59 protein-coding genes, 1 tRNA gene and 1 pseudogene (1 of these 61 running past the window's edge) are annotated in these 44431 nt (G+C 52.0%); 51 read left to right on the top strand and 10 right to left on the bottom strand.

What is annotated here, in order from left to right; genetic code table 11:
* A pseudogene (locus MOST_RS17405) lies at positions 1–258 on the top strand (IS110 family RNA-guided transposase); the annotation flags it as partial.
* A gap of 998 nt (positions 259–1256) precedes the next feature.
* Here the strand turns inward: MOST_RS17405 and MOST_RS15480 are convergent.
* From MOST_RS15480 to MOST_RS15460, 5 genes are all read right to left on the bottom strand, one after another.
* Complete coding sequence (locus MOST_RS15480; RefSeq protein ID WP_054936971.1) at positions 1257–1487, bottom strand: hypothetical protein; 231 nt, start codon at positions 1485–1487, stop codon at positions 1257–1259.
* A 722-nt stretch (positions 1488–2209) separates the two neighbouring features.
* Positions 2210–2401, bottom strand: a complete 192-nt coding sequence (locus MOST_RS15475) for a hypothetical protein (protein WP_054936972.1) — start codon at positions 2399–2401, stop codon at positions 2210–2212.
* Positions 2402–2893: 492 nt separating this feature from the next.
* Positions 2894–3583, bottom strand: a complete 690-nt coding sequence (locus tag MOST_RS15470; RefSeq protein ID WP_054937046.1) for an HI_0787 family protein — start codon at positions 3581–3583, stop codon at positions 2894–2896.
* A 107-nt stretch (positions 3584–3690) separates the two neighbouring features.
* The gene (locus tag MOST_RS15465; RefSeq protein WP_054936973.1) at positions 3691–4107 is read right to left on the bottom strand and encodes a type II toxin-antitoxin system VapC family toxin; all 417 of its coding nucleotides are present in this window, start codon (positions 4105–4107) and stop codon (positions 3691–3693) included.
* Complete coding sequence (locus tag MOST_RS15460; RefSeq protein WP_422879894.1) at positions 4104–4334, bottom strand: hypothetical protein; 231 nt, start codon at positions 4332–4334, stop codon at positions 4104–4106. The genes MOST_RS15465 and MOST_RS15460 overlap by 4 nt, the downstream gene beginning before the upstream one ends.
* A 382-nt stretch (positions 4335–4716) precedes the next feature.
* On the opposite strand from MOST_RS15460, the gene MOST_RS17520 reads away from it, so the two are divergent.
* The 7 genes from MOST_RS17520 to MOST_RS15425 all read left to right on the top strand — a co-directional run bounded on the left by MOST_RS17520 (position 4717) and on the right by MOST_RS15425 (position 11575).
* A complete protein-coding gene (locus MOST_RS17520) occupies positions 4717–4890 on the top strand; it encodes a hypothetical protein (protein ID WP_170067058.1) in 174 nt (57 codons plus the stop codon).
* The gene (locus MOST_RS15455) at positions 4887–6491 is read left to right on the top strand and encodes a recombinase family protein (RefSeq protein WP_054936974.1); all 1605 of its coding nucleotides are present in this window, start codon (positions 4887–4889) and stop codon (positions 6489–6491) included. Before MOST_RS17520 ends, MOST_RS15455 begins: the two co-directional genes overlap by 4 nt.
* On the top strand, positions 6454–7335 hold the full coding sequence (locus MOST_RS15450; RefSeq protein WP_181950131.1) for a hypothetical protein: 882 nt from the start codon (positions 6454–6456) through the stop codon (positions 7333–7335). The genes MOST_RS15455 and MOST_RS15450 overlap by 38 nt, the downstream gene beginning before the upstream one ends.
* A 158-nt stretch (positions 7336–7493) precedes the next feature.
* Positions 7494–8822, top strand: coding sequence for a type I glutamate--ammonia ligase (gene glnA, locus MOST_RS15445; protein ID WP_054936975.1), 1329 nt, complete (start codon positions 7494–7496; stop codon positions 8820–8822).
* A 42-nt stretch (positions 8823–8864) separates the two neighbouring features.
* Positions 8865–10244 (top strand): dihydrolipoyl dehydrogenase, encoded by a 1380-nt coding sequence (gene lpdA / locus MOST_RS15440; protein ID WP_054936976.1) that lies wholly within the window; start codon positions 8865–8867, stop codon positions 10242–10244.
* A 206-nt stretch (positions 10245–10450) separates the two neighbouring features.
* Entirely contained in the window at positions 10451–11353 is a 903-nt protein-coding gene (gene lipA / locus MOST_RS15435; protein ID WP_054936977.1) for a lipoyl synthase, read from the top strand.
* Between the two features lie 147 nt (positions 11354–11500).
* Positions 11501–11575 (top strand) — tRNA-Val (locus MOST_RS15425).
* On the opposite strand, the gene MOST_RS15420 is transcribed toward MOST_RS15425, so the two are convergent.
* The 4 genes from MOST_RS15420 to MOST_RS15405 all read right to left on the bottom strand — a co-directional run bounded on the left by MOST_RS15420 (position 11576) and on the right by MOST_RS15405 (position 14724).
* Entirely contained in the window at positions 11576–13123 is a 1548-nt protein-coding gene (locus tag MOST_RS15420) for a recombinase family protein (RefSeq protein WP_083476657.1), read from the bottom strand.
* Positions 13104–13766 carry a hypothetical protein gene (locus MOST_RS15415; RefSeq protein WP_054936979.1) on the bottom strand — a complete coding sequence of 221 codons (663 nt, stop codon included), beginning with the start codon at positions 13764–13766 and terminating at the stop codon, positions 13104–13106. Before MOST_RS15415 ends, MOST_RS15420 begins: the two co-directional genes overlap by 20 nt.
* A 45-nt stretch (positions 13767–13811) precedes the next feature.
* The gene (locus MOST_RS15410) at positions 13812–14249 is read right to left on the bottom strand and encodes an ImmA/IrrE family metallo-endopeptidase (protein WP_054936980.1); all 438 of its coding nucleotides are present in this window, start codon (positions 14247–14249) and stop codon (positions 13812–13814) included.
* 79 nt (positions 14250–14328) lie between these two features.
* A complete protein-coding gene (locus tag MOST_RS15405; protein ID WP_054936981.1) occupies positions 14329–14724 on the bottom strand; it encodes a helix-turn-helix domain-containing protein in 396 nt (131 codons plus the stop codon).
* A gap of 138 nt (positions 14725–14862) precedes the next feature.
* Here MOST_RS15405 and MOST_RS15400 point away from each other — a divergent pair, with 138 nt between their 5' ends.
* Positions 14863–15108 carry a helix-turn-helix transcriptional regulator gene (locus tag MOST_RS15400; protein WP_054936982.1) on the top strand — a complete coding sequence of 82 codons (246 nt, stop codon included), beginning with the start codon at positions 14863–14865 and terminating at the stop codon, positions 15106–15108.
* Positions 15109–15132: 24 nt separating this feature from the next.
* Positions 15133–15939, top strand: coding sequence for an ORF6N domain-containing protein (locus tag MOST_RS15395; protein WP_054936983.1), 807 nt, complete (start codon positions 15133–15135; stop codon positions 15937–15939).
* 15 nt (positions 15940–15954) lie between these two features.
* On the opposite strand, the gene MOST_RS15390 is transcribed toward MOST_RS15395, so the two are convergent.
* Complete coding sequence (locus tag MOST_RS15390; RefSeq protein WP_054936984.1) at positions 15955–16260, bottom strand: helix-turn-helix domain-containing protein; 306 nt, start codon at positions 16258–16260, stop codon at positions 15955–15957.
* A gap of 111 nt (positions 16261–16371) precedes the next feature.
* On the opposite strand from MOST_RS15390, the gene MOST_RS15385 reads away from it, so the two are divergent.
* From MOST_RS15385 to MOST_RS15200, 41 genes are all read left to right on the top strand, one after another.
* Positions 16372–16566, top strand: coding sequence for a helix-turn-helix domain-containing protein (locus tag MOST_RS15385; protein ID WP_054936985.1), 195 nt, complete (start codon positions 16372–16374; stop codon positions 16564–16566).
* A 15-nt stretch (positions 16567–16581) separates the two neighbouring features.
* Positions 16582–16731 (top strand): hypothetical protein, encoded by a 150-nt coding sequence (locus MOST_RS17400; protein WP_157049482.1) that lies wholly within the window; start codon positions 16582–16584, stop codon positions 16729–16731.
* A 145-nt stretch (positions 16732–16876) separates the two neighbouring features.
* Positions 16877–17137, top strand: coding sequence for a helix-turn-helix domain-containing protein (locus tag MOST_RS15380; RefSeq protein ID WP_054936986.1), 261 nt, complete (start codon positions 16877–16879; stop codon positions 17135–17137).
* 276 nt (positions 17138–17413) lie between these two features.
* Positions 17414–17713 carry a hypothetical protein gene (locus MOST_RS15375; RefSeq protein ID WP_054936987.1) on the top strand — a complete coding sequence of 100 codons (300 nt, stop codon included), beginning with the start codon at positions 17414–17416 and terminating at the stop codon, positions 17711–17713.
* Between the two features lie 26 nt (positions 17714–17739).
* Positions 17740–17919 carry a hypothetical protein gene (locus MOST_RS17035; RefSeq protein ID WP_129588704.1) on the top strand — a complete coding sequence of 60 codons (180 nt, stop codon included), beginning with the start codon at positions 17740–17742 and terminating at the stop codon, positions 17917–17919.
* 316 nt (positions 17920–18235) lie between these two features.
* The gene (locus tag MOST_RS15370) at positions 18236–18490 is read left to right on the top strand and encodes a hypothetical protein (RefSeq protein WP_054936988.1); all 255 of its coding nucleotides are present in this window, start codon (positions 18236–18238) and stop codon (positions 18488–18490) included.
* A gap of 37 nt (positions 18491–18527) precedes the next feature.
* On the top strand, positions 18528–18983 hold the full coding sequence (locus tag MOST_RS15365; RefSeq protein WP_054936989.1) for a hypothetical protein: 456 nt from the start codon (positions 18528–18530) through the stop codon (positions 18981–18983).
* A gap of 32 nt (positions 18984–19015) precedes the next feature.
* On the top strand, positions 19016–19810 hold the full coding sequence (locus MOST_RS15360; RefSeq protein ID WP_054936990.1) for a hypothetical protein: 795 nt from the start codon (positions 19016–19018) through the stop codon (positions 19808–19810).
* A 74-nt stretch (positions 19811–19884) separates the two neighbouring features.
* The gene (locus MOST_RS15355; RefSeq protein WP_054936991.1) at positions 19885–21348 is read left to right on the top strand and encodes an AAA family ATPase; all 1464 of its coding nucleotides are present in this window, start codon (positions 19885–19887) and stop codon (positions 21346–21348) included.
* A gap of 3 nt (positions 21349–21351) precedes the next feature.
* Positions 21352–21588 (top strand): hypothetical protein, encoded by a 237-nt coding sequence (locus MOST_RS15350; RefSeq protein ID WP_054936992.1) that lies wholly within the window; start codon positions 21352–21354, stop codon positions 21586–21588.
* Between the two features lie 7 nt (positions 21589–21595).
* Positions 21596–22261 carry a P-loop NTPase family protein gene (locus MOST_RS15345; protein ID WP_054936993.1) on the top strand — a complete coding sequence of 222 codons (666 nt, stop codon included), beginning with the start codon at positions 21596–21598 and terminating at the stop codon, positions 22259–22261.
* Complete coding sequence (locus MOST_RS15340) at positions 22258–23262, top strand: metallophosphoesterase family protein (RefSeq protein ID WP_054936994.1); 1005 nt, start codon at positions 22258–22260, stop codon at positions 23260–23262. The genes MOST_RS15345 and MOST_RS15340 overlap by 4 nt, the downstream gene beginning before the upstream one ends.
* Positions 23252–23449 (top strand): hypothetical protein, encoded by a 198-nt coding sequence (locus MOST_RS15335; RefSeq protein ID WP_054936995.1) that lies wholly within the window; start codon positions 23252–23254, stop codon positions 23447–23449. Before MOST_RS15340 ends, MOST_RS15335 begins: the two co-directional genes overlap by 11 nt.
* A 31-nt stretch (positions 23450–23480) precedes the next feature.
* Complete coding sequence (locus MOST_RS15330; RefSeq protein WP_244267065.1) at positions 23481–24383, top strand: helix-hairpin-helix domain-containing protein; 903 nt, start codon at positions 23481–23483, stop codon at positions 24381–24383.
* Positions 24376–25650, top strand: a complete 1275-nt coding sequence (locus MOST_RS15325) for an ATP-dependent DNA helicase (protein ID WP_054936997.1) — start codon at positions 24376–24378, stop codon at positions 25648–25650. Before MOST_RS15330 ends, MOST_RS15325 begins: the two co-directional genes overlap by 8 nt.
* 53 nt (positions 25651–25703) lie before the next feature.
* A complete protein-coding gene (locus MOST_RS15320) occupies positions 25704–28667 on the top strand; it encodes a CHC2 zinc finger domain-containing protein (protein WP_054936998.1) in 2964 nt (987 codons plus the stop codon).
* Positions 28668–29089: 422 nt separating this feature from the next.
* The gene (locus MOST_RS15315) at positions 29090–29596 is read left to right on the top strand and encodes a hypothetical protein (protein ID WP_054936999.1); all 507 of its coding nucleotides are present in this window, start codon (positions 29090–29092) and stop codon (positions 29594–29596) included.
* 12 nt (positions 29597–29608) lie between these two features.
* On the top strand, positions 29609–29809 hold the full coding sequence (locus MOST_RS17030) for a hypothetical protein (RefSeq protein WP_129588703.1): 201 nt from the start codon (positions 29609–29611) through the stop codon (positions 29807–29809).
* Between the two features lies 1 nt (position 29810).
* Positions 29811–30326, top strand: a complete 516-nt coding sequence (locus MOST_RS15310; protein ID WP_054937000.1) for a crossover junction endodeoxyribonuclease RuvC — start codon at positions 29811–29813, stop codon at positions 30324–30326.
* A gap of 16 nt (positions 30327–30342) precedes the next feature.
* Positions 30343–30750 carry a hypothetical protein gene (locus MOST_RS15305; RefSeq protein WP_054937001.1) on the top strand — a complete coding sequence of 136 codons (408 nt, stop codon included), beginning with the start codon at positions 30343–30345 and terminating at the stop codon, positions 30748–30750.
* Between the two features lie 2 nt (positions 30751–30752).
* Positions 30753–31475 (top strand): phosphoadenosine phosphosulfate reductase family protein, encoded by a 723-nt coding sequence (locus tag MOST_RS15300; RefSeq protein WP_054937002.1) that lies wholly within the window; start codon positions 30753–30755, stop codon positions 31473–31475.
* A 98-nt stretch (positions 31476–31573) separates the two neighbouring features.
* The gene (locus tag MOST_RS15295) at positions 31574–31897 is read left to right on the top strand and encodes a nucleoside triphosphate pyrophosphohydrolase family protein (protein ID WP_054937047.1); all 324 of its coding nucleotides are present in this window, start codon (positions 31574–31576) and stop codon (positions 31895–31897) included.
* A gap of 36 nt (positions 31898–31933) precedes the next feature.
* Positions 31934–32830 carry a DNA cytosine methyltransferase gene (locus tag MOST_RS15290; RefSeq protein ID WP_054937717.1) on the top strand — a complete coding sequence of 299 codons (897 nt, stop codon included), beginning with the start codon at positions 31934–31936 and terminating at the stop codon, positions 32828–32830.
* Positions 32831–33027: 197 nt separating this feature from the next.
* Positions 33028–33276, top strand: a complete 249-nt coding sequence (locus MOST_RS15285) for a hypothetical protein (protein ID WP_129588702.1) — start codon at positions 33028–33030, stop codon at positions 33274–33276.
* Positions 33273–33497: a hypothetical protein gene (locus MOST_RS15280; protein WP_054937005.1), complete on the top strand. Its 225-nt coding sequence runs from the start codon at positions 33273–33275 to the stop codon at positions 33495–33497. The genes MOST_RS15285 and MOST_RS15280 overlap by 4 nt, the downstream gene beginning before the upstream one ends.
* Positions 33494–33949: a hypothetical protein gene (locus MOST_RS15275; RefSeq protein WP_054937006.1), complete on the top strand. Its 456-nt coding sequence runs from the start codon at positions 33494–33496 to the stop codon at positions 33947–33949. The genes MOST_RS15280 and MOST_RS15275 overlap by 4 nt, the downstream gene beginning before the upstream one ends.
* Before the next feature lie 442 nt (positions 33950–34391).
* A complete protein-coding gene (gene terS / locus MOST_RS15270; protein ID WP_083476660.1) occupies positions 34392–35204 on the top strand; it encodes a phage terminase small subunit in 813 nt (270 codons plus the stop codon).
* Positions 35201–36466, top strand: coding sequence for a PBSX family phage terminase large subunit (locus MOST_RS15265; RefSeq protein WP_054937007.1), 1266 nt, complete (start codon positions 35201–35203; stop codon positions 36464–36466). Before terS ends, MOST_RS15265 begins: the two co-directional genes overlap by 4 nt.
* Positions 36467–36471: 5 nt before the next feature.
* Complete coding sequence (locus MOST_RS15260; protein ID WP_054937008.1) at positions 36472–37911, top strand: phage portal protein; 1440 nt, start codon at positions 36472–36474, stop codon at positions 37909–37911.
* A complete protein-coding gene (locus MOST_RS15255) occupies positions 37911–38759 on the top strand; it encodes a phage minor capsid protein (RefSeq protein WP_054937009.1) in 849 nt (282 codons plus the stop codon). The genes MOST_RS15260 and MOST_RS15255 overlap by 1 nt, the downstream gene beginning before the upstream one ends.
* A 383-nt stretch (positions 38760–39142) precedes the next feature.
* Positions 39143–39469, top strand: a complete 327-nt coding sequence (locus MOST_RS15245; protein ID WP_054937011.1) for a hypothetical protein — start codon at positions 39143–39145, stop codon at positions 39467–39469.
* On the top strand, positions 39469–39693 hold the full coding sequence (locus MOST_RS15240) for a hypothetical protein (protein WP_054937012.1): 225 nt from the start codon (positions 39469–39471) through the stop codon (positions 39691–39693). The genes MOST_RS15245 and MOST_RS15240 overlap by 1 nt, the downstream gene beginning before the upstream one ends.
* Positions 39694–39734: 41 nt before the next feature.
* Positions 39735–40409 carry a capsid assembly scaffolding protein Gp46 family protein gene (locus tag MOST_RS15235; RefSeq protein ID WP_244267063.1) on the top strand — a complete coding sequence of 225 codons (675 nt, stop codon included), beginning with the start codon at positions 39735–39737 and terminating at the stop codon, positions 40407–40409.
* Between the two features lie 17 nt (positions 40410–40426).
* Positions 40427–41164, top strand: a complete 738-nt coding sequence (locus MOST_RS15230) for a hypothetical protein (protein ID WP_054937013.1) — start codon at positions 40427–40429, stop codon at positions 41162–41164.
* A gap of 17 nt (positions 41165–41181) precedes the next feature.
* A complete protein-coding gene (locus tag MOST_RS15225; protein WP_054937014.1) occupies positions 41182–42222 on the top strand; it encodes a major capsid protein in 1041 nt (346 codons plus the stop codon).
* Positions 42223–42225: 3 nt separating this feature from the next.
* Positions 42226–42501, top strand: a complete 276-nt coding sequence (locus MOST_RS17025) for a DUF7210 family protein (RefSeq protein WP_129588701.1) — start codon at positions 42226–42228, stop codon at positions 42499–42501.
* Positions 42502–42544: 43 nt separating this feature from the next.
* Entirely contained in the window at positions 42545–42730 is a 186-nt protein-coding gene (locus MOST_RS17020) for a hypothetical protein (RefSeq protein WP_129588700.1), read from the top strand.
* A 116-nt stretch (positions 42731–42846) separates the two neighbouring features.
* The gene (locus tag MOST_RS17395) at positions 42847–43020 is read left to right on the top strand and encodes a hypothetical protein (RefSeq protein WP_157049484.1); all 174 of its coding nucleotides are present in this window, start codon (positions 42847–42849) and stop codon (positions 43018–43020) included.
* Positions 43017–43517 (top strand): HK97 gp10 family phage protein, encoded by a 501-nt coding sequence (locus MOST_RS15210; RefSeq protein WP_054937017.1) that lies wholly within the window; start codon positions 43017–43019, stop codon positions 43515–43517. The genes MOST_RS17395 and MOST_RS15210 overlap by 4 nt, the downstream gene beginning before the upstream one ends.
* On the top strand, positions 43518–44369 hold the full coding sequence (locus tag MOST_RS15205) for a minor capsid protein (protein WP_054937018.1): 852 nt from the start codon (positions 43518–43520) through the stop codon (positions 44367–44369).
* A protein-coding gene (locus MOST_RS15200) for a YqzN/YkzM domain-containing protein (RefSeq protein ID WP_054937019.1) crosses the window boundary here: on the top strand, positions 44369–44431 show its start. Its footprint extends 120 nt past the window's final position; only the first 63 of its 183 coding nucleotides appear in the window; it begins with the start codon at positions 44369–44371; its stop codon lies off the right edge, out of view. Before MOST_RS15205 ends, MOST_RS15200 begins: the two co-directional genes overlap by 1 nt.

Below are 44431 nucleotides of genomic sequence, written 5' to 3'. Positions count from 1 at the left end.
GTCGAAGCCGCCTGGCATTACCGGCGACTACCGGCAATAGGTTATGGGCTCAAGAAACGCCAAGAAGGACAACCAGAGAAGATCAAGGCCATCTCCTGGCAGGCACAACACCGGCTTAATTTAAAGTTCCGCCGCTTAACAGGAAGGGGCAAAATTAAGCAAGTAGCAGTAGTAGCGGTAGCCCGGGAATTACTAGGCTTTATGTGGGCGATAGCCCAGGAAGTAAAGCAGGAAGAAAAACTCGCCAAGATTGCTTAAAGCATTAACCCATAACTTCACTAGTGTCCAGACCCAGCCAGTTGCAAGTTATTGCCAATACCAATTATCACAAGCAGGGTGTAGGAGCCAGTAGGTGGCGTTCGGCAGCGGTAAGGAGAACCCCCGGCACCTCCTATGTGCCAGGCGTATTTTGACCTGATGCACGATTATAGACCGGGGCAGTTCCCGACGCATAAACGTCTTGTGGTAGCCAATCCACGCATATCAGGTTGAGCAACCGTCGATTAAGCCCAACCCACCTATTGCCCCCTGCACCCTGGATGAGGGGTGGGATAACAAAACAAGAAAAATAAAGCGCAATCCGCCCGGCAGCTTTTGCATTATAGGGCGGGTCGCTGCGCCAGTCAAGGGTAAAGCCTTACGGCCCGCTACGCGGCCCTTGACAGGCTTGCTCCCCGCCCAGGATTGGGCTGCCAGAGCCGGCGGAAAGAGTTAAAATCCGTAGACGTCCAACTTTGATTGCTGCCTTAAGCAGTGGGTGGATATTTCTGTCTCTAAAACAGGTTTCGCAAAAAAATTTCGGAGGGGCTTGACAAGGCCCTTCCATATCAGGAGATAAGTCGTCATCAACTTGACAACGAGGAACCGGTCAAGGTGTTGACAAAGAACCATTACCACCATGTCACCGCATGGCCAATCCACAAGGGTGATATAGATCCATGTCATAATGCTAACAGGGAAACGTCGAAATACGGTGTCCCCAAGGTGATATGTCAGCAAATAAACATGGCGATATGGAAACAAAGCATGCTTTTGAAATTGCCAGGCAGCGGCGTGATAGAAGCAACCACGGCCTTACGAAACCTTCCCCCCTGCGTCATCGACGCTCTTTTGAGCGGCGCGATTACAAGGATAATCCGAGAACAACTTCACGCCGCTCGAGAATGGTTGCTGCGGGGCGAGGGGTAACCTCAAAGTAAAAGAATATCTTGAAACAAAATTACGCCGCCCCAAGCTAATAGCGGCACGAAAAGGTGTTAATCAACTAATTCTATTATGCTTTCAGCAGCAACGCTCCAGCGTTCTTTGGTAGCTTTTCGCTCGACAACAACGTGAGTTGAAGGAAAAAGGCAGCAAATATCAACGACCTCTATAATGCCGCCATCCCTGTCAAAATAAGTTTTACCTATTAGCTGGCGATGGTTAGGTAAAGGTTTACCGGTCCGGACATCGACTTCAACCCAATTCGTGAATTTGTGTTGAGTCATATTTGTTTTCCTCCGCAAGGTAAGTATCAGGCTAATGACAGAAAAGCCGGCCAGTCACACGAGCGGCGCGAGTGCCGACGCCGCCCAAACCGTGGAAACAATAGAAACATCTCAATATGCTGATAAAAAACCTAGTCAAAGTCATCATGCCACTAACTCAGCATGAGGTTACCCCTGCCTTTGGAAAGCCTTCTGTCGCTTCCAAGATACAACAATCCCACTGCCTATATTCAACAATATTTCTGATTTACGAGCGCCAGTTCTAAGGTTTGATAGAATAAGTTATTATAGCTTAGACTTGCTCAGTATTTCTTAGAAAATAATGGGAAAAGCAAATGATTCGCTAAAAGGTGCCCCAGAAAATAATTTCTGTCAGGTTGTTATTTTCTTTCCTGAGGCGTCCCGTTTTTGAGGTCGGATCGGTCCTGGAAAAGATAACGGAAATCTTTTCATGCAATTCAGCGGCGTACAACATTCCTCGGGAGTGCCTTGGGTTACCAGCGCTTCCAACTGCTTAGATAGTTTATCCCTTGATTCAAAGGTCCGTGCTGTCATACATTATGTGACACAGCTTGAGCCCTTGTCTCTCAAGGTTTTTCGACGCTTTTGTGATACATCAGCCCTCTTTTGCGAGGTTCGGTGTGACACATCCCTATTCCTTGTGCCGCCAGGGGATCCTGCGCTTCCTGTGACACATGGTTGTTTATGAAAGCTCTTCTTTATCAGGACTGCCTTGAACCTCTTCTTATGGTTTCTTCTACGCTGCTCAGCTGTCCGTCGATTTCGTTGAGCGTCTTCTGGATGGCCAGCCAGCGAACCGGGTGCAAAGGGATTGCATGGAGCTGCTCTTCAAGATTGACAAACCTGTCTTTGAGATTTTTGCATAATGCCAGCGTTTTCTTAATTGCTTCCATGAAAGATCACCTCTCTTTAAATTATAACTATGGATAAGTTATGGACAAGATTGGATAACAACAAGAGATACCTCGTGTCAAGCCGCAGCGCCGTGCGATATGCCTGAGTTCTGATGTGATTCGTTTTAAAAATTTGCCGAATATCGGCCAAAATCAGCGCCAGTTCTTCGGTTTGATAGAATAAGTCGCTATAGCTTTTGTTTAATCAATCTAGCTTAGAAAATAATGAGGAAATAAAAAATCTCCCTAAGGGGAACCCATAGAAAATAATTTCTAAGGTCCGGTGTTATTCTTTTATTTTTTTCCTTTTAATACGGGCAAATGATACCTAAAATTTTTTGTATGCTACTCCAATAGGCTGAAATTATTTCTATGCCGGTCAAACTTCGGGCGGGGCGCCACCGTGCCGCCTGCCCTTACGTCCCGCGTATTCCTGCCGTTTGCCGAATGAGGCGGTGCTGCGAAAAGTGCGGCCTTCATGTCCAGTATTGCTCACGGATTTTCACCCCTTCCAAGGACAGCTCTCGTAAGCTCCTGGACTTCCCGCGCGGGGGATTCGAAGAGACGCTGCAATTCGGAATTAATTCCAGGATAAGGTCTTCTCCAGGGCAATAAGCCCTTCCATGCCCTCAATTGGCCTGCCAACCACAGGTACCGGTCGAGTTCCCGAGTGGTCACGGGAAAATCCAGGGCATCCTTCAACGCTGAAAAGCCCGCCGCAAACTGCTCATACGAGAGCCCTTCCCTGCCCTTCCCATTCAAATGGTATGTGAGCATCTTAACCGCATACGAGTCGTAAATCGGGAATTGATTCGGATCAATAAAAAAGTGGGCGAATTTGGATGCAAAACTCCGGAACGTCCATGTTATGTGCTTTGACCCCTTGACAAATTTCACTTTTGCCAGCTCCTCTACGAGGGCGGAAGTAGCCGGTAACGTGGTATTTCCCAAGACGCTGCATAAGTGTTCGGCCACCTCTACTACGGCGTAAACCTGGGTTCCGTAGAGGACGTTGACGGCTGCCGCTTTGAGCAAGATCGATTTGAAATCGAAGTCCGGAAAAGACCGGGCAAGGGAATCCAGCGCTTCATCCGTCGCCTGCCACCCCTTGCATTTCTGGTATAATTGCAGGGCAGCTTCCATCTGCCGGCGTTCAAGAGGAACGGCCGGTTTTTTAGTCATCACTCACTTCATCTCCTCCTGATATGATCTTAGTTTTTGGGCAATAAAAAAAGCCCCTCACCTGAACAGTGAAGAGTGTTGGAACAGAGGCTATTCGGGGAAAGGAATCACCTTATCCAGCGGAACGCGATATCTTCCCTGGTAGCAATGAGGTCGAACTCATGGTGATCCGCAGTTACAAGGCTAGCACCGCGGACTTTTGCTTCCGCGGCTGCTATTGAGTCCGCTAAAGACAACCTGTAAGTCGCCTTCAACCTGCCGGCCTCCAGAAAAACCTCCTGGGTAATCTCAGTGACTTCGGTAACAGGTAGTGCCCGTATTTTTTCCAATGTCTGTTCACTTATCTCCGGGCCTACTTCGCGATAGATACCGTAGTAAACCTCCAGCAGGTTTAGCCGGTGCAGGAACAAATTGGGCTCCTGATGATTAGATTTTCGCAGCAGTTCTTCCACAACATCCGCACCAGCTTCGTCGTTCAGAAAGGCGATGAGGGCACAGGCATCAAGCACATAATAATCGCTCATGTTTCCAGATCCTTTTCCAATTGCTTGGACTGCAGGTATTTCTCTACGTTAAAGCCCTTTCCCTTCAAAATCCCCCGTGCCTCACGAATTGGATCTTCCACAGGTTTTAGAAGAAATCCCTCGCGCACCTCCACGATGGTTACTCGCTTACCTTTCAGTTTTCGCGCTACCTCTGCCGGCAAATTCAGTTCGTCCGCATTCACTTCAGGGGTTAGCAACAGCTTCACCTCCAGTATAGAGACAGGCCAGTCCCTTGAGCCATTCCTTTGAAATAGTATCTATTGACAGTTGTTCTTGAACGGTCATCTTCATTATTCGCAATATCGGCCTTGCACGGGATTTTGCTCCTCTCCGGTAGGAACAGTGCCTTTTGTAAGATTATACCACAAAGAACGCCCTGATCTCAACCATTGCTCGCGCTTCCTTCGTTTTCTTAGAAATGGTAATTATTTCTCCCCGGGTCGTCCATAGAGACCCCCGGCATAAACTGAATTAATGAAAAAAGTGCAGTTATTTGCTTGATAATTGGAATCTGCTTCGAGGTACCGGTAGGCTTAGAGGTGGAAGGGTTTTTGCCCGGCCACCGGGCCTTAATAGGAGGTGGGAGCCATGGCCAAGCGGGAATTTGAGGTGATCATAACCCGCACCGGCTCCCAGGATGAACGCGAACAAGCCTACCGGGAAGCGATTCGCTTTCTTCTGTTCCGCCTTCCTGAACAGAGCAGGAAATTCCCTGAAGTGCGTCAAAGTAAAGTCAAGCTGAAGGAGGGGCAGGGAACGTGACCGCTGCACTGATATATTTACGAGTGTCCACTGAGGAACAGGCCGAACGCGGCTATTCCATTGCGGCGCAGCGGGAGGAATGCAGGGCCAAGGCTCAGGAATTAGGCGCAACTGAAATAACAGAATTTGTAGACGAAGGGGTTTCGGGCTCAATCTTAGAGCGCCCCGCCCTGGTGGCGGCGCTGGAAAAGCTTAAGGCCGGCGGCATCCGCTGGTTTATTTGTTTAGACACCAGCCGTTTGTCGCGTAGTGTGGCCCACCAGCTTCTCCTGATCGATGAGATTAAAAAAGCGGGAACGGAGCTGATTTTTGTCAACTCCAAGTTTACCGACACCCCTGAAGACCGTTTCCATTTAACCGTACTTAGCGCCGTTGACGAATACGAACGGGCCAGGACCAGGCTCCGTTCCTTAATTGGTAAGAGAGCCAAGGCAAAAGCGGGGAAACTTACTCACAGCCCTGGACTTTACGGCTATGAATTTGATAAAGAAACAGATACCCTCCATATTATCGAAGAAGAGGCTAAAATCATCAGGCTTATGTATCAATGGTTCGTTTCCGAGGAAGACGTCAGCCCGTATGAAATAGCGCGGCGATTAAATGCCATGGGCATCCCCAGTCCCAAAGGCAAACAATGGACCAAACAAACGGTCAAACGTATTTTGGCCAATAGCGCCTATGCCGGTATCCTGTATATCCGCCGCTATGATACTAAGGACGTCAAGTTCAATAAATATAAGCCGCCTGAAGAAAGGGTAAGCCGAAAAGAAAGACCCCGCGAAGAGTGGGTCCCTATTTCTGTCCCCACCATTATTGATAAACAAACCTGGGAGGCAGCCCAAAAGCGTTTTGAGAATTCCCGAAGGCGCTGGCGCAGCTACAGCGCTTACCCTTATCTTCTTTCGGGCCTTATGCGCTGCGGAAAATGCGGCGCGACTATACACGGGAATCTTGTTACGTCAAAAGGAAATAAGAGGGCTTATTACGTCTGCACTGCGAAATCGCCAGGCATACCGGGTCGGGAACGCTGTAAATCCCAATATCTTAATGCTCCGGAATTAGAAGAGATCGTTTGGGAAAGAGTCTCAGGTTGGCTGACAAATCCGGAAAGGCTTCGCGCGGAGCTGCAGGCCGCTTTCCCTGACGAGACCGGCAAAGCTTTGGAAATCGAGCTTGCCACCATCGAAAAAGAATTGGTTCAAGCCTCCAAAGAACGGTCACGGGTAGCGACCATGTTCCAAAAAGATTTGATCCCGGAAGTTGAAATGGAACAGCGGCTTAAGGAAATAAAGGAGCGCTGGGAGTACCTCTCGCGCCGCCGGGAGCAAATTTTAAAGGAACTTTCCCGGCACGACCTGGCGGCGCAGGAATTGGAACGGTTAGAAGAGCTTGCCGCCCAGGTCGGAGATGCTCTTGAGGCTCTTTCTCTTGAAGAAAAAAAGCGCCTGGTTAATCTCTTGATTGAAGAGATTACTGTTACCGGGAAACGCATTGACATTAAAGCCAAAATTCCCGACACTATACCCGAAAACGTAGCCATTCTCGAAACTGCTGCTGCGGGCAATGGTTTCTACGGTAGACACGACACTACACATCGTTGACCCCAAGAACCCGGGTGCGGTGGATGAAATCATCCACCTGGGCGACTACTGGGACGAGGATAAGATGCGGGCCAGCAAGGAGCAGGTTCTCCAGGATAACGCCCGCATCAGCCGTCTGTACCGCATTGCCTATAGCGCTTTAAAGGAGGCCAGGGTGATCAGGGATGAGTGGGAGAGCTATGTAGCCGAGAGCATGCTCTTACCCCGGGTCTACCAGGCCAAGGCGGAGCTCCTCGAAGCTATTTTTGCCGGGGTGCGGCCCCGTTATAACCGGCCAGCCAGGGAACGCCATCTCTTTGCCACTGCCCTGACGCCCCAGGGGCTGGTCACCGGTAACGTGGAAACCCTGCTCCAGGACATCCGGCGGCTTTTTACCATTGCCGGGGACCCGGGTACCGGCGTCCCGGGGATCCTGGCCGCTGTGGCACGACTGGCCCACGAGAAGGGCCTTGATACCGAAGTTTACCACTGCCCCTTTGACCCCAATAACATTGATATGGTCATTATCCCGGAAATCCAGGTGGCGGTGATGAACTGGCAGCCGCCCCATGATATTGATGTCCAGGCCATTCCGGGGCTCCAGGTGGCTATGGCCGTAGATTTAAACCGGTTTATCGACCGGGAGCATTTAAGCCTTTATGGCAATGAAATTGCCAGCGCCATTGTCCGTTACCAGGCGGCCCTGGACCGGGCCATTGCCCATATCCGTGAGGCGAAACTTACCCATGACCATATGGAAAGTTATTACATCCCGGCCATGAATTTTGCAGCCATTAATGCCAAACGGGAAGAAATCCTCCAGCGCATCCTGGGTTATGCAGCCGAAATCCTGGGTCAGGTATAGTCGGGTAGTAGGGTTTGGTGGCCGCTTCCAAATATAAAACTGGAACCCTGAAAAAATTGTTGAATCCTGCCTGGGCGGATGTTATAATCAATCTGAATAAGTAAAGAGCGTCCTTTTACCGGGGCGCTTTCATCATTATAGAGAGGGGAAGCTAGTTTATGGCCGGTGGCCGGGAGTTAATTTTACAACAGGCTACTGATCTGGGAGTCAAGTTTATACGCCTGCAGTTTACTGATATCTTTGGGGTTTTAAAAAATGTAGCCATTACAGTCGAGCAGCTGCCCAAGGCCCTCAACAATGAACTCATGTTTGATGGCTCATCCATTGAAGGTTTTGTCCGCATTGAAGAATCAGACATGTACTTACGACCGGATCCCTCCACCTTTACCATCTTTCCCTGGCGGCCCAACGGCGACGCTGTGGCACGGCTCATCTGCGATGTTTACAATGCTGACGGCACACCCTTTATCGGCTGCCCGCGGGGAACCCTGAAACGGGTTATCGCCGAAGCGGAAGCCCTGGGCTTTACCATGAACGTTGGACCGGAAGCAGAATTTTTCCTTTTCCATACCGACGCCAGCGGTCGGCCAACCCTGGAGACCCACGACCGGGCCGGTTACTTTGACCTGACACCGGTTGACCTTGGTGAAGACGCCCGGCGAGATATGGTCCTGACCCTGCAGCAGATGGGCTTTGAAATCGAGGCTTCCCACCATGAAGTGGCCCCGGGCCAGCATGAAATCGACTTTAAGTATGCCGACGCCCTGCGGACGGCCGACAATATCGCCACCTTCAAGTTCGTGGTGCGGACCATTGCCCAGCGCCACGGCCTCCATGCCACCTTTATGCCCAAGCCCATTTATGGTATAGCCGGTTCGGGCATGCACTGCAACATCTCCCTTTTCCGCGATGGGAAAAATGCCTTTTATGACCAGGAAGACAAGCTCCAGTTAAGTGAAATTGCCTATTACTTTATCGGCGGTCTGATGGCCCATGCCCGGGGTATGACGGCCATAACTAACCCCACGGTTAACTCTTATAAACGCCTGGTATCAGGGTACGAGGCGCCGGTCTATATTGCCTGGTCACCCCAAAACCGCAGTCCCTTAATCCGCATCCCGGCCAAACGGGGCCTCTCCACGCGGCTGGAGGTACGCCACCCAGATCCCTCTGCCAATCCCTACCTGGCCATTGCTGTCATGCTGAAGGCCGGCCTGGACGGCATTAAAAACCGGATTGAGCCCCCGGCACCGGTTAACGAAAATATCTATGATATGGACAAGGATACCCTGAAGCAGCGGGGCATTGCACTCCTCCCGGGCACACTGGATGAAGCCCTGGACGAACTGGAAAAGGACGCGGTAATCCAGGAAGCTCTGGGTCCCCATATCTACCAGCGCTTCCTGGAAGCCAAACGTATCGAGTGCGAGGAATACCGCACCCGGGTGCATCAGTGGGAAATAGACCAGTACCTGACCAAGTTTTAGTTTAGGAAACGCAAACGCATCAGAACAGGGAGGAAGTACAGAATGAGTTACCAGATAGCCATCATCGGCGGCGGGCCCGGCGGCTATGTGGCGGCCATCCGGGCGGCCCAGCTGGGGGCCAGGGTGGTAGTAATCGAACAGGACGCTTTAGGCGGCACCTGTCTCAATCGCGGCTGCATCCCCACCAAGGCGTTGCTGGCCGGGGCAGCCCTGGTGAAGGGTATCCAGGGAGCGGCGGCCTTTGGTATTGACGTTAAGGATTACCGGGTGGACTATGCCCGCCTGGCGGCGCGCAAAGACGCCGTGGTCAAGCAGTTGACCCAGGGTATTGCCTACTTATTTAAGAAAAATAAAGTTGACCATATAAAAGGGCGAGGCTTTCTCAAAGGCCCCGGCCGGGTAGAAGTGGCCACCGCCGAAGGGACGGTAGAAAATATCGAGGCCGAAAACATTATCCTGGCCACCGGATCGGAGCCGGCCCTGATTGCCGCCCTGGGCTATAACGGCAGCAGCGTCGTTACCAGCACCGAGGCCCTGGCCTGGACGGAAGTGCCGGCAGAACTTCTCATTATCGGCGGAGGGGTCATTGGCTGCGAATTTGCCACCCTTTTTGCCACCCTGGGGAGCAAGGTCACCATTGTGGAAATGATGCCTACCATCCTCCCCATGATTGATAGTGAGATTTCCAAGCGCTTCAGCATGATCCTGAAAAAGGCCGGGGTAGAGATAAAGACGAAGGCCCAGATTATTTCAGTTCGGGAAGAAGACGGCCGGGTAAAGGCCACATTGGCTGACGGTCAGACAGTAACTGCTGACAAGGTGTTGATCTCCATCGGTCGCCAGTTCAATACCCGGGACTTAGGCCTGGAAGAAGCCGGGATAGCCCTGGGACCAAAAGGTGAAATAATCGTCGATGAATATATGCGCACCAGCGTACCGGGCATCTACGCCATCGGCGACGTCACCAACAAAATTCAACTAGCCCATGTCGCCTCGGCCCAGGGCCTGGCGGCAGTGGAGACTATCATGGGCCGTCCCACGAAAGTCAACTACGACGCCGTGCCCAGCTGCATCTATACCCTGCCGGAGATTGCCGGTGTCGGCCTGACCAGAGAAGCAGCCGAAGAACGGGGGCTAAAGGTAAAGGTCGGTAAATTCCCCTTCCTGGCCAGCGGCAAGGCCCTCTGCAGCGGGGAAACAGAAGGCATGGTCAAGATAATTGCCGAGGCAGAAAGCGACCGGGTCGTAGGCGTCTTTATCATGGGACCCCATGCCACGGAACTCATTGCCGAGGGCACCCTGGCTGTGAACCGGGGGATTACGGCCACCGAACTGGCAGCCACCATCCATGCCCATCCCACCCTGGCCGAAGCCGTTATGGAAGCCGCCGAGGCTGTGCATGGGATGAGTATCCATTCGTAAAAGCGAGGTTTCCTAAGGAGTTCCTTATGGGCGCTGCACCCTCTCCCTGAAACTATGAAAATCTATGCTGTACTTGAAGTCGAATCCTTCTACCAGGAAGCACCACTTTAGGGAGAAGTCTTTTTCCAGGGAGTTCATCAAGGGGGCCAGGACCCTATCTGCATCGCGGGGTATCTATAAACTAGCGAAAGCAAAGGGGTAGGAAAATGGCTACGTCATCGGTGGTAGCGAGGCACAAGCGCCTGCCCTCATGGTTGCACAAGCGTATACCCTCTTCCGGGGATATAGAAGCCACCCGGCGGCTCCTTGCCGGCCTGCATCTCAACACCGTTTGCCAGAGCGCCCTCTGCCCCAACCAGGGTGAATGTTTTGCCAGGCGTACAGCGACCTTTATGATCCTGGGCAATATCTGTACCCGCAACTGCCGCTTTTGCGCCGTAGAGCACGGCCGGCCGGAAACAGTGGACCAGGATGAACCCGAGCGTGTGGCCGAAGCGGCGCGGCGCCTGGGTTTAAAGCATGTGGTTGTAACATCGGTAACCCGGGACGACCTGCCCGACGGCGGCGCCGGCCATTTTGCCGCCACCATCAATGCCCTGCGAGCCGCCCTGCCGCAGGCCTATATTGAGGTCCTGACGCCAGATTTTCGCGGCGACAAGGAGGCCCTGGCCACCGTGGCCAGGGCGAAGCCGGATATTTTTAACCACAACGTAGAGACGGTACCGCGGCTCTATCTCACGGTGCGGCCTCAAGCTGACTACCGGCGCAGCCTCCAGGTTCTTAAAAAAATGAAGGAGCTTGACCCGGCCATCTATACCAAGTCCGGCCTGATGGTAGGCCTGGGAGAAACCATAGACGAAGTTTTACAGGTAATGACCGATCTCCGGTCGGTAGACTGCGATATCCTGACTATCGGCCAGTACCTGCGGCCTTCAGCCGGGCACCTGGAGATTAAGGAATTTGTAACCCCGGAAACCTTTGCCTGGTACGCTGAAAAAGGCCGGGAAATGGGCTTCCTCTATGTGGCCTCTGCCCCTTTTGTTCGCAGTTCTTACCATGCTGCCGAGTTTAGTGAGAAAGTGGCCGGGGTGAAGCCCTCCTGCTCTTGACATGCTGGCCTTTTTCGGGCATAATATATTACGTCACTGGGAAGATAAAAACAAAAGGGTTCGTAGCTCAGTGGGAGAGCACCTCCTTGACGCGGAGGGGGTCGCAGGTTCAATCCACCGGATACACACCCTATATACCATCTTTTCGGGCGCATAGCTCAGTGGGAGAGCACTTCCTTGACGCGGAAGGGGTCGCAAGTTCAATCCTTGCTGCGCCCACCATCAGAAAGTCATGGTGGTCCTCGTTATAGTAGCGGGGACCACTTTTTGTTTCAGGTGGAATAAATCGATTTCGATATAATCTTCATAAACAGTAACCCGCTTTACCACATTCCTTAATGCCTGGCGGCGTTCTACGGGGGCCAAGTGCGTCCAGCCGGCGGCAAGATGGGACAATTCTTCCTTCAAAATTCTAATGTCTTCATCGAGAGTAGCATTCTGGGCTTCTACATGGGAAATATCTTCCAGCCTGGATTTAAGCGCCGCTTCCTGGGCTAGGTATTCCTGGTTTTTCGCCGTAAACTGTTCCCGCGTAATTATGCGGTGGTCATAGTAATCGGAAAATAGTTCCCGCATAAGCCTCTGTACCCGTTCCAGTTCCTCCAGCAGCTTCGGCCTTTCGGCAGACATATTCTTTACCCGTTCCTGGTAGGATTCTTTTAAATCCCTGTAGGCATATTCTATCAAGCGGCTTTCATTCGCCAGCAGGAAAAGCTCCTGAGCAATACGTTCTTCCAGGCTGTCCGCATCCAGGATTTTCGACGGGCAGGCCGTGGTACTTTTCCTTCTTTTTGTCTGGCACACATACCGCCGGACATGCCTGCGTCCGTGGTACTGGATTTGGAAGCTGTAATGGCCGCAGTGGGCGCAGTAAAGCAAGCCGGTCAGCAGGTGGGTACTGGCCTGGGTACGGTTGGGGATGTCTTTCGTCTTTTGCGCGGCGTTGAAAAGGGCCTCGTCAATAATAGCAGGGACGGCGTCTTTAATTGTTTCGCCGGCATAATTGAGCTCGCCAATGTAAATCCGATTGGCAAGCATATATTTAACCGAATGCTCGCTCCAATAGTTGCCCCAGGCGGACCCCCGCCGAGGTTTATAACCGCGCATATTTAATTCCTTGGCGATGGCCAGGACGCCATAACCTTCGGCCCGCCGCCGGAAAGCCAGCCTTACCGCTTCGGCTTCCTTTTCATCTATCACCAGCTGCTTGTCTACAGCTTTATAGCCATAGGGTGCGTGGCCGCCGTTCCAGCGGCCGCGTTTTGCATTGGCTATTTTGTTATCCCGCACCCGTTCACTTATCATCTCTGACTCGAACTGGGCAAAGTCCACCAGGATATTTCTTAGTAACCGGCCGGTCGGACTGTCGGTATCAAAGTTCTGGCTGATAGAGATTAGGGAGCAGTTATACTGCTCCAGGATTTCCATGTAGTGATGGAAGTCCTTGACATTCCGGGCAAAACGGTCCACTTTGTATACGAGTACGCAGTCCCATTTCCCGGCCTTTACGTCCTCAATCATTTGCCGGAAGGCCGGGCGCTTGTCGCTCCGGCCGGAGATGTCCAGGTCCTCATAGATATGCAGCAGGTCGGCCCCCATCAGCCTGGCCTGAAGTTCGGCCTTTTCTTTCTGCTGTTCCGGGGAAACGCCGTCTTCCTTTTCGCGGGAAACGCGGATGTAGGCGCAGGCGCGTTTGTGGTCGGGCATTAGATTTATAGATGCGCCTCCTGAATATTTAATTTCATTTTCATTAACGTAAGCGTACTTCATCAGTTTTTACCTTGTTAAGTATTCCTAAATGGATATTGTAATTATCGGCAATACGGTATATATTCCCTGGATCTGTTACATGCCTTTCCGCAAGCCCTTTCCAATCAACCTTCTGGGCCAAATCACGAGTTAATACAATTTTTGTAACAACTTCTGTGCTGGTTTTGCCATATTGGTCAGTCATATCAGCTTGAGCAAAAATACCTAATTGCTCAATTTTAGGATTTTGGAATAAAATGCTGGCAGCAACAATTGCTGTTCCGCCAACTCTTTTAACAAAATCCGTCTCGTCCCATGCGGTATCCGCTTTATAATAAATCAAGATGCTTTTCTGTCCTTCTTTCGCATGATTTTCTATAGATATTTGGGTAATATTTTCCGGGAATTTAAGGTCTTTTGATATTGGGTTGGCCGGAGCTTCTCCTGATAAAGCGGATCTGATATTTTGCTCTGTAATTTCTGCTGTTGGCCAGTCAATAGAAGCCTGTTTTTGGGATGAAGTGGGTTCAGGGGGGCTAGTTTTTGTTTCCTTATCGCCACCTCCGAAAAGGGAACCAACTATACCTAGTAAAATAACAACTGCAATTATAGTTAAACACCCACATCCCATTTCTTTTTTCTTCGGCTTTTGTTCTTCGCTCATTTATACTTCCTCCTTTTATTTAGCAGTATTTACCAAGATAACTACTTAAGCAGCCCTTCTAAACCACAACCTGACCAGGCGCACCGGCACCTGGGTCCTTGCCGCAAACTCAATTTCGGTCTCACTCCATCGTGGCTTTTCGCAAATAAGCAGGCTGGCGGCGAATAAATCTGCCTTTACCTCAAACCAATCACCCCACAAAGCTTTCTTTGACAATACGACATCAGGATGCTTGTCCAGGTGATGATAAATTTCGTGGGCTACTATGTAACGGGCCTCATCCTCCGGCAACGAAAAATCCAGCATTATTATCACTTTGCCCCATAACTCTCCTACCATGCCAGCTATGCCGTCCGGCAGGTTTCTGCGCCTTATTTTCAGGTTTAAGTAGTCGGCTAATTTAAATGGGTCCCGTGTCCCGTATTTTTGCAACAGTTCCTCGACATCGGCGGCGACTAATTCATATTTGGTCTTGTATGGCATACTTTACCCCCAGTCGAACAATGTCGAAAAAACTGTAAATTATATTTGGCCGCTTACCCTTTTAAGGGAGACGGCCAATTTAATCGCCTTCTTCTTGTTTTATTTTCCTGCGTTCTTCCCATAAAATCTTGGCTATCTGGAGCAATTTATCTTTGTCCTGCTTTGCCAGTTTTTCTCCCATAAAACGTATGTTGGCTATTTGGAGGAGTTCCTCCAAATCCACCTCGGTGGGTTCATAGGTTGGATCAAAGACTTTTTCTTTTAGGGAACGGGGGTCGTCGGTGCGGCCAAGGAGGTAGTCTACGCTTACTCCGAAGAAGTCGGCTATTTTGGTGGTGGTTTCAAAATTAGGTTCTCTTTTACCAATTTCCCATAACGATAAAGCTGATCTTGAGATATTTAATTTTTTTGCCAAGTCTTCTTGCGTCAACCCTTTTCTTTCCCTTAAGCGTGTCAACCGTTCCGCAAAAGCCATTTTTATCACCTTCCTTTATTATACTCCACGAAATGTAGTATTTAAATTTTTGCTTCAAAAAGTAGTTGACAGCTTCAGATGGTAGCTATATAATATACCCAGAACTGCTTCATAATGTAGCTAAAGGAGGTGCAAAAAATGAGAGAAAAGCTATCTGCTCTTAGAAGAGAACGAAATATGACACAGCAAGATGTAGCAAAAATGCTTGGTATATCAAGAAGCTTTTATGGTTTTATTGAGACTGGACTAAGAAATCCTACTTATGGCTTAGCAAAAAGAATTGCAGCGATTTTTGAAGTTGCCCCGGAAGAAATTTTTTGTGACCTCGATGGCTTCAGAATGAAGCAGTTTGACTTTCCTAAACCAACAGGGACCGAAGGATAAACCTTAAAAGAAGGAGGTACAACAGTGGGGCAAGTAGTCCAGCTTACCGTCGCCGGCCATCAACGGGAAGTTATTGTTAAAGAGTTTAATGGCCAACGGGTGGTAACATTTCGGGATATCGACGAACTACACCAGAGGCCCGAAGGGACAGCCAGAAAACGGTTCAACGATAATCGGAAACATTTTATTGAAGGCGAGGATTTCTTTGTAGTTCCACGTCGGGAGTTGCGTCCGGAATTCGGACTCAACTCAAAAGAAGGAAATCCAAACATTGAAGTTATCCTCCTCACCGAATCCGGCTACCTGATGCTGGTCAAATCCTTCACCGACGACCTGGCCTGGCAGGTGCAGCGCCAGCTGGTAAACGTCTACTTCCGGGCCAAAGGGATGGCTAAAGAGTTAACCGAGCAGGCCAAACGGGCCGAAGCCATGCTGATCAACGCCAGGACCCGGCAGGAGGCCCTGCTGCGGCAGATGGCCAGGGAGTTCAAGGATGTACTGTCGCCCGAATCCATCCAGCTGCTAATCGCCGGGGCCACCGAATTGGTAGTAGGCAAACCGCTGCTGCCTAAACCGCAAATCGATGTTACCTTCACCGCCACCGAAATCGCCGAGGAGGCCGGGGTGTCGGCCAACAAGGTGGGGCGGGTGGCCAATAAATACGGGCTGAAAACCTCGGAATACGGCATGTGGGTGCTCGATAAGTCGGCCAGCAGCGACAAGCAGGTGAAGAACTTTGTTTATAACGAGAAGGGACGGCAGAAACTTCTGGAGTTGATCAAAGCTGAACTGCGGCTGGTGCCCATGAAACCTGAGAAAGAGGAAGAGTAGAGAATGAACAACAAATTACTCCTTCATGCTTCTTATAAATTCTATCAGCTTCCTCCTCTGTTCCGGCGTCAGACCTTCAGCTTCCCGGAGAAGCTGGCGGAGGTCAGCAGGCAGACTTTGACCTTCATTTTCGCCCAGGAACTCCGATACCGTTATGCCAAGTGCTTTACAAATATGCAGTAGGGTTTCTACGTTAGGGCTTTTGGCCCCGGTTTCCAAGTAGCTTAAGCTGGATTGAGCAATACCGGCCCGCCGGGCCAGCTCGTTTTGACTTAGGCCAGCAGTTTCCCGGAGTTGTTTTATCCTGGCTCCGAAGTCCATTAAAAAACCCCTACCAGTAATTACTATAGTGATTTTACCATAAAGGCTATCAAAAAAGTTATTGACAGATAATCGAAAGACTGTTATGATGTAATCGAAAAGGTGATTGCAATGAAACTTAAGGAACTTCGCGAACAACGCAACCTTTCCCAGCAGGAGCTTGCCCGGCGAGCTGGGGTGGCGCAGTCCTCCATCCACTACATTGAGACCGGGCAAAAAAGCCCGACTTATAGGATACTCCAGAAACTCGCCTCCGCCCTGGGTGTATCGGTCGCCGACCTCCTGGACGAAGATAAGGCAAGCTGAAAGGGGGCAACATCAATGCCGGTCAAAAAGCTGGAAGAACAAACCGAACCCAACTGGCAGGAATTTGCCCGTATCCTGCTTATCGGTCTCATAAGGAAGTGTGCCGCAGAAGGGAAGCTGAAATGCATCAAGGTTGAGGATGTGGCTAAGGTAAAGCTGATTTGAGGTGAGGTAAGTTTGGCGGCCCCGCTGGCAGGAGATATGGAGGCCGCCGGAGGGAAGGTATTCTCATAATATCACATCTTTAAATAGGCAAATTGCCACTATCTGCAATTTAATTCCATTATTGGAAAGGAGGTCGATGTCGCAAATGCAAGGCATAGGCGAAACATTACGGCGCCTGCGGGCCTGCAGAGGAAAAGACCAGTGGCAGGTTGCTTACGCCATCGGGATAAGTCCTTCCATGATGTGCCGCTATGAATTGGGGCAAATAAAAGTTCCTCCAGACGTGATGGCTAACCTGATACGGTATTACCGGTCCAAGGGGCTGGCGACAAGCTATTGCGCCGGGTGTCCAGTGCAACAGGCCGCAAGGGAAATGCAAATACGAGAATTGGGAAGGGTGGCTTAAATGGAAACAATCATCTATTGTGACTGCCAGGAGTGTATCTATCTACGAGAGGGGGAATGTCAACGTGTGGCAATCAAGATCACGGAAGAGGGCATCTGCTTGGTCCGGGAACATATGCGACATTATGATTTACAGGCGGGATAAGCAGAAAGCGGAAAGGATTATCAGGTTGGTGGAGGCAATTTTGTCGAGCAATGCTCTATTGCTGAACAAGCCCAAAAAGTGGAATGACGCCAGCTGATTTTTAATTAAAAACAGAAAGGAGCTATAGAAAATATGGCACCCCAAACATTTGATATCGATATGTCCCTTGGCCTGACACCGGACGAAATGGAGCATATTCTCAATCACCCTGTTGTTATTGCAGCGGCCAGGAAAACACTTCAAAATCCTGATTTGCGAGAAGAAGCAGCAAGGCTTTCAGAAGAGGTCATACAAGGGATTCGCGGGTACCAGGTACCGGCAGTAATTTTCGGGCTGATCGATGCACTTAGCACTTTTGTTGCTAATATTGATCACCAGGTTAAGGCTAACCGCAACAAGCCAAGTAGATTTAAGGTAATCATGCAAGCTTAGGCGCCTGAATATAGGGGGAGTTGGTAGTGCCGGACAAACTAAACAATATGGAGGTCGTTGTGGAGGGAAAAATCGACCTGGATAAATTGGCATGGCTGTTGGTGCCTGGGTTTATGGGATGGCTTAAAGAAAAAGGAGGAAGCGAGTCCGATGCGGGATTGGACAGACAGACTGGCTGCAGCCCTGGAACATCTTATTTGCGCTAAAACTAACGAAATCTGGATGGAGATCGTAATCGGGTTCGGATTGGTAATGCTGGTGATCTGGGGCTTTCAGGCGGTATGCATAGGATTAAGGGAAATTGCAAAGGCAGGAGGAATGTAGAGGTATGTATATCTGCTGGAACTGCGGGTTGCTGATTGGAGAGGAAAACACGGATTGGGAACCATCAAGGCTTTGCCCATCCTGCGAAAAAGCAATGGAGGCTGCAAAAAAGGAATGGTGGAGGGAAAGGTACTAGCTAAACAAAAAACCGGCACATAGGCCGGCAAAGTTAAAAACCTTCCAAGGAGGATTATATCAATGAAGGCCTTTAAAATCAAGGGGACCGCAATGATGGCTGTAGGGCGGTACGAAATTAGTCTCAATGGTAAAGACATCCGCGAAATCATTAAGGATGCTCTCCAGCCTACAGACAAAGAAATAGAGCTTTATGAAAAAATCCCGGTAAACGTGGTCATACAGATTGAACCAATTAAAACGAACCTGGAAATTGAACACATTGGAGAGCCCCGGTTGATGGAGTCGTTCGAGCTGGAAATGAAGAAGGTGTCTTAGCGAGTGTCTTAGTGAAAGGATAAAGGGGGCAAGTTAAATGTCAACTACGGTAGAAACCATCCTGGCTGACCTGGAGACCAAAACCCTAAAAGCTAAACTCCGCGAATACCCGGCCCTGCTGCGCCGGCAGAAAAGCATCGTCGCCGAGAAGCGGCAGACCTTGGAGGACGCAAAGGCGGCCCGGCAAGCCCTGGAGGCGGAAATGGTGGCCGAGATTGCCGCTGAGACGAACGGCAACGGCAAACCGAAATTCAGTAACGCCGAGGCCAGGGCGGCAGAACTGGTCAACCGTAAAAAGCAGAACCCGGCCTACCAGGAGGCCGAAAAAGCCTGCCGGGAGGCAGAATGGGCGCTGAACGAGGCCCAGTTCGACTTAGAAAAATTGATTGACGAGTTTAAGGCATACCGTTACGTTGTTGACCTGACCGCCAGGGAACTGGCCCTGCTGGCCTCGGGAGTTGCAGAAGAAGAAAGCCCGAAGGAGCCGTTTTAACCCAATAAAATCCAAATAGGAGGTATCGCAATATGTCAACTAATGTCTCTCTTGTCAAGATTGAAAACCCAACCATAAATTTGCCGGTCCTGGTAAGTCCCCAGGAAGTTATCGAGGTTATGCAGGAAAACCTGGCTGGGATGACCATCCAATTCGACCGCGTCAAAATCCCTTCCGGGGGCGGCGTAGCCTTTGAACTTCCGGGCGGCGAGGTTGCGAAGGAATTGGTGGGCGTAATCCTGGACCACTACCCGGTAAACGCTTATTGGGCAAACAAGTATTCCGGCAGCAATAACCCGCCCGACTGCTCTGCCCTGGACGGGGAACACGGCGAAGGCAATCCAGGCGGCCTGTGCGCTAAATGCCCTTATAATCAATGGGGCTCTGCGGTTGATGAGGCCGGTAATCCTGGGCGTGGGAAAGCCTGCAAAAATATCCGCCGGGTATATATCCTGCGGGAAGGCGAGACTTTCCCCATCCTGCTGGCCCTGCCGCCAACTTCCCTGGGAGCTTTTACCGACTATATGAAGCGCCTGGTAGGGAGGAAGCCGACGCCGTTCTATGGATGTGTGACAAAAGTCACCTTAGAAAAGGACAAAAACGCTGGCGGCATTGTATACAGCAAAGCAGTCTTCAGCAAGGTTGCCGACCTGCCGCCGGAAGAAAAGATCGCCATCAAGAAATACGCGGAAACACTGAAGCCTATCATGAGGGCTGTCAAGATTGAAGCTGTCGATTACACGGTTGAGGAAAATATTGATCAAGCATATCAGGGCTATTCCACTCCGGCCGCCGCGACTGGAACCGACGACGCGGAGCCATTCTAAACAACCTTCTCCCTCCTTGAGACCAGCGGGGGAGAACTTTCTCCCCCGCATCTTTCCTAAAAGGAGATTACACTATGGAAAGAGATTACACTATGGAAATTAAGTCCCTGCTCATAGAAAACTTCCAATCCCACAAAACTACTAAAATCGAGCCTGCCCCAGCAGGCCAGCTAACCGTCATAACTGGCCCTTCCGATTCCGGCAAAACAGCTATCCTTCGCGCCCTGCGCTGGCTGTACTTCAACACCCCCCAGGGCACGGACTTCATCCGGGTAGGGGCCAGGGAAGCTACCGTCGTTCTCACCCTGGCAGACGGGACCAGGGTTATTAGAAACCGTTCCCGTGGGAGCAAAAATTCCTATGAGATCGTCACCCCGAATGACGAGAAAGAAGCTTTTGCCGGCTTCGGCGTCAATGTGCCCCTGGAGATCCAACAGCTTACCGGCGTTATGCCGGTCCAGATCGGCGACCTGGAGTTAAACCTTAACCTGGCCGAGCAGCTTGACGGCCCTTTCTTGGGGAAATCTATCTCCGCCGGGGCTAGGGCGAAGGTTTTAGGCAAACTGGCCGGGACGGAAGAGGTGGACTACGCCGCGAAGCAGCTGGCCGCCGATCTGTACCGCCGCGGCCAGGACGAAAAGCGGCTGACCAGCGAGATTGCCGGACTGGAGGAAAAAATCCGGGGGTTCGACTACCTGCCGGCCATGAAAGTGCGAATTGAGGCAATTGAAGCCCTGGTAGGCCAGGCTAAGGCCGCCGCGGAACGGCGGGATAAACTAGTTGTATGCCAGGAAAGATTGTACCAGTGTGAGGATGCTATCTCTCAGGCCAGAATGATTATCTGGCGCTGGCGGGGCCTGGAGGAAGCGGAAAACATCCTGGCCGGGGCAGAAATGACTGCGGCCAGGACGGATATCCTGCGCCGCCTGGCATCTAGGCTGGCGGCAGCAGAAAACGGCATAGCTTCCAGCCAGGGTATCCTGCAAAAGTGGGCCGGTCTGGAAAAAGCAGAAGCGGCCATGACCAATGCCAGCGAGGTGGCGGCCAGGAAAGATGTTCTGCAGCGGATGACAAGCAGGTTGGCCATTGCAACAGCAGGCATAATTGCCGGCCAGCAAATCTTACAACGCTGGTGCGGGTTAGACGAAGGTGCGGCGGCTGCTCTCCGGGCGGCGGAATTATATGAACGGTATACGCAACTTGGTAGTTTAGGGCAAAAGCTAATAACTGTTGCCAAAGAAATAGCCAGAGCGGTATTGGTCCTGGACGGTTGGAAAAACATTGATGCAGCTACGTCTTGTATAGAAGCGGCGGAAACGGGAATAACTTGCCGCCAGCAGATTATCTCCCTGGCCGCCAAGCTGGACCGCATCAAAAAGGATATCGAAACAGCCCGGCAGCAGGCCGTATTATATGAAAACCGCGTTGCCGAATTGGAAGGGGCTTATTACGACGCCCTGCTGGCGGCAGGCCGCTGCCCGACCTGCGGCCAGGAAATCACTAACCAGCAAATCGCCATTCTAAAGGAGGCTGTGTAAACAATGACCGATAATATCGCCGCCCGGCTTAATAACCTAAAAGCCCAAATCGAAAAGGGGAAAGCCGAAAGAGCCAAAGCGGAGGCCAACTTGGAAACCTACAACAAACAAAAGGAAGAGATCATGGCAGAGCTTGCCGCGTTAGGCGTGGCCCCGGAAACCCTGGATGAGGAGATCGCCCGGCTGGAGGCTGAGATCGAGGACAACCTTGCCAAAGCAGAAGAACTGCTGAGGGGGTAGAGGAAGAATGACTTCTTCTACCCACGATAATCGCCTGCAAAAAATCGAAAACGCCCTGGCGGCCCTGCGGTCCGACTACGACCGGGCCGCCGGGCAACTGGCCTACCTGGAACGCACTAAAGAAGAGAAGCTGGCCGAGCTGGAACAGGCCCAGGAGGACATCAGAGTCTGGCAGCTGGTACAGACCCTCTTTGTAAAAGTATCCGAGTACGCCAGGGAGCAGCTGCGCCAGAAGATTGAAGCTACCGTCACTGCTGCCCTTCAAGCCATATTTGAGGATGACGGCCTGGAGTTCCGCGTCAACCTTCGCCAGGAGCGCGGGCAGGCGGCGGCCGATTGGGAGGTAGTCAGCAAATACGGGGAGTTCGTTTTCGCTGGCGAACCAGAGGGAACCCGCGGTGGCGGGGTAAGCGACGTGGTGAGCCTGGCCCTGCGCCTGGCCCTGCTGGAACTGGCCCGGCCGAAGCCGGGCGGTCCGGTACTGCTGGACGAGGTAGGGAAGCACGTGTCCGCCAATTATGCCCCGAACGTGGCGGTCTTCTTGAAAGAATATGCCCGGAAGACGGTACGGCAGGTAATTTTAATCACACACCAGGCGGCGCTGGCCGAAGTAGCTGACGTGAGCTACCAGGTAAGCCAGCGAGACGGGATAAGTGAGGTGCGGCGGGCATGAAATTCATCGTAACCGGCGACTGGCATTTCCGGGGGACTAATCCCCGGGCGCGGATGGACAATTTCCAGGAAGCCATGACCCATAAGATTTATGAAGTTTTTAACCTGGCCCAGGAACACGAAGCTGAAGCCATTATTGTACCGGGCGATGTATTCGATAGCCCGGGGACGGCGCTGGGTACTATCGCCGATCTTGCTTATCTCTTGCAACAGGCTCCATGCAAGGTGCTTGCAGTGCACGGCAACCACGACATCTGGGGAAGCAATCCGGGCAGCAAGTACCGGACCCCTTTCGGGCTATTGGCCAGGTTAGAGCTGCTTTGGGACTTGGAACAGGAACCTTACGAAACAGGAGAAACAGGATGGCGCGTTCCGGATCTGCTGGTAACCGGCCACGGCTATAACACCGAAACCGACACCGAATTAGGCATGGCCCAATTTAGCCCGGCTGCCTTGCCAAAAGGATTTGAAGGCGTATCCATTCGCGTGGTCCATTCCATGTTAATGCAGAAGCCTCCCGGCTTCGATATGCGCCATACCCTGATCCGGGACGTGAGGACCACGGCCAAGGTTATAATATCGGGCCATGAGCACCTGGGCTTCGGCGTCAAACGCCGCGAGGATGGCGTCCTGTTTATCAACCCGGGCGCTCTGTGCCGGCTGAGCGCCAACCCTGCTGAGATGGAACGCCAGGTCCAGGTGGCTGTCCTGCAGGTAGAGAATGGGGAAGCTGAGGCCTATCTGGTACCACTGAAATCCGCCCGGCCAGGATATGAGGTCCTTTCCCGCGACCACCTGGAAGCCGAACAGGAACGGGAAGAACGCATCAACCGCTTCCTGGGCCTCCTGGCCGCCGAGGGAGAAGCGAAGTTCCTGGAGATCCAGGAGATTATCGACGACATTGCCAAACGGGAGGAACTGCCGGCAGCAGTGGTCAAGGAGGCCCTGAACCGCATTGGCCGGGCCAGGGAAGCGTTGGGAGGGGATAAGAATGGCCTATAAATGCAAATGCGGTAAAGACATCTGCCACTTATCCGTGTGGGTGGAATCCCCAGATGGTGCTAATCTTATCCCCTTGATGTTTACGGACCGAGAAGGCAAAGAAATGAGAATGTATCTGGACGCTAATACGGCAATTTTATTGATTAAAGATTTAAGAGAAGCTATCAATGATTTAATAAATGCGTAGACAGGGAAAGGAGGGTTAAGTAGTGCCCTCTATGGCCGCCAAAATCGATCCAGAACAGCAAGAAAAAATAACCGCCAAAATTGAGCGCGTCCGCTTCCATAACCCAGACAACAGCTACTGCATTTTGGCCCTGGACAACGGCGTTACCGCCGTGGGCTACATGCCTTCCATCCGCACCGGCGACGAGTATGAGTTCACCGGTACCTGGAAAACCCATCCTAAATTTGGCAAGCAGTTTGCTTTTACAGAACACCAGATGCTGATGCCCAGCAGCCGGGAAGGGCTTATATCCTACCTGTGCAGCGTGGCTACCGGCATTGGCCCAGTTAAGGCCGGGCGCATCGTGGAGACCCTGAGGGATGACTGCCTGGATAAAATCCAGGCTGACCCCGGTGTCCTGGCAAAAGTGCCCGGCGTTACCCCGGAACAGGCCGAGGAAATCCATAAGGCCCTAACAGAGAACCGCGTTCTGGCCGAACTAACGGCACTTATCTGCGGGCAGGGGATTACTCCCCGGCTGGCGGCAAAGATTTATAAACAATACGGGGCGGAAAGCTTAGACGTGGTCAAGGAGAACCCCTACGTCCTGGCCGACGAGATGTTCGGCGTGGGGTTTAAGACGGCCGACAAAATAGCCAGGGCCGTGGGGATCCCAGAAGATAGTCCCTACCGTATCAAAGCGGCGGTAAAATGGCTGCTAAACGAAGCGGGAAACGACGGCCACTGTTACCTGCGGCCCAGCGAGATTATGGCCAGGTTACCGGAGGCCCTGGGGATGAGGGTTGAAGTAGCGCCGGTGGCGGCGGCGGTGAAGGCATTGCAGGAACGGGGTGAGGTCGTGCGGGAAGGCGACTGCATTTACTATGCGAAAATGTACGAGGCAGAAAAGGAACTTGCCGGCAGGGTGAGAGGAATGGTGGCAGGAAATGGCTGAATTACAGGATTTGATTGCGCAGGATTTAATTGCAGACGTTGAAAAGCGGTTTAGGATTACTTACAACGAGGCCCAAAAAGAAGCCATCATTAAAGCACTTACCCATAAATTGAGCATTGTCACAGGTGGCCCCGGCGTCGGCAAGACCACTGTCACCAAAGGCATCCTAGCCGCCTACAAACAGCTTTACCCGGACCGCTATATTTACCTGGCCGCCCCTACCGGCAGGGCGGCAAAAAGGATGACCGAAGTAACGGGGCACGAAGCGAAAACTATTCACCGGTTACTACGTTATAAGCCGCAATATGATTGCTTCGAACATGACGAGATAAACCCCTTACCGGGGCCGGGGCTATTGCTGCTGGATGAAGTATCGATGTGTGATATTCTCCTGGCCCGCGACCTTTTCCGGGCTATACCGGACACCCTGACAACCGTCTTAATCGGCGACGTGGACCAACTCCCTTCAGTCGGCCCCGGTAGCGTCCTCCGCGACCTGATAGCTTCCGGCGCGGTGCCGACGACCAGGCTGACCTACGTTTATCGCCAGGCTGAGGGCAGCGGTATCGCCCTACTGGCCGACGCAGTAAGACAGGGTAAGCTGCCGGAGAACTGGACGCGCCTGCCGGATGTGGAGGTTATCCAGGTAGAGGATAGGGACCGGATACCGGAAATTGTACGGGACAAGGCCCTGGAAGCGGTCAGGCAATACGGCCTGATGGGGGTATTAGTGATGGCCCCCATGAAAAAGGGCGTTGACGGCGTGGCGAACCTGAACGCGATGGTGCGGGAGGCGTTGAACCCGGCCGGGGAGGATAAGCCGGCGATACGGTTAAGCAGCGGGGAATACCGGCTGGGGGACAAGGTTATGGTGATTAAGAATAACTACCACCTGGGGGTATTCAACGGCGACCTGGGAATAGTTCGGGAAATAGTGACCGGCAAGGAACGGGGTATCCTGGTGGAGATTGATGGACTTGAAGAACCGGTGTTTTTTAGCGACGAGGATGAAAGCGCCGACCTGCTTACCCTGGCGTATGCCAGCACGATCCACAAGGCCCAGGGGGGCGAGGCCCCGGTGGCCATTGTAACGTTGACGAAATCACATTATATCATGCTGGCGCGGAACCTCTTCTACACAGCTATTACCAGGGCAAAGAAGAAGTTGACCATTATCTGCCAGCCGGATGCAGTGGAAATGGCAGTAAGAAACAACAAGATAGCCACCAGGAACAGCCGGCTGAGGGAGTTGCTTGCAGCAGGATAAATAAAGAAGCAGCGCAGAGATAGAACCCCTTGCAGGGGAGAGGTGATACCGTATTGGCTACTCTGGATGAAGTCCTGGCAAATATAAACGTTGAAGCGGTTTTCAGCGCAAACGGGGTAACCCTGCGCAAGCAGCACGGTGACGAATGGGAAGCGGACTGCCCTTTCTGCCGGGAGGAAAAACACTTCTACTTCAATAGAAGAACCGGGAAGTGGCTCTGCTACAAGTGCAATGAGAAGGGCGGCATTACTTCTTTCCTGGCCAGGGCCAGGGGGATAAGCGGGAAGGAAGCTTTCAAAGAGCTTGTCGAAATGGCCGGGCTTAAATGGGAGGTTAAGAAGCCTGCTAAAAGGACTAAGGCTTCCTCACAAAAACCCAGCTTAACCCTAGTAAAGGGCAAAGACAATAAAAAAAACTCCAAAAACAGCGGAGGCGAGAAGCAGGTAGGATCCCCTCCTGCAATCCAGGACCGGCCATCCCAGGTTAACACTTCTATCTACCAGCGGTTTATCGAACTAACAACCCTGACCGGGGACCACCGGGACAAGCTAAAAAGCCAGCGCGGTTTCACGGATAAAACTATAGATAGATTTATGTTTCGTTCCGGTGGGCCCCAGGTGCAGGGGGCGGTGGACAAGCTCCGGGAGGAATTTACAGAGGAAGAACTTAAAGCCGCCGGCATCCTGGTAGAGGTCAACGGCAGCCTGGTAACAAACGATCAACTCCTGGACGGCCGGGTGCTGATACCCTACCTGGACGAAACCGGCAGGGTATACCACCTGCGGCCGCATAAGCTAGGGTTTAAAGGCCTGCCAAGCCAGCCTTATTGCCGGACATTACTGGACGGTAACCCGGAACATATTGTGCTGACCGAGGGCGAATTCAAAGCGGCAGCTCTCCACCAGTGGGGTTTCGCAGCCCTGGCCGTCCCCGGGGTAAGCAGTTTCGGCGCCAAAAACCTTGATCGCCTGGTAGAACTGCTGCGGGAGTTCCAGGTAAGAAAGGTTACGGTGATCTTTGACAACGAGATAAAAGATAACCCGGCCTTCCCAAACTTCAAAGAGAAAGTCGAGGACCGTTACGATACCCAATTTTGGTCCTACATAATGGCCTACAAACTAGGCCGGGCGGGGTTTATTGCCCGGGTCGGCTGGCTGCCAGACGAGTGGCGGGTAAAGGGTAAGATCGATTTTGACGGCGCCCTGGCCCAGGGGAGGACTCGCCAGGAGATTGAGCAGGTTATCGCGGCGGCGGTACCGCCGGAAGAATACCTAGACGGCCTGTCGGAAGAAGCAAAAAGGATTGTCCGGCGCAAGATAACCCGGCATTTTACCAAAGTGCCGGTGCGCCGGGAGTTCAATAAATACGTTGCTACCCGGCACAAGGGAAGTGAGACTTATGAGGAGACGATTTCTAATTTCGTAATCAACATTAAGTCGTCTTTCTTCACGCCGGACGGCGTTATCCGCAACGTGGAACTGGTCAACGAGTACGGCGAAGTTTCGGCGGTATTCCCCCTGGAGCCGCAAAACATGGCCGGGGTTAACGAATTTAAGAAGTTCTGTTTCAGCAAAGGGAATTACGTCTTTGAAGGGACAAGCCAGGACCTGCTCAATATCTGGAAGCTGGAGTTTTTGAGGGATACAGGGGAACTGATCTACATGCCGGACAGGATTGGCAGGATAAATAAGGATTTATGGCTTTTCGGCAACCTGGCCATCCACAAAGGCAAGGTCTACCGGCCGGACAACGACGGGATAATCTGGATTGACGGCAAGGGGTACAAGCCTCAATCCTTACAGATCGGCGCCAGGGGAGAGAGCATTGAAGATGCCATCCCGGCCCTGCGGGAAACGCCGGTAGATATCGTCGATATCGCCCAGAAGCTCCGGCAGTCGGTAGGCGGCTATGAGGCTTATATGGGGATAGGCTGGGTGATAGCGACTATCTTCAGCGAGGATATATTCCAGCAGTATAAATGCCTGCCGATACTATTCCCGCACGGCAAGCGGGAAAGCGGCAAGTCAACTTTTATGAGGTGGATCATGGCATTTTTCGGCATAGAAAATGACGGCGTGGGCCTGGCCGAGACGAGCCAGAATTATATCGCCAGGGCGCTCAGTTACTATGGTAGCCTGGGAGTATGGTTCGACGAGTACCGGAATGAAGCCAGGATAACCCAAAAAGATGGCTTCTTCCGGTCGGCCTACAACCGGCAGCTTTCCGGCAAGGGCACTGCGACGGCCTTCCAGGCCAGGGGCTTCGCGGTACATGCTACGGTGGCGATCAGCGGCGAGGAACTTCCGAAGGATAACGGTTTATTTACCCGGTGCATACCCTTGCAGATTTCAGCTTATAAGCGCGACCGGACCTGGTACGACTGGTTGAATGCCAATAAAGGCCGGTTCTCGGGATTTGTGTACTGGCTGATTGCAAATTATGAAAGACTGAAGCCTCAGATCCTGGCCAACATAGCCGAATTAAAACAGGCATTGCTGGCCCTGGAGGTCAGCGACAGGACAGCGGAAAATTGGGCTATCTGCGCCGGGGCTTTTGATACCGTTGTATTGCAGGATGAGAAATTTATCCGGTGGGTGGGGGAGACATGCAAGCAGATCAAGCAAGCCGGGGAAGAAGAACATATGTTGAACCAGTTCTGGGGCGACGTCAACTATTTGGTGTTGAGCGGGGAAATAAACCACCTGAATTTCTTCGGGTTGTATGAAGACGAAGGGGAAGCAGGACGCCTGGGGGTTTATCTCAGGGGCCTATATGACGCCTGGGCAAAATACTTCCGGCAGAAAACAGGCCGGGAGGCGTTCGATAAGCAATCTATTTTAGGGTATTTGCAGAAGGAACCCTATTATTTGAAAGACGGAGTAATCAATAAAAGATTAAACGGAACGCCGCGGAAGGTTCATATGCTTGAAATAGCTCAAATGCCAGAAGTCTTACTAGACCTTGTTGAAACTATCAGAGCCAAAGAAAAACCACTGGAACAGGCTCCAGCTTTTTAAAAGGCGTTACCTCTGTTGCCTCTAAGGTAACGCAAAGGTAACGCCCCAGGTAACACCCTTCAGGCCTTGAAATTACTAGTCTTTTTAGGGGTGTGTTACCTTGTTACCTGAGATTAGGGTAGAAAAATTTTTTGAGAGAAAAAGAAGAGATATATACTAGGTTCCCCCGATTACCTCAATAAAACTTTTCTCTCCAAAAATATGTTACCTCCCGCTGTAGAGGTAACGAGGTAACAAAAATACCACCCTGGGGTAACTAAAATGAGCAATATCAAGGCCTAAGCTACTGTTACCTCAAGCGTTACCTGGTTATCCACAGAGGTAACGCACACTCAAAAAACATAGCAATAAGAAGGCCGGTGATGTATGAAGCCCAGGTAACGCCTAAAAATTTCCAATAATATATGGTGGGGGGTATAGGTATGGGCCGCTACAGCCAGATCCTCCAGGGCCAGGCCGCCGGGCAGACCAGCCCCGGTCCCGGTAGCAATAATACCCTGACCGGCCAGCCACCCAAGTTCAAATTTATCCCTCTCAAGCCGCCGCCGGACTGCGAGACTTACTGGCATGACCCGCGCCCGGACCTGGCGGAAGACCACGAGTTATGGATCAGGGTGCTAACTGAAGCCTACTGGTATTGCCAAGGCGACCCCAAGCTGGAGCAGCTTTACGGTACCCTGCACGGGCTGCGGTGCGGCGGTGCCAGGGTGCAGCAGATGCCTACCGGCAATTTAAAACTGTTGCCCGGAGAGTGGAGGGAGGATGATTGGAAACAGATAACAGCGAAATACCTGGGTCCGTATAAAGAAGAAGTGAAGACAATTCTGATGCTGGCCCAGGGGACGGAAGTAAAGATTGAAGATTTACCGGTGGAGGTGAGGGAGTGGCTGGGATTAGAACCTAAAATAGAACAAGGGAAATTATTTTAAGGGGAATATGGTATGGCTGTATCAATTCGTTCAGAACACTTCACTGAATGTCCGGTATGCGGTAAATACAGATTGCGGGTAAGAGAAAAATATTGCGACCTTGGAATTTTATTGGATGATTGGATTGAAATTGAAGAAAGGTGTTTAAATCCTAACTGCGGCTATCGTACAACAAAGACTATGATCCCGCCAGAAAAGGAAGGATGGAATTAAAATGCCAACCGTTATGGGCATAGACCCCAGTTTAACCAGCACCGGCCTGGTAGCGTTGGAAAACGGAAACCTTATCTTACATGAAACCCTGGAGGTAAAAGAAAAAGGAATTGCAAGACTGCTAACCTTACAAAACATCCTTGAAAGAAGATTATTCGCATATAAGCCGGATCTGGTAGTAGTAGAAGGTTACGCTTTCGCCCGGAGTAATCAGGCCCACCAGATGGGGGAGCTGGGCGGGATGATCCGGATGCTGCTGACGCAGAAGCGGGTACCCTGGATTGAGGTGGCGCCGACACAGGTGAAGAAATTCGCGACCGGGAAAGGGAATTCCCCTAAAGATATTATTCTCCGAGATGTCTACAAGCGCTGGGGGGTGGAGTTTGACAGCAGCGACGAAGCAGACGCTTTTGTGCTGGCTAAAATTGGCCAGGCTGTTCTGGGAGATATTAAGGGATTAACCCAGGAGCAGGTTAAGATTGTAAAAGCGATAAAGAAGAAAGATATGGCGGCATGAAAGAGAGGGGAGGCTAATGGAACGCAAACCTAAAATCGCGCCCGAAGAAGACGCCCGCCGCTACAACCTCTGGCAGCAAGGCTACACAGACAGCCAAATCGCCAAATTAGTTGGCTGCCCCCCTGGCAGTATAAAATCCTGGCGTGAGGCCAGAGGGCTGCCCCCGAACCGGATGCCGGCAAACAATAGGAATTTCCGCCGGGGGACGGGCGACTGGGAGTTTGCCCCAGGCGATAGGATAAAGGTCGGTATCAAGCATGGCATGGGGATAAACAAACATATGGACTGGTGCACCGGCGTGATCTATGCGGTTTACCGGCGGTTTATCGTGGTGCAGTTGCCCCGGTATAAAGTTACGGTGAGCCAGTGGGAACTGAAAGACGGCACAGTTAAGATTGAGATGCTGGCCAGGAAGGCGGGGTGAGGATGAAACAGTATGTTTGCGTAAGCGGCGGCGCGGATAGTACGGCCTTAGCCCTGCTTCTCTGGGAGCGAGGGGAGGATTTCGAGATGGTTTTTAGCGATACGGGGGCTGAATTACCGGAGACATATTGGCTGCTTCCACGGTTGGCTAGGCAAATAAATAAACCCCTTCGTGTGGTATCAAATGGGTCTTTTTATCAACACTTAGTAGAATACGGATACATGCTTCCCGGCCCTAGATTGCGCTGGTGTACCCGATTGCTAAAAGAAACTCCCCTGGATAGGTGGTTTAAGGAGCAAGGGGCAGAAGTCGTCTACAACGGCATAAGGGCAGACGAACCCCGAAGGATTAATTACAAGCGAAAACCGCGATGTGGCAATCATGTATTCGTTTTTCCTCTTGTCAAAGCGGGAATAGGGAAGAAAGACGTAATAAAACTTTGCGGTAAATATGACTTGCTTAATCCGGTTTATAAATGGCGCAGTAACGTATCCTGCTTTTGTTGTTTCTTTCAGAAGGCCAGTGACTGGAAGGGACTATTAAAACATCATCCTACTCTATACGCTCTGGCCGAAGAATGGGAAAAAGAAGCTATTCGACTAACTGAGAAGGGTTACACTTGGCGGCAAGGCTGGACTCTAGAAGCGATGAGGACTATGGACGAGCAACAACTAAAGCTCTGGCCTGAGCCGGAAGGAGAGCCATGCCTGATTTGTACAATTTGACCCGGCGGCGCTGGGGACGCGTCTCCGTAGCACGGCGGGGGAGGCCGGGTTCAAATCCCGGCGCCGGGTCCAATTTCCTAGAAAGGATTGATGGATTTATGAATTTTTATCAGTACCAGCTGGCTGCCGAGCGGACGGCTAAACAAATACCAAAGGAACAGCGATACGTTAATTTCGCGATGGGCCTTGCCGGCGAAACCGGTGAGGTGGTGGACTACCTCAAAAAGGTTTGCTTCCACGGCCACCCGCTGGACAAGAATAAGTTGGCCGAGGAGTTGGGGGATTTGCTCTGGTATATAGCCACTATCGCTAATACGGCCGACCTTTACTTAGACAGGATTGCCGATCGGAATATCGAGAAGCTGAAGAAGAGGTATCCTGAAGGATTCAGCGAGGAAAGAAGCCGGGAGAGGGCTTATTAGGCAGTATGTTTATTAAGCGCAATAAGGGGAGGAGAAATGCGGGTAGGTAGTTTGTTCACCGGTATTGGTGGATTTGATTTAGGCTTCGAGCTAGTAGGGATGAAAGTAGTTTGGCAGGTGGAAATAGACCAAGCCTGCAGTAGGGTATTAGAAAAGCACTGGCCTAAGGTGAAGCGCTATGGCGATATTCGTACAATTAAACCAGCAAAATTGGAACCAGTTGACCTTATTTGCGGAGGCTTCCCCTGTCAAGACCTCAGCGTGGCTGGAAAACGTGCTGGGTTGGCTGGAGAGAGATCCGGTCTCTTCTTTGAGTTCGTACGTATTGTTGCTGGTCTCCGCCCCCGCTGGGTGGTCATTGAAAACGTCCTTGGCCTTTTGTCGTCAAACGGGGGAAGAGACATGGGAACCGTCCTCTGGTCGCTGGCGAAACTCGGGTATGGGTACGCCTACCGTGTGCTTGACGCTCAATACTTCGGAGTGGCCCAGAGACGCCGCCGTGTGTTCATTGTCGGACATCTTGGAAAGCCCTGGGCCGCACCTGCAAAAGTACTGTTTGAGCCCGAAAGCTGCGAGGGGGATTCTCCGCCGCGCCGAAAAACGAGGGAGGTTGTTGCCTCACTCCTTGCAAGCGGCGCTGGAAAAAACCGCCCAGCTGGCATAGCGTCAGAAGTAGATTTCTTGGTGGCTTATTCGTTGACCAGCCGTTGTGGTCAGCGGTTAGAACCAAGTAGCGATACTTATGTAATTCAAGATGAAGTATATGTTAGGCGATTAACGCCTTTGGAATGTGAAAGATTACAGGGTTTCCCTGATAATTGGACTGAGGGTGAAAGCGATAGTGCAAGGTACAAGATGCTTGGTAATGCAGTATGTGTGCCAGTTGCGAGGTGGATAGGAAGGAAAATATTAGAGTTTGAGAAATGCGATTAATTCACACTCCAAAGAAAGTGCGAAAGAGGAGGCGGTCCACATGGGGCAACGTTAACCTGCCCTCGTTGTGACGGCCCGGTACATGAGGTGTTTTTCGGCGATGAGATCCGCCGTTGGCGGTGCATGAGTTGCGAGAGGCTTTTCGCCGAGCCCGAATGGCAGCTGGTAGGTGACGAGCTTACCCGGGTGTGGTCGCCATGAGCCGGCGAGTACGAATGGCCAGGCACGCCGCGGACCGGGTAGAAATTCGCGGCGGGAAAAACCCCAAAAAACTCGGTAACAAAGTTGCCCGCCGGCTACAGGGGATGCTCAGGGTAGGGGTCCAGCCAAACGAGCGGCTGGGGGTGAAGGTACCCGTCGAAGATGGCTTGGTGGCAATATGCGTGCCCAGTTTGTTTGGCGGCTGGGACGTGGTGACGGTAATCAGGGAGGAAGAAGCCGGGTGATAACGGTTGGCGAGTATGTGGCAATAAAACAGCCGGAAGTATATAGCGAATTACTGGACTGGGAAGCTGGTGAGTTGTTTTCGGTAGCACTGACCCAAGGGAGGGTTAGGTTGAGGTTTAGGGCTTTGAAACGGTTGATGGAAGAGCGCCCTAAACCAGGCCTGGGAGGATTGCTGCCGGGGGAGAAGGCGGCACATATTCCAGTGGGGGTGGCACGGTGAACTACATTAAAGAGGCTGAAAACTATCTTAGATATTATCATGACTTATATAAGAGCCTGGAAAATATAAATAGGCAAATTGCAAGGCTTATTGGACGAGCAGCCCCCAGGGAAGTTACTGCAATTTGTTTTGATGAAACCGGAATAAAGTCTGGCAGGTATGATGAAACACTTAACACTTTATTTGAATTACAGAAATTGGTTGAGTGCCGGGAAGAGACCCAGACAGCCCTTAGCGAAATAGATAAGATACTTGAAGAAATCAGCCGTGAGCCCGGGTGTGAGTTATACGGACAGGTATTGAGAAAGTGGTATATTGAAAAGAAGTCCAAAGAAGAGATAGCGGAGGAGCTGGGGTATAGTAGCCGACAGAGTGTTTACGATATCAAAAACCGGGCCATTAGGATATTTGCAGTGAGGTTGTTTGGGTTGGGGGCGTTGAAAGCCATATAGGCATGGCGGAGTAAACTTGGAAAAAAAGTAGACAGATTTATGGTAAAAAGTGTGGTAATATGGTATGTGTGGAGCCGTCCGGGAGGGCGGCTTTTATGTTGGAAAATGTCGGTATTTGTATGAAGGAAAGTTCCTCCTTTTGCCGAATTATGGTAGGTGAAAGGGGTGAGAAATTTGCAAAGCGAAGAAATTAAGACATCCTCAGAAGAAAAGTGCCCTTATTGCGGTAGCAAGAGCGTAGTTCCAACAGGAATGGCATATGGTATAAGGACATCTGATGGCAACGATATTACTCCAAGAGTAATGAAGCATCGATACAAATGCCTTGACTGCAATAAGCAATTCTATGTCGTGAAATGTGAATAGCTAGAGTATTAGAGCCTCCGGGCTCTTTTATTTTTGCAGAACAAACAATCCCCATCCGGGAGGTGGGTGAAATGTAGTGGCCAGGCAGCGCAGCCCAGAAAGAGAACTAGCTTTCCAGCTTTATAAAGAACATGAAGGAAATATATCTAACAGGGAAATCGCCAGGCGCCTTAACATACCGGAAAAAACCGTAGGCGGCTGGAAATGTAAGGATAAATGGGAGGAAAAGCTTAACGGAGTACTTCAAAAAGATAAACGGAGTACTCCAAAGGGTTTACGGAAGCCCGGCGCCCCAAAAGGGAATAAAAATGCAGCCGGTCATGGTGCTCCAAAAGGCAATAAGAACGCCGAGCGCCATGGCTTTTTTGCTAAAGTATTTCCTCAGGAAGTCCTCCCCCTTGCCCTGGACATAGTTGAAAAAGGCCCCCTGGACATCCTCTGGGAGAACATTATCATCCAGTACACAGCCATAGCCCGGGCCCAGAAGATTATGTTCGTAAAGGACCAGAATGACTTGACCAAAATATTAAAACGCGTCAAGGATGGTGATACATTTTCTGAGAAAGAATGGGAGCTCCAGCACGCCTGGGACAAACACGCCAGCTTTCTCCAGGCCCAGGCCAGGGCTATGCTGGCCCTGGAAAAACTGATGGCTCGTTATGAAGAACTCCTACAGAAGGGCCTTGGCAGTGAAGAGCACCGGCTACGGTTGGAGAAGCTGAAGCAGGATATCAGTATTGAGAAAGACAAGCTAGAACTGGCCAAAGAGAAACTGGCCCTCGAAAAGGCCAAAATTGAAAAGCCTAACGATGTCGATGTTAGTGAGTATGTAGAAGCCCTCAATCAGGCGGCCGGGGAGGTATGGGAAAACGAGGTTGAGGAAGAATGAAGCAGGCAGTAGCATTTAAGTTTAAGCCATTCTCCCTCAAGCAGAAAAAAATCCTGACCTGGTGGACGGAGAAAAGCCCATACCGCGACTACGACATGGTAATCGCCGACGGGTCTATAAGATCCGGCAAGACGATATCCATGATCGACTCATTTATCACCTGGTCGCTGCATACGTTTAGCAACCAGAACTTTATCCTGGCCGGCAAAAGTATGGGGGCGCTTAAACGCAATGTACTGCGCCCCATGTTCCAGATATTAGCTACCAAAGGCATCCCCTACCGGTACCATCGAAGCGAGCATTATATTGAGATCGGCACCAACACTTATTATTGCTTTGGAGCCAACAACGAAGCCAGCCAGGATGTATTGCAAGGGTTAACTGCCGCTGGGGCCCTGGCTGATGAGGTGGCCCTGTTCCCCGAAAGCTTTGTGGAGCAGATGATCGGCCGCTGCTCTGTTGAGGGCTCCAAAATATGGATGAACTGCAACCCGGAAGGGCCTTACCATTACATCAAGCAGGATTATATCGACAAGGCTAAAGAAAAGCGTATACTCTACCTGCATTTTACCCTGGACGATAATCCGGCGCTGTCTCCAAAGATAAAAGAACGTTATAAGCGTTTGTTCTCTGGTCTTTGGTACAAGCGGATGATCCTTGGTCTCTGGGTGCTGGCCGAGGGCGTAATTTACGATATGTGGGATGAGAACCTCCACCTTATTGACTGCCCTCAAAAGCACCAGGAGTACGGCGTGGCCATTGACTACGCCACAGCCACAGTAATGACTTTCGGCCTGTACGGTATTACTGGTGATAAGGTTTACCTGCTCAAAGAGTATTACTGGGATGCTAAAAAGACCGGCCGGCAGAAAACGGATAGCGAGTTCGCGGAAGACTTTAAGAAGTTCCTCGGAGACATAGTACCGAGGTTTATTTATTTGGACCCCTCGGCTGCGAGCTTTAAGGCGGAGCTGCGCAAAAAAGGCTTTACCCAGGTCCGCGATGCGGATAACGACGTGATAAACGGTATTCGCCTGGTGGCCAATTTTTTAAGTACCGGGCGTTTTTTTGTTGATAAGAGTTGCAAGGCTACTGTCCAGGAATTTGGCTCTTATGTGTGGGACCCCAAGGCCCAGGAACGAGGCGAAGATAAACCCTTAAAGCAGAATGATCATGCGATGGACCGCAACCGGTATTTTATTTATTCCCGATTTGGCAAGAAAGCAGCCCGGGCCTTCGGCAGTAAACCCGCAGGGTGGTGATATGTTTGGCAGAGGAAAAATGGGAAACTTGGCCTCCTGAAGGCCATGAGAAACGGCTTGAGAATTACGCCCGCTACCGGCTGCTTTTTTTCGGCCGCCATGACGAAGTTTACTCCCGGGTGCAGGCGTGGCTGGACCGGGAAATGGATAAGACCATCGTCTACATCGTAGCCAACTTTGCCGGTCTTATCTCCAAAATTTGTGCTGACCTTCTCTTTGGGGAGCAGATCCGGGTTGTTGTCGGGGAAGAAGATAGCCAGGAACAACAGGCGGTAGATAAGATTATCAGCGATAACAACCTGCATACCGTCAACTATGAGATGGCCCTGTCGGCCAGCTGGCGCGGTGATGCGGTGTATAAAGCCCGGTTCGGCAAGTACCGGGACTGGTCCGAGGGTGAGCAAGCCATCATCGAGGCGGTGCCAGCAAATATTTTCTTCCCTCATCTGAACGGCGACAACGTGCAGGAGATGACCGGGGCAACACTGGCCTGGGTGAAGGAGGATGGTGACCGCAGGTACTTACGAAAGGAGATCCACCTGCCCGGGATAATCCGCAATGAACTCTGGCTCCTGGACGGCAGCCGGATTCGCCGGCAAGTACCGCTTTCCACTTTACCAGAATATGAGGGGTTGCCAGAAGAACAGGAAACCGGGTACCCGGGACTGCTGGTAGAGCACGTGCCCAACTGGCGCCTGGATGATATGTTTTGGGGCATCAGCGATTATGTGGACCTGGAAAGCATGTTTGACGAGCTGAACAACCGGGTAAGTAAGATCAGCCGGATTTTGGACAAGCATTCCGACCCAAAACTGATCGTCCCACCGGGCCTGATGCGTTACGACGAGAAGCTGCGCCGGTGGTACATCGAAAAAGAGGACCTGCAGGTGGTCGAGGTGGACCAGGAGCAGGCCGGCGACCTGCCCAAATACCTTGTGTGGGATGCCCAGCTGGAGGCAGCATTTAAGCAGATTGATAAGCTCCTTGAACTCCTTATGATGATGTCCGAGGTTTCGCCGGCGGCGTTCGGCCTGGACAAGGCAGGGGTGGCGGAAAGCGGCCGGGCGCTGAAGTTCCGGTTGATCCGTACCCTGGCGAAGATTAACCGCAAGAAGTTGTATTTCGACCAGGGGCTAAAGAACATCCTCTACGCCGCCCAGGTCCTGGATGTGACCCATGGCCGGGGCGGTTATGAGCCAAAGATACCGCGCATTGAGTGGGCAGACGGCCTGCCGGTGGACCAGATGGAGCAGGCAGAAGTGGAGCAGATCCGGCTGGCGTCAGGCAATACCAGTCTGGAGAGCAGCGTGAGACGCCTTGATGGTTTAGACGGGAAAGCACTGCAGGAGGAACTGGACCGCATCAGGGGAGGCAGGCAGGGCCAGGCGCCGTCAGCGCCGCGAGTGAGCCTGCCACCGGCGGTCGGGCAGGGCGGTGGTAGTTAATGCCGCCGCGGGGACCGGATGAAAGGCTGGTACGTTTCAGCGAGGACGAAGTGGCACGGTTGGTGCAGCTCTATACCGAAGCAGAACGGGAGATTTTAAACGAGATTAACAGAGCCCTGCTTCGGGGCAATAAGACCGAATATCTTCAGGCGATGCTGGCTAATGTTCAGGCCATTTTAGAAGACTTGCGGAATGGGTCCCGGACATGGTGCGAAGAAGCCATCCCCAGGATTTATGTTGAAGGAGCAAAATTTGCGGAAGAGCAGTTGAAGGCCCAGCGGGAAAAAATCATCGTGGGCTTTGGTGTGATCCACCAGCAAGCAGCCCAGGTACTAGCCGAAGCGGCTTATAATCGCCTGGAAGGCGTAGTCCAGACCATCGGTCGCAAATCAGAAGATATTTACCGTGTCCTGGCCCTGGAGAATATACGAGGTAGCGTCATCGGCTACAAAACCTGGGAGCAGGTGGCAAAAAGCTACCGGGAACAGCTGGCTGAAAGAGGCGTCACGGGTTTTGAGGATGCCGCCGGTCGTAATTGGAATATGCGATCCTATACAGAGATGGTGGCCCGGACCACCACCATGGAAGCTCATCTACAGGGTACGGCGAATCGCTTACTGGAGCATGGCCATGACCTGGTTAAGGTGAGCACGCATTCTGGGGCATGTAATAAATGCAGTCCCTGGCAGGGGAAAATCTTAAGCCTTACAGGGAGGACCAGGGGATTTCCGACCCTTCAGGAAGCTAAACAAGCAGGCTTGTTCCATCCCAATTGCCGTCATGCATATGGGTTGTATATTGACCTGGATGAAGAAATCGAAAGGCTTGAAAAGGAACTGGGCTCTTAGGTGCTTTTCTTTTTGGGCGGCTTAGGGATACCTTCTATCGCTATTCCGTAAATTAGCGGGTCATTAAACTCGAGGGGTATCATCCGTTTACTATAACACCACCGAGAGTTTACTTCGTCCCAGAATACATCGCCTGATATTATGCGCCTGGGGCCTTTGGGAATATACCACAGGCCGCGCTCTTTCCAGAATAAGCGGGTATGCTCTTTACCGAGCCGGATGAGCGTAGGGAGCATACCCTGTTGCCTGAGGATCCACAGGCGATGATTAATTCCCACCGTTACCGACAGTTTATCGTTCTGAATACTCCAGTGAGTCATCATATCACCCCTGGTTAAATTCGCCAGGGGTTTCGTTTTACCTGCTGCGGGAGGTGAAGTAAAGTGCCTATCAGTAACAGACCTTGGAGTAGTATTTCCGAGAGCGACTACAAAGATGCCGCTTCGTTTTGCAGGGCCTGCCTCATCGATTTAAACGAGCCTGGCGGGGAGAAAGTCAAGGCCAAATGCAAACTTCCGGTATATGAGCCCAATGGGGCACTTAACCGTAACGCAGTCCACGCGGCGGCCGCGGCCCTAGCCGGGGCCCGGGGCGGGGTGGACGCCCCGCTGGAAGAGAAGCGCAAGGCGGCCCGGAAGCTTATCCGGCTATACCGGGAGCTTGATGAAGAGCCGCCAGAAAGTATTAAGCGGCTGGCGGGGGTGAAGTGATGGCCAGAATAGTACGCTTCGGCAACGTGGGCGAGATTATTGACCGGCTCACCTCCAAATTTGCGAAGGGTGAAATACAGGGCATTTTGGTTTGTGTAGCTAACAAAGATGGGACTTTTGAAGTGGGCTGGACCGATACTCTTAGTTATATTGAAAGACTTGGCTTACTAGAGGCTGCAAAGGGCGACTGCTACTATAAGGCCCTTTGCGCTTATTGCGAATAACGGGGACGGGAACCCGGTAACAACCCGGAGGAGGTACAAGCATGTTTAAATCCTGGAGAGAACGCTTTCGTTTCAACCCGCTAATGATGCGAGGCCTTTTTAATGACGCCGGCGGAGGTACTGCTGGCGGGGGGACTGGCGCCGGGGACGGCGGCCAGGGCGGCGATGGTAATAAAGGCGGATCTGGCACGGGCCAGGGCGACGGCGGCCAGCAGCCGGGCAAGACGTTCACGCAGGAAGAATTGGACCGTATCATAGCGGACCGGCTAAGTCGTGAACGGGAAAAGTACAAGGACTACAATGATCTAAAGAAAGCGGCAGAAGAGCTTAAAAAAATCAAGGAAGCCCAGATGTCTGAAGCCGAAAAGCTACAGGCAAGGCTGGCAGAGTTAGAGCGGAGCCTTGCGGAGAAAGACAGGGAAGCAGCTGAGGCCAAACTTGAGGTTATGAAGTTGCGTATCCTGGAGGAAGTAGGGCTTCCGAAGGCCTGGGCTGATCGCATTTTTGGCACCAACGAGGAAGAGCTGAGGGCAGACGCCAAGAACCTAGCCAAACTGCTGGGGGAAGCTGGAAAAACCAGGGGCGGTATTGGCTCCGGAAGCAACCCCGGCGCCGGCGGTGCTCCCGACCCGGTTGAGGCGGCTAAAAAATTAGCTGAGGAACGAAATAAAAAACAAGCACCCCAGGTCGGATATGACCCCTGGGCGACAAAATAAAAGGAGCGTGATTAAGCATGGCTTATAACCTTGGGCTTAAGACCACCACTTTCGGTGGTGAAATCAGCTTCCTGGATAGTCAGCAGGTGCGCTATATCCGTGGAGGTGTAACCCTGGATGCGGCTGACGTTACGGCAGACGCAAATGGTATTAAGAAGCTGCCCGCAGGTACTTTCATAGGTAAAAAGGCTAACGGTAAGTATGCCAAGTACGTGGCGGCTACCAAAGCCACCCTGACTACCGGCGCGGTAGCTGACAACAATGCTATCGTCTGGACTGCTAAACAAGCAGGGGTCGGTGGCAACAACATCACAATTACGCTGGTCAATAACGGCGCTTCTCTGCCGCTCAAAATCCAGTCGGTAAATGTGGCTACCAAAGACATCACGATCCAGCTTGCTACCGATGCTGGTGGAGTAGTGACCAGCACCGCGCAGCAGGTAATTGATCTGGTCAAGGGTGATTACGCTGCTTCGTCGCTCGTTGACGTGGCGAATGCTACCGGTTCCACCGGTGCTGGTGTGGTTGCTGCAGTAGCGGCCACCAATCTGGCCGGCGGTACCGACGCAAACGTGACCCCCACGGCCATCCTGGCGGAAGAAGTGATCTTTACCAGCTTCACTCTTTCCGGTGGCGTGGCGCATTCTGACCAGGTGAGTACTGCAATTGATCATGGGCGGGTAATTACTGCCCGGTTGCCGCAGGCTCCTGATGATGTAGTGAAAGCCAACATACCTGGCGTTACGTTCGTATAATCCTGGAGGTGGTATAAATGGGAGTGAATGAACTGCTTAAAGAATTCAGTCGCAAAGCTACCCTGGCCTACGCCCGGGCGCGGCAACCCCGGAATTACGTAGGGCCGACCCTGTTTCCGGTAAATACGGTCAACGAACTGACTTTCGATTACTGGAAGAGCCAGAACTTGCTCCCGGTAATGGCCAGTGTCCAGGCCTTCGGGGCTGAGGCACAGATCGCCAGCCGCGATGGGGCGGCCAAGATTAGCGGCGAGATCCCGCCCATTAAGCGGAAGATCAACCTGGATGAGCGGATGCTGATTGCCCTAAAGCGTGAAGGCGCCGGCGATGTGGATATGGTCCGCAACCAGCTTTACAACGACCTGGACAATATGATTGACGCCGTCCAGGCCCGCATCGAAAAAATGCGCATGGACGCCGTGGCCTACGGGCAGTTGACCCTGAATGAAAACGGGGTCATTATGAATGTTGATTACGGGGTGCCTACTACTCATAAGGAAACCCTGTCTGGCACCGCCCTGTGGAGCGACCATGTCAATGCAACCCCGGTGGACGATATCCAGCGGTGGGTTGATACAGTCGTAGCCGATACTGGCATCCGGCCCACCAGGGCGCTGACCTCCAATGTGGTAGCAAGCCACCTGATCCAGAATGCCCAGATCCGCAAAATGATCTACGGCGACCAGGGCGGCACTCGGGCGGTCAGCCTAAACCAGGTGAATGACCTCCTAGCGACTCTGGACCTGCCCAGGATTGCAACCTACGACTTGCAGGTGAGAGTCCAGGCGGAGGACGGTACCATCAGCACGGTGCGGTTCTTCCCGAGCACCCGGTTTGTGCTCCTGCCGCCGAATTCTCTGGGTGAAACACTGATGGGGCCGACAGCGGAGGCGTTGCTTGATCCCGAAGTGGATGCCCGGGAAGCGGCCGGCATCTACGCCATCGTCACCCAGGAGAGTGAGCCGCCTGCGGTGTGGACTAAGGCTGCGGCTACCAGCATCCCGACGTTCCCCATGGCCGACACCATCTTCATCGGCGTGGTCTTGAGCGAGGCGTAAGCCATGCGAGTTGAGCTGATCGGCTATGTGCGGCACAACGGCGGCCTGTACGGCCCGGGCGAGATAATTAAAGTTGGCGAGGCGGACGCCCGGCACCTGGAGAAATCCGGCGCCGGGCGCATCCTGCCCGAACCCGAAGAGCCCGAAGAGGTGGTAAACGATGGCGGACCTGGCGGGAGCGAACCTATACTTCAGCCAGCGGCTGAACAGCCAAGCGTGGGAGAGCGCAAGCCAGACCGACAAAGAAAAGGCACTGTTAACCGCCGAAAGGCAACTTGAGCTCTATAGAGACCGGGTAGATGCTACCCGGTTTTCTTATGCGGTGTATGAACAGGCGATCTGGCTCCTGGAAGGAGACGAGCGTGCTAAACTGCAGCAGGCCGGTGTAGCCCACGCCAATATCGGGAGCCTCACCGAAATCTATAAGCCACGGCATGACCCTGCCATTGCCCCGCAGGCATGGTATTTTCTGCGGGGACCAAGCTTGAAGGCTGGTGGGCTGCGGTGATTGGGCTATATCTTAATCAGATGGTTACCTGGAAGCAGGTGATTGGGAATAACGGGTACCAGCCTGTTTTTGCAGATCCCATAAATATCCGGGTTAGGTGGGAAAGCCGACGCCGTATGGTGCGCAATAAGCAGGGCGAGGAAGTAATTAGCGAGGCGCGGGTTTTTTGTCTGGAAGCAGTCCAACCGGGAGATGTTCTGGAGTATGGGGGTAGAGAATGGCCGGTAATAGCGGTTAGCGAAACGCCAGGCCTGGATGGCAAGTTGCTTTACCGGGAGGTGGCGGTGTGAGGGACTTTCCGACGGGGGAGCAGATTTCTCAAATAGTGAAAAGGGCCGCTTTTGACGCTTTGTATACCGCTACTGAGGGGCTTTTAACTAAAATTATTAACAATACACCCATAAAAACCGGTACCTTACGGCGAAGCCAGACTGTAACACCCTATCGAGATCGTATGATGGTAAGCATTTCAGCTAACACACCCTACGCTGTTGCGGTACATGAAGGTTCAAAACCCCATGAGATTATCCCCCGAGAAGCAAAGGCTCTAGCTTTTATCCCGGTTGCCGGTATGCGGCTAAAAGATCGCAAACCGCTGTATCGTAGCAAGACAGGGCGGTTGGTGGTAAGCAAAAAAAGAGCAGCAGTGGTGTTTGCTAAAAGGGTTCGCCACCCGGGTTATAAAGGTAACCCCTGGATGAAACGGACTGTTGAACAAAACATTGATAAGGTAGGAAAGTACGTTCTTCGTAGCGTGAAGAAGGCCCTAAAAGAGGAGCTGGGGTAAGTGACCGCTGCAGTAGTTGCCCGTGACATCGTCCAGTATTTTGAAAGCCTTGGCGAGGGAACCTTTGGGCAAAATCTCTTTGTTGATATGCAGCCGGATGAGCCAGATGAAACCGTAACTATATTTGACACAGGCGGAACGGGTTTGCAGGAGCCCCCGGAAGCATGGCGAGAATTATACATTCAACTTCGCACCAAAGATCACCAGGTGGGCTATGAACGCATCTGGCGCCTGCTGGGATATTTAATTCGGCCTTCCACGGGGATTATCGTGACTTCTGGCGGTAATTACGCCGCCCAGTTCCAGGAAGTGCCTGCTATCTATGATAGAGACCAGCGAGATAGATTTTTGTTTGGGTTCCGGGTGCTGGTCCAGAATGTGGCCCTGGCATTTCAGGTGCAGACCACTACCTCACCAGATCCGGTAGCGGCCCTCAATTCCTGGGTTGCCGCGACTTTCCCGGAAGTCCAGATTGACCCTGCTGCATGGGCACCTACTGATAACACCCCGGCCCTTTACTGGCGCTTTGCTGGCCACCAGGTGGCACAACAGCAGCAAAGCGTAGCCTGGTATGACGCTACAGTTATGGGGCATATTATTGCGCCTACAGCAAAGGGCAGGCTGGTATGGTTAAAACGTTTGGTCGAGAGATTGGCTGCCACCAGGCGCTTGACCATGGATGACGGGTCACCGATGTTTATTACTAATATTGCCGCCGATAGCACGGCGGATTACCTGCGGACGGGACAAATGAGGGTGACAGGGAGGTACGGCGTTTTGATTGCTAAACCTGCAGATCCAATACTGAATAGGGCTGTTGTCAGCGGCGCCACAACCGGGGAGGTGACATAATGGCGGGACAAAAAAGCAGTAATGAGGCACTTTACAGCCGCGATGAGTTAATCAACGCGGCT

Source organism: Neomoorella stamsii (genome assembly GCF_002995805.1).
In the GTDB taxonomy this organism is placed as follows: Bacteria; Bacillota; DSM-521; order Neomoorellales; family Neomoorellaceae; genus Neomoorella; species Neomoorella stamsii.
The sequence above is the reverse complement of the archived record's forward strand: the minus strand, read 5'-3'. Positions and strand labels throughout refer to the sequence as shown.

Bases quoted from the DNA above. Each gene is read 5' to 3' on its own strand.
- MOST_RS15480 (WP_054936971.1), bottom strand. From the start codon at position 1,487: ATGACTCAACACAAATTCACGAATTGGGTTGAAGTCGATGTCCGGACC.
- MOST_RS15475 (WP_054936972.1), bottom strand. From the start codon at position 2,401: ATGGAAGCAATTAAGAAAACGCTGGCATTATGCAAAAATCTCAAAGAC.
- MOST_RS15470 (WP_054937046.1), bottom strand. From the start codon at position 3,583: ATGACTAAAAAACCGGCCGTTCCTCTTGAACGCCGGCAGATGGAAGCT.
- MOST_RS15465 (WP_054936973.1), bottom strand. From the start codon at position 4,107: ATGAGCGATTATTATGTGCTTGATGCCTGTGCCCTCATCGCCTTTCTG.
- MOST_RS17520 (WP_170067058.1), top strand. From the start codon at position 4,717: ATGGCCAAGCGGGAATTTGAGGTGATCATAACCCGCACCGGCTCCCAG.
- MOST_RS15450 (WP_181950131.1), top strand. From the start codon at position 6,454: ATGGTTTCTACGGTAGACACGACACTACACATCGTTGACCCCAAGAAC.
- glnA (WP_054936975.1), top strand. From the start codon at position 7,494: ATGGCCGGTGGCCGGGAGTTAATTTTACAACAGGCTACTGATCTGGGA.
- lpdA (WP_054936976.1), top strand. From the start codon at position 8,865: ATGAGTTACCAGATAGCCATCATCGGCGGCGGGCCCGGCGGCTATGTG.
- lipA (WP_054936977.1), top strand. From the start codon at position 10,451: ATGGCTACGTCATCGGTGGTAGCGAGGCACAAGCGCCTGCCCTCATGG.
- MOST_RS15420 (WP_083476657.1), bottom strand. From the start codon at position 13,123: ATGAAGTACGCTTACGTTAATGAAAATGAAATTAAATATTCAGGAGGC.
- MOST_RS15415 (WP_054936979.1), bottom strand. From the start codon at position 13,766: ATGAGCGAAGAACAAAAGCCGAAGAAAAAAGAAATGGGATGTGGGTGT.
- MOST_RS15410 (WP_054936980.1), bottom strand. From the start codon at position 14,249: ATGCCATACAAGACCAAATATGAATTAGTCGCCGCCGATGTCGAGGAA.
- MOST_RS15405 (WP_054936981.1), bottom strand. From the start codon at position 14,724: ATGGCTTTTGCGGAACGGTTGACACGCTTAAGGGAAAGAAAAGGGTTG.
- MOST_RS15400 (WP_054936982.1), top strand. From the start codon at position 14,863: ATGAGAGAAAAGCTATCTGCTCTTAGAAGAGAACGAAATATGACACAG.
- MOST_RS15390 (WP_054936984.1), bottom strand. From the start codon at position 16,260: ATGGACTTCGGAGCCAGGATAAAACAACTCCGGGAAACTGCTGGCCTA.
- MOST_RS15385 (WP_054936985.1), top strand. From the start codon at position 16,372: ATGAAACTTAAGGAACTTCGCGAACAACGCAACCTTTCCCAGCAGGAG.
- MOST_RS17400 (WP_157049482.1), top strand. From the start codon at position 16,582: ATGCCGGTCAAAAAGCTGGAAGAACAAACCGAACCCAACTGGCAGGAA.
- MOST_RS15380 (WP_054936986.1), top strand. From the start codon at position 16,877: ATGCAAGGCATAGGCGAAACATTACGGCGCCTGCGGGCCTGCAGAGGA.
- MOST_RS15375 (WP_054936987.1), top strand. From the start codon at position 17,414: ATGGCACCCCAAACATTTGATATCGATATGTCCCTTGGCCTGACACCG.
- MOST_RS15370 (WP_054936988.1), top strand. From the start codon at position 18,236: ATGAAGGCCTTTAAAATCAAGGGGACCGCAATGATGGCTGTAGGGCGG.
- MOST_RS15365 (WP_054936989.1), top strand. From the start codon at position 18,528: ATGTCAACTACGGTAGAAACCATCCTGGCTGACCTGGAGACCAAAACC.
- MOST_RS15360 (WP_054936990.1), top strand. From the start codon at position 19,016: ATGTCAACTAATGTCTCTCTTGTCAAGATTGAAAACCCAACCATAAAT.
- MOST_RS15355 (WP_054936991.1), top strand. From the start codon at position 19,885: ATGGAAAGAGATTACACTATGGAAATTAAGTCCCTGCTCATAGAAAAC.
- MOST_RS15350 (WP_054936992.1), top strand. From the start codon at position 21,352: ATGACCGATAATATCGCCGCCCGGCTTAATAACCTAAAAGCCCAAATC.
- MOST_RS15345 (WP_054936993.1), top strand. From the start codon at position 21,596: ATGACTTCTTCTACCCACGATAATCGCCTGCAAAAAATCGAAAACGCC.
- MOST_RS15340 (WP_054936994.1), top strand. From the start codon at position 22,258: ATGAAATTCATCGTAACCGGCGACTGGCATTTCCGGGGGACTAATCCC.
- MOST_RS15335 (WP_054936995.1), top strand. From the start codon at position 23,252: ATGGCCTATAAATGCAAATGCGGTAAAGACATCTGCCACTTATCCGTG.
- MOST_RS15330 (WP_244267065.1), top strand. From the start codon at position 23,481: ATGGCCGCCAAAATCGATCCAGAACAGCAAGAAAAAATAACCGCCAAA.
- MOST_RS15325 (WP_054936997.1), top strand. From the start codon at position 24,376: ATGGCTGAATTACAGGATTTGATTGCGCAGGATTTAATTGCAGACGTT.
- MOST_RS15315 (WP_054936999.1), top strand. From the start codon at position 29,090: ATGGGCCGCTACAGCCAGATCCTCCAGGGCCAGGCCGCCGGGCAGACC.
- MOST_RS17030 (WP_129588703.1), top strand. From the start codon at position 29,609: ATGGCTGTATCAATTCGTTCAGAACACTTCACTGAATGTCCGGTATGC.
- MOST_RS15310 (WP_054937000.1), top strand. From the start codon at position 29,811: ATGCCAACCGTTATGGGCATAGACCCCAGTTTAACCAGCACCGGCCTG.
- MOST_RS15305 (WP_054937001.1), top strand. From the start codon at position 30,343: ATGGAACGCAAACCTAAAATCGCGCCCGAAGAAGACGCCCGCCGCTAC.
- MOST_RS15300 (WP_054937002.1), top strand. From the start codon at position 30,753: ATGAAACAGTATGTTTGCGTAAGCGGCGGCGCGGATAGTACGGCCTTA.
- MOST_RS15295 (WP_054937047.1), top strand. From the start codon at position 31,574: ATGAATTTTTATCAGTACCAGCTGGCTGCCGAGCGGACGGCTAAACAA.
- MOST_RS15290 (WP_054937717.1), top strand. From the start codon at position 31,934: ATGCGGGTAGGTAGTTTGTTCACCGGTATTGGTGGATTTGATTTAGGC.
- MOST_RS15285 (WP_129588702.1), top strand. From the start codon at position 33,028: ATGAGCCGGCGAGTACGAATGGCCAGGCACGCCGCGGACCGGGTAGAA.
- MOST_RS15265 (WP_054937007.1), top strand. From the start codon at position 35,201: ATGAAGCAGGCAGTAGCATTTAAGTTTAAGCCATTCTCCCTCAAGCAG.
- MOST_RS15255 (WP_054937009.1), top strand. From the start codon at position 37,911: ATGCCGCCGCGGGGACCGGATGAAAGGCTGGTACGTTTCAGCGAGGAC.
- MOST_RS15240 (WP_054937012.1), top strand. From the start codon at position 39,469: ATGGCCAGAATAGTACGCTTCGGCAACGTGGGCGAGATTATTGACCGG.
- MOST_RS15235 (WP_244267063.1), top strand. From the start codon at position 39,735: ATGTTTAAATCCTGGAGAGAACGCTTTCGTTTCAACCCGCTAATGATG.
- MOST_RS15230 (WP_054937013.1), top strand. From the start codon at position 40,427: ATGGCTTATAACCTTGGGCTTAAGACCACCACTTTCGGTGGTGAAATC.
- MOST_RS15225 (WP_054937014.1), top strand. From the start codon at position 41,182: ATGGGAGTGAATGAACTGCTTAAAGAATTCAGTCGCAAAGCTACCCTG.
- MOST_RS17025 (WP_129588701.1), top strand. From the start codon at position 42,226: ATGCGAGTTGAGCTGATCGGCTATGTGCGGCACAACGGCGGCCTGTAC.
- MOST_RS17395 (WP_157049484.1), top strand. From the start codon at position 42,847: ATGGTGCGCAATAAGCAGGGCGAGGAAGTAATTAGCGAGGCGCGGGTT.